Source organism: Botrimarina sp. (genome assembly GCF_040219535.1).
Lineage (GTDB): Bacteria > Planctomycetota > Planctomycetia > Pirellulales > Lacipirellulaceae > Botrimarina.
This window is the reverse complement of sequence record NZ_JAVJSH010000012.1, coordinates 454237-511907: the sequence shown is the minus strand read 5'-3', so window position 1 is coordinate 511907 and position 57671 is coordinate 454237. Positions and strand designations below refer to the sequence as shown.

The following is a 57671-nucleotide window of genomic DNA, read 5'->3' as shown; positions in this document are numbered from 1 at the left end:
GAGAAGCTCTTGCAGTCGGGCGCCGACGATGTCGTTTGCCTGCCGGTCGACGACGGGGAGCTCGCCGCGAGGCTCCGGGCGGGCGTGCGGCACTTGGAGTTCAAGCAGCGCTTCGCCGCGCGGGCAGCGCGCGACCCGGTCACCGGTTTGTTGACCCGCAGCGGTCTGACGTGGTGGGCGATGTCCGCCTCGTCTGGCGGCGGCGCGCGCAAGACGGGGCTCTTGGTGGTTTTCCAGATCGGCGGCGTCGACCGGATCAAGACCGGCCTGGGCGCCGACGTGGCCCTCGGCCTGCGGAAGGCGTTCGCGTCGGCTCTCAAGGCCGTCGCCGAGGAGAACGCCAAGGGCGTCGCGGCCCAGCTCGACGAGGACGTGTTCGCCATCTCGCTGCCGGGCGCCACCGCCGAGGAGGGCGCCGCCCTCGCGGCTAAGGCGATCGGCGAGTTCAGGGCGAGCCAGGCCGTCACGCGGAGCCTGTCGGCGCCGCCGGTGGTGTCGGCCGTTGTCGGCGACTGGTCGTCCTCCTGGTCGCCCAGCACGGTGCTGACCTCGCTCGTCGAGGCGGTCGAGCACGCGCCGCTGTGTTCCGAGCAAGCGGTCGTGCCGGTCGAAACGGTCAACGCGGCGCGGGCCGAGTGGACCGGCGCGACTCCCCGGCGGCCCGCGCTGCACGACGCGCTGGCGGGGCAGGTCGCCGAGTCGCTGCCGGTCGTGCTGCGGGTCGGCGAGAGCGTGGGCGCCGCCACGGCGTGGGGCGTGCTGCCGGCCGGGGCGCTGCCGCCTGTCGTGCCGGTCGTCGACGACGACGGGAAGCTGATCGGCCTGTTCGACCAGCGCTACAAAGACGACCTCCAGACGCAGCCGCTGGGCGCCGAGATGGTGCTGCCGGCCGACGCGACCGTGGCCCACGACACGCCCGCCCGGGACGTGTCCGCGCTGCTCGAGGGCCGCGGCCACGGGGGCTTGGTGGTCGTCAAAGACGAACGGCCGGTCGGCTTCGTGACCGGCGACTCGCTCGGCGGGCTGCTCGCCCCGCGGCACGGGGCCGCGTCGTACCGAGTGCGGGAGCGGCGCGGGCAGATCGTGGGGCTGGTGGTCCCGAGCGGGAAGGCTTCGGCGGCGCCGGCGGTCGCCGGCTGAGCGCGGCTGGCGTGTGCGGGGCGTCACTCCTCGCCGCTCATCGCGGCGAAGTAGTTCTGCACGGCGTGGTCGAGCGTCTGCTCGCTGGCCACCTTCGGCACGCCGTTGTACTCGCAGTAGTGGAACACCTGCTCGAGCAGGTCGCGTGCGTGGCAGCGGCGTAGCGGGCGGCCGATCGACTCGTAGTGGCGTGTGATCAGGTACTCGACCGACGCCGGCGGGCAGTCCACGCCGACCTTCTGCGCGAACACGCCGAGCAGCTTGACGAACTCCTCGCGCGACGGCGCGCCGATCTCGATCTTGAACGGGATGCGTCGCAGGAACGCGTCGTCGGCCAGGTCGTGCGGCTCGAGGTTGGTCGAGAAGATGATGAGCTGCTCGAACGGGACCTCGATCTTCTTGCCGTTGGCGAGCGACAAGAAGTCGACGCGGTTCTCTAGCGGCACGATCCAGCGGTTGAGCAGCTCGGTGGGGTTCACCCGCTGGCGGCCGAAGTCGTCGATCAGCAGGCTGCCGCAGTTGCTCTTGAGTTGCAGCGAGGCCTCGCTGACGTGGCTCACCGGGTCGTGCTTGAGCTCGAGGCTGTCCATCGTGAGCTCGCCGCCGACGACCACCGTGGGGCGCTTGATCCGCACCCAGCGGGCGTCGCGCTCGTCGTCGATCAGCAGGCCGCTCGCGGCGGACTCGACCGGCTCGTGGCACGACGCGTCGAACAGCTTGATGATCTGCCCCCCCTCGATGATCGCGTGGGGCACGTAGATGCTCTGGCCGAAGCAGCGTGTGATCCGCTGCGCGATGGTGGTCTTGCCGTTGCCGGGCGGGCCGTAGACGAACATCCCCTTGCCAGCGCTGATGGCCGGCCCGAGCCGCGCGAGCATCTCCGGCTCGACGTTGATGTCGGAGAACGCCTTGACCAGGCGGGGCTGCTTCGGGCGTTCGTTGCGGACGGACTGGGCGTGGACCGAGTCGACGTAATCCTCCAGCGGGACCGGCGCGGGGCCGGTGTACGCGCACTCGGCCATCGCCTCGCGCGCGCGCTTGCGGCCCTCTTCGGTCAGCTCGTAGACGTTGTCTCCGAGCATCGCCGATCCGGACGGGGTCAGCAGCTGGCGCCGGCGGAGGTCGTCGAAGCGGTCCTCGAGGATCGCCAGCGGCAGGCAGAGCTGCTTGGCGAGCTCTCGGCCGGCCGAGCAGCCGTGCGACTGCACGGTCTTCAGGATCAGCTCGTCGATGATGGAACGGTTGAGGCCGGTCTCTTCGATGCTCCCGGGGCTGACGGGCGAGAAGCCGTCGTCTAGGGCGAGGACGTCGACCAGCGAGGCGCTGTCGGCGTCGCTGGCGTCGGAGCTCAGTTCGGGCCAAGGCGCCGGCGAGGGGGCGCCGGCCGGATCGTCCGCTGGGCCTTCGCCCGGTGGGGCCGGCTGGCGGGCTTCTTCTTCGGCTGGCTGGCTGCCCGTGAGCTTGCGGCTTAGCTGCCAACCGAAGTTGGTCATCTCGAACACGCCGGGCGTGGGGGACTCGCGGAGCAGCAGCAGCTCCACCAGCTCCGAAACCGCGTCGCAACAGCGGCCGGCGAAGGTGTCGTCGTTCGGGTCGTACAGCTTGACCTTCCCGCAGCGGACGGCCCGGCCGCGCGTGTCGGAGCGCACGGCTACCTCGGCGGTCCCGCGGTTCTGCGCGGCCGCCAGCAGGACCGTGAGCTGATCCTCTTCCAGGGACTCAGGCGTAGCGACAGTGTGCATGCGGATCTGCGTGTGTGGCGGCGGGGTTCTCCACCTCGGTACTACTAGCAGCCGTTGAAAGACGCGTTCCTGGCGTTTTTCGACCTCGCCAAGCCCGGAGCAAGCTCCTCGCGGCTCGCAGAACGTCGGCTCTCGGCCGAAGTTCTGACGCCACCCCTCCTGGGGGGCAACGCAGGCCGCTGATAAATCGACAGCCTGCTAGGCGAACTCTAGCTCACGCCGCCTGGGGGATGCTTTCGGCCAGCGAATGAAGCTTGGATCCTAGGTCGCCCCCCGGAGAGGTCGCCCATAAGCAAAACAATTTCTGCGAATCTCAGGCACGAGATCCGAGTCATCGGCTCAACGCGACCTAGGTTTGCAATGAGTCGGTGGAAAAGGCGCGGGGCGTCGCAACACGCTCGCCCCCCCCCCGCCTGCCAGCCGGCGGCTGCTCTTCGCCCTCTTCTCGGAGTTCGACATGTCTCTTCCGTTGGCGCCACACCGGTATCTGTTGGCCGCTGCCGTGCTGCTGGTCTCGGCGACCGCGTCGGCGCAGTGCCAGAAGGAAGTCCAATCCAACTTCACGCTGTGGGGCATGCCCAACGCGGCGCCGGTCAACCACAGCGGGTGCGACGACCGGGCCGAGGACTTCAATCGAACGATCCTCGAAGGGGCGACGCGGCTGGTAGAAGAGAACCTGCGCGAGGGGGTCGAGTTTCTGGCGCGGGGCGTGACGCGGCTCGACGAGGACGCCCTGTTCCTGCTGAACGACACCGACCGCCCCGTTCGCGTTTATTTCATCCACGAGGGGGCCGGGTACCGGAACACGCTGGGCTACTCGACGAGCATCGCCGGCTCCGACGCGCAAGGCGAGCGCGTGGTCGTTTTCCCCGACGTGTCGGACGGCACGTTGGGGGGCCCGGAGATCCTCTCCAACGGCGATTGGGTCGAGCTGGGCGACTTCCCCCAGGGGACCAGCTTCGAGTTCTTCATCGTCCGCGACGCGGTGCGTGGCGGACGCGACGTGTTCACGAACCAGGACCACCTCAACCCGGACGGCATCCAGCACCTCGCCGCTTGGCTGCTGGGCGACCGCTACGTGCTGCTCGGTTTCGAGGACCTCATGAACGGCGGCGACTTGGACTACAACGACGTGGTCGTGGTGGTCGACCTCAGCCCCGACCTGGGCCAGGGCCCGCTCGCGTTGCTGCCACGCTGAGGCCGAGAGCGCGCCGGATAGAGCGTTGATTCCTGCCGTCACCCGAGGGTCGAGCCGATGAGAACCCCGGCAAGAAGGACGACACGCCGCAGAGACCGACGCGGCGTCGAGACCGTCGAGCTCGCCCTGTCGCTGCCGATCCTCGTCACGATCCTGTTCGGGACCCTCGAGTGTTGCGAGTTGCTGTTCACGAAGCAGTCGATCGCGGTGGCCGCGTACGAGTCGGGGAGGGTCGCCGCGCGGCGGGACGCCACGACCGAGGCGGTCACGAACCGCTTCAACCAGATCGTCGCCGCGCGGCGGTTGGTCGGCGCCACGATGACCCTCACCCCCGGCGACCTGAGCGCCCTGTCCATCGGAGAGGAGATCCGCATCGACGTCACCGCGCCGGTCGCGGAGAACTCGACGTCGCAGATCGTGCTGGCGGCGCTGCCCGACCTACAGGAAACCGTGACGTTTGTCCGGGAGTGAGCAGGAAGCACGCTTTGGCCTATTCCGGGTTCGGCCGGCGAAAGCAGCGAACCCAAAAAGGGAGGTTCCTCATGGCTTCGCTAGTTCCTCGCCGCCGGCGACCCTCGCCCCGCCGCGGCGCCGTGTTGGTGCTGGTGGCGGTGATGTCCTCGGGGCTCGTCGCGATGGGCGCCCTGGTCATCAACTGGGCCTACATCGAGCTCACCAACACCCAGCTGCGATCGGCGGCCGATGCGGCGGCGAAGGCCGCGGTCGTGAGCCTCAGCCAGACCCAGGACGAGGCCCTCGCGCGGGTCGCCGCCCGCGACATCGGCTCGCGGTTCCGCGTCGGCGGCCAGACGCTCAACCTGGCGGACGGCGACATCGAGTTCGGCAACGCCACCCCGGACGGCGCGGGGGGATTCGTCTACACGCCCAACGCGGCGCCGCGGAACAGCGCGCGGGTCGTCGCCCGCGTGGGGGACGGCTCTTCGACCGCGGCCGTCCGCGCGGTGTTCGCGAACCTGCTGCCCGTCGACGAGTTCGGGCTGGCGAAAGAGGCCGTCGCGGGACGGTACGACCACGACATCTGCATCGTGGTCGACCGCTCGGCCTCGATGGCCTGGGACCTGACCGGGGTGGACTTCAGCTACCCGTCGACCTTCAACGACGACTCGACGCTGCAGAACTACTTCCGCGAGCCGTTCCTCGGCTACGACGCGTCGGAGCCAGACCCGCTGAAGCGCCAGAGCCGCTGGGGCGCGCTGCTGGACGCGCTGGCGACCTTCAAGGGGGTCGTCGACCGCCGCGACCTGAACCCGCAGGTCGCCCTGGTCTCGTACGCGAGCAACTACACGTTCGCCAACTTCTCGGCGACACGCAGCAGCCGCGACCAGAAGCTGGACCCGGACACCCTGAAGTTCCTCGACGCCGCGCACCGCCTCGGTGAGAAGCCGATCATCGGCGACACCAACATCAAGGCGGGCATGGACCGCGCAAAGACCGTCCTCACGAGCAACCCCGAGCGCCGCGACACCGCCAACCGCACGATGATCCTTCTCTCCGACGGGCGGCGGACCGAAGGGGGCGACCCGGTGGTCGGCGCGGAGCAAGCGGCCGCGCAGCGGATCACGATCCACACGATCTCCTTCGGCGACGGCGCCGACCAGGCCGTCATGGCCCAGATCGCCCAGGTCGGCAACGGCAGTCACTACCACGCCAACACGGGACCGGAGCTGCAGGCGGCGTTCGAACAGATCGCCGAAGAGCTGCCGGCCGTCCTCATCCGATAGCCGCCCGCGCCCCACGGGGGACCGGCGGCTGGAGCCGCGATCGAGCATGACACCGAGCACGACACCGAGCACGACCAGGCCACGCCCGAATCGACCGCGCGGGCGGGGCGACCACCGGCGCGGTGTCGCGACCGTGGAGTTCGCGTTCTGCGCCTCGATCTTGTTCCTGCTGTTCATCACGATGATCGAGGTCGCCCGCTTTCACGTGCTGCGGCACTCGATGGACCAGGCGGTCTACATGGCGGCCCGCGCGGGCATCGTGCCGGGGGCGACCTCCGCGGCCGTCAACGACACGGCGGTCAGCCGGTTGGCGGCCGCGGGCGTTCGCAACGCGACGCTCACGATCACCCCGCCGGTGATCACCGACGAGACCCAATCGGTCACCGTCCGCGCGGTCGCCCCCTACAACGAGAACAGCTGGACGCTCCCGAAGTTCTTCGACGGCGTGCAGGTGCGATCGGAGATCACCCTGGACCACGAGAACGTGGCCTTCGACTAATCCTCAAGCCTGTTGGCGCCGCCCCGCGCGGAGGCCCGCGAGCGCGGCGAGGCAGAGCAGCCAAGCGGCGGCGGGCTCCGGCGCCTGGGCCGGCGCCGCTGGGAGGTTCGCCGTGTAGCGGTCGCGCCACGCGGCGAGGTCCTCGTGGTCGACGACCTGATTGCGGTCGGCGTCGGCCGCGAGGCCGGGCCCCGTTTGGCCGAGCGAGTCTCGCCAGACCGTGTAGTCGGCCGCGTTGACCAGCCCGTCGGCGTTGAAGTCGCCGATCGGTGTTGCGGCGAACTGGATGTCGTCGATGTGGATCGCCCCGGCGTCGGTCGAGGGTTGCTCGAACAGCAGCGACAACCGGGCCTCCCGCGAGTCCTGCGGCGCCAGCGCGCTCAAGGAGCTCGTGAGCCACTGGTCGAGCGGGGTTTGGGCGTCGGCGACCAGGAGGGTCTCCTCGCTCAAGAAGGCCTGGCCGCGGTACTTGGCGCCGAACTCCTCGTAGAACTCGAGCCGCGCCCAAACCTCGTTCGCGCCGGCCAAGCGGTCTTCGGAGCGGACTAAAGCGGAGAGCGAGAAGGCGACCTCTTGCCCGCCCTCGACGGTGATCCCTTGGCTCACGCCCGAGAAGGTCCGGCCGGGCTGGAAGGGGCCGAACAGCTTCAGGCTGGCGTCGCCGGAGCGGACGGCCTCGGTGGCCGCCAGCACGTTCACCGAGCCGCGCGGCTCGTCGCCGAACACGCTCCAATTGCGCAGCGTGCCGCCGTCTGCCTCGAAGCCGAGGTTCTGCGCCTCGACGACGCCCGACGAACCGCTCTCCTCGTACACCCGCACCCAGTCCACCTCCATCCGTTGGGGCCACACGGTGGACTCGTCGGGGTTGGGGAGGAAGTGGCCGCCGATCGCGTTGTTGATGACCAGCTGCATCGGCTGGGTGTCGGCGGACAAGAAGCCGCCGACGTCCTCGTCGTAGACCGTGTAGTGGTGCACGCCGTCGACGTAGAACCGCAGGTAGCGATCGGTCCAATCGACCGCGTACGTGTGGAACCCCTCGTGGTAGTTGACCGGCTCGCCGTCGAGGGAGGTCTGCTGCTCGTCGTACACGAAGCGGTGCACGTACGGGGGGTTTGTGCCGTAGTGGAACGCGCTGCTGGTCAGGAAGGGCTCGTTCCCGCGGTTCTCGAGGATGTCGATCTCGCCGCCGCTGGGCCAGTTCGTTCGCGACACGTCGGGCAGCAGCCAGATCGCCGGCCACATGCCGCGAGAGGTGGGCAGCTTCGCGCTGACTTCCCAGCGGCCGAAGCGTTGCTCCGAGCGGCTGATGACCTGGCCGGATCGGTAGGGGAGGCCCGCGTACGGCTCGTCGGTCGACGTGAGCACCAGCGACCCGTTCTCGACGGTCACCTGCTGCGGCAGATAGGCGTGGAGCGAGTTGTTCGTCGGCTGGGTGCTGTTGACCCGCTGCCACTTCGTGCCGTCGAGGGAGTTGAACCCGTCTTCCCACACGAGCCGCCAGTCCGGCGCGGCCTGGGCGTGCGCCGACGCCGGCGCGTAGCCGATCAACAGGGCGGCGACCGGCGCCGCCAAGCGCCGGGCCGCAGAAGCGAGACAACCGCTCATCGGTTATTGCCGGGGGTTCGCCGTTCTAGCGAGATGTCGAACGTGTTGCCGCCTGGCTCGACGGTCACTTCGAGGCCCGAAGTCGCCGGCGACGTGTACCGGGGGGGGATCAGCCGCTCGGCCCAGGGCATCGCCCCTTCCTGCTGAGGCGGGATCGTCTTGACGAGGCTCACGGTCACGGCGTAGTCGCCGGGCGTGAGGCCCCGCTGGTTCCCGGTGAGCACCTGGTACCGACCCTGGTCGTCGATCGATCCGGAGGCCGGCGCGCCGTTGGACTCTTTGGGCTGCAGCAGGACCGTGCCGCGGACGTCGCCGCCGGTCTCGACGGGCTCGCCGTTGAGGGTGACCTGGCCGCTGAGGGTCGCCGGCATGCCGCCGCAGCCGCCCACGGCGAGCAGACCTGCCGCGCACCCGGCCAGGGTCACACGATCCAACGCACAGAAGACGCGACGCTCTGATCGACGCCTGGGCAGCATGCCGTTTTTCCGATCGGATAGGGGGGAGAAGAGGCCGCAGACCGTTAGCGGCATCCTACCGATTAGCTTAGTCCGGCACTATTGCGTCGCCCAGTTCTCGTCGCCGTTGCGGGTGCAACTCGTGCGGTAGAAGGTGTTGTCGACGTCCTCGGCGAAGAACGCGACCGACCCATCGACCCGAGCGAACTGCGCCCCGCCGGGGTGGCGGCTGCGGAACCCCTGGGCGTCGTACCAGAGGTCATTGGCGAGGGTCTCCGGGTCGACGCCCCCGGTGTAGTTGATCGGGGTGTTGCAAGAGGACCAGTCGCCGTTGGAGTAATAGGCGGCCGAGTGACGGTTGTAGGCCGGAAGGTCCTCGCCGATCATCATGGTCTTCGAGGTGCCGTCGGTCACTTTGCTCATTTTCACCGGGGTGAGCCACGTGTTCCGGTAGAAGAGGCCGCGGCACCGGGTGCCGCGGTGGCAATCGCGGTCTGCCTGCGTGAGCGCGTTTCTCTCAACGGGGGCGCCGTTGATACCTTTGTCGTAGATTCCGCTCGGGTACTGCGACGTGTCGTTGTTGAACAAGCTCGCCGGCTGTTCGTTCAGCCAGGTGTCGCCGAGCACGCCCTTGTAGTTGGTCGTCGCGACCTCGCAGTTCTGCCACTGCCACTGGTCGGTCCGCAGCACGCCGGCCGAGTCGTCGCTGGGGCAGGCGATCACGGAGAGCCACGTTTTGGCCAGCTCGGGCACCGAGATCCCGTCGACCATCGACCCCATCCCGAATCCGGGCCGCGGGCTGCGACAGATGCCTATCCGATACTGTCCCTCAAAGGCGCCGCCCGCCTTGAACTGGTCGTACAGCGCCTGCTCTTCCAGTTGAGGCAGCACCTGAACGATCCAGCCCGCGCAGTTCATCGGCTGTCCGTCGTTGGCGGCCAGTCGGACGTTGGGTTCCTCGGCGTTGGGGTCGGTGTAGCCGCCGCTGATCGGGAAGTGGCCCTCGACGTCGTGGTGGTTGAGCACCGCTAGCGCGAGGTTCTTCAGGTTGTTCACGCAGGCGGCCCGCCGCGCCGCTTCGCGCGCGGCTTGCACCGCGGGCAGCAGCAACGCCACGAGGATGCCGATGATGGCGATCACCACGAGGAGCTCCACGAGCGTGAACCCCCCGGGACGCGGGCGTGGCCGGCTGAGCATAGGTCGGTTCCCTCGTTTACTGGTCAAAACAAATGGTTAGCTCACCGCCACGTGGACAGACCGGCTCGGCGCCGCGAGAGCCGCGACGCGAGCCGCGCCGGCGACCCGCTAAGCGCGAGCCGCGGCGCGTCCGGCGCCCACCCCGCAGAGGGCCAAGATCGCGAGCAGAGCGGCGCCCGGCTCGGGGACGCCGGCGGCCGTCGAACCCCCGACGGTCATGCCGTAGTTGTCGGCCCAGAGGTCGTAGCCGGCTTGCGACGAGTCGGGCGAGTTGCCGTCGCGCCACACGGTGTAGTCGGCCGCGTCGACCGAGCCGTCGAAGTTGTAGTCGCCGAGCAGGATGTCGTTGTCGGGCTCGGGGTTGGCGTTGGGCGTCACAGAGGCCGCGTCGCGGAACACCTCGACGAGGATGTTGTCGACCAGCAGGTTGCCGCCGTCGCCGTCGCCGGTGAGGTCCGTTCCGGCGAAGTCGCCCATGAACATCACGGCGCGGACCTCTTCGACGTCGGCCACGGTGTAGAGGTCGTCGCCGATGCCGATCCAGTCGAAGTCGTTGACCGTGTACACGCTCTCGACGAGCGTCCACTCGTCGGTGTTGATCTGGGAGACGCGGCCTTCGCTCGCGGCGCCGCCGTCGATGACCTGGCCGTCGCCGTTGAAGTCGACCCACTGCGCACGGTCGCCCACGGGGATGCCCAGCGGGCCGCCGTGTTGGTCTTGGTCGAAGATCTTGTCACCGAAGAGCGGCTGGATCTGCCCGCCGTTGGTGTCGGCGTTCGTGGAGAGAGCCTCCTTCCAGAACTCGAACTTCAGTACCGGCTGGATCTGGGGATCGACCACGATCGGGTTGGCGGGGTCCGACCGGAACCAAGCCGACATGCGGAGCACGTTGCCGTTCTCGAGTTTGCCGCTCGGGTTGCCGATCGTCGTGAACACGCTGTTGGGCGGGGTGGTATTCACCGCGTCGAGGTTCTCGTCTTGGTTCATGTCGCCGTCGAAGGTGACGTCGATGCCGTTCTCCCCGTTGGAGACCGGCACCGAGAACCCGGCGCCGTGGCAGCAGGGGCCGCTGAAGTTCTGGTTGTAAACGGCGAAGGGTCCGCCGACGTCGAGCCCGTAGGCGCCGGACACGAACACGTCGGTCACGCCGAAGGCCAAGCCATCGGCGTTCGGATCGGTGAAGACCGGGTACGCGTCGGCGGCGAACAGTGTCGCCGGGGCGGCGCCGAGGGCGAGACAAACGATCGCGCGAAGTAGCCGTCGTGGGTACGCCATGAGGAGGCTTCCGATTCTTGAGGAGGAGCGGGGTGCGGTGGTCGCGCCGGCGCTGGGGCCACTCGCGGGCACGCCCGGCCAAGTCACGAGCCCACCAGATCTGGCGGGTGCGAACCAGCGGCGTGGGGTCCCGAGCGGTCGGTGGATCAGAGGCTGGAAAAGGGGGCCGCTGTCGCGCCGGCTCGGTCGGTGAAACCCTGTCGAGCCAGTAACAGCCAGTAACAGTGTTTCTAGATTAGTCAGCCACCGCGGTCCCCGTCAAGCGATTTGCGACGAATCTGCGGGCTTCATCCGTTGTGACTCGTGAAATCCTCACCACAGAGCCTTGAATCCGGTCCTCGCTCAACTAAAATCGGCTGTAACAGTTTCTTGCTTGTCTCTCTTCTCCCGCGAGACCGATGGCTTCGATTCGACAAGTGGCGAAGGAGGCCGGCGTCTCGACGGCGACGGTCTCCCGTGTGCTTAACGGCCACACCTCGGTCGGGCCCGATCTCCGCGATCGCGTGCTGCACGCCGCCAACCGCTGCGACTACGCGCCGACCGTCGGCAAGCGGACCGCCGAGCGGATCGCGTTGCTCTACGCCGGCGACTTCTGGCTCGAGTCGCCTTACGACTCGGCGTGCGTCGTGGGGCTGAGCCGCGCGATGCGCAAGTCGCCCTACGACCTGGTGCTGCTCGACCACCGGCGCGACAGGCACCCGAACGAAACTCTTAAGCAGTTCTTTTCTCGCAAAGGCGTCTGCGGCGCCGTCATCCGGTCAACGCTCGAGTTCCGAGGGCAACTGGCCGCGATGGCCGAAGAAGACGTGCCCCTCGTTGTGCTGGGGGACCACTTCAACAGCGACCGGCTGCGGTTCGCTTACGCCGATTCGCTAGAAGCGAGCCGCGAAGCGATGGAGCACCTGCTGGCCCTGGGCCACACGCGGATCGCGTTCCTCGGCTGCGATCGCGACGACGGCGACCACCTCGACCGCCTCCAGGCCTACCGCGACGTGCTCGGGCAGGCGGGCCTGCTGTGCGAAAGCGACATCCACCGGGTGCCCCCCTACCGGATGGATGGCGCGCCCGTCGCGCGGCGGCTGCTGAGCCGACCGGATAGGCCGACCGCGCTGTTCATCGCGGACCCGCTGGTGGCGGTTGGCGTCATCAACGAGGCCCACAGCATGGGGGTCCGGCTGCCGGCCGATCTGTCGGTCGTCGGTTTCGACGACTCCGACACACGGATGAGCGTCTTCCCGAGGATGACCGCTGTTTGCCAAGACTCCGCCCTGTTGGGCGAGACCGCCTTCGCGATGTTGTGCGACTTGATCGACTTGGGCGGGCCGTTCGACGCCGCGCCGGAGCCGCAGACCGCGTGGTTCGAGATCCACGAGACGACCGGCCCAGCCCCGCAGGCCGTCGCTGCTTTCTTGCCCGGCTCTCGCTCGGGAGCGACGAGGGCGCGTGCGGTAGCGACTTGACGGCCGTGCCGCGCTGGAAGGTTGGGTGCGAATGGCGGTCCACAAGGTGAAACGGCTGATCGCGTCGCTTGCAGTTCGCGGGCAGGGCTCTACGCCTCGCGTCGACGATGTCGAGAGCCGTGCTGTTTTTCGCGAAACTGTTACTCCTTTGTTTTCGTTGCTATGAACGTCACGACTGATTGACGTTTGTTTCACGGGGAGACTACTCTGTATGCGCGGTACACGGTGTTTCTCGCCGGTGGCCGCGAGCCTCGTCCTGTCTCTTCTTGCCCAACACGTGAGGATGCTACTGATGACCCGTCTTCTTGGTTTCTCAGCGCTGCTGCTCGCCGTCGCGCTCGGCGGCCCTGCGCTCGGTCAAAACAACTTCGGCGACCCGAGCTTCGAAGGGGCTATTACCTACGACGGACCTCCGTTCGTCGGCGTCTGGGAGGGCTTCTCTGGGAGCGCCGGCGCATCGGCCACGAACGACACGACCAACCCGCTCTCCGGCAGCCAGCACGCGAACCTGTCGATCCTCGGCGACGACAACAGCTTCGCGGGTGTGTTTCAAGACGTCGTCGGCCTTGGCGCAGGAACCGAGATCACCTTCAGCGGCTTTCACGCGATCGGTGGGATGGCCGATGTGGGAGTCGAGTTCCGGATTGAATGGCGCGACTCGGTGATGGGCACCGAAATCTCGCGGACGCCGAACTCGACCACTGCTCCGACCTCGACCGACTACGAGCCCTTCAGCCTGACCTCCACGGTCCCGGCTGGCGCCGACAGCGGCCGGTTTGTCTACGCGGTCCAGACCTTCGGTGGCGAGCCCGGCCCCAGCAACACCGGCACGATCTTCCTGGACGACCTGGTCGCCACGCCGGAACCCACCGCCGCTTTGTTGGCGAGCCTAGGGCTCATCCCGGCGATGCTGCGTCGCCGTAGCTGACGACTCGCCCTCAAGGCGGGCGGGGATGATCTTCTTCCCCGCCATGCTTGCCAAAAAAAGAACGGCCGGCCGCGTCAGCGGCCGGCCGTTTTTCCTTTTGGGGCTAGTGGCCTCCTTGCCGCAGCGACCCACTCACGAATTATCGCTCCGGCGGTCAGTGATCGGCTCTAGGCTTGCTCTGGCGGGCCTGGTGTGACTGCTGACGCATTGCGGTGCGGGCCGCAGGGGAAGCCTTGCAAGTGGCGCGGACCTCGGAGCCTGTTTCGCGCCTGGAGGCTCGCCCGCTGCCGGGGGGCGTCGGCCCTGGTCTAGGGCGTCGCCCGCGACCGACTAGGCCTCGACCCCACTCCGCACCAGGCGATCACGGCCAACGCCCCGCTCACGGGTTCCGGGATCGCGTCGGGGCTCGCCACCGAGGCGTCGCGCCACACCGTGTAGTCGGCCGCGTCGATGACGCCATCGCCGTTGCCGTCGGCGCCGGCGAAGGGCACTGCCGCATCGCCGTAAGACAGGCTCCACGATTGAAAATCGTCTTGGTCGACGTCCCCGTCGCCGTCGTAGTCGCCCGGCTGCGAGACGTCGATGGGCAGCACCAACTCGGTCGCGAGGCCGCCGTCGCCGAGCGTCAGGTCGAACGCGTTCGTCTCGCCGTCCAATTGAACGACTACCTCGTAGTCGCCCTTGAAGGCGCGTAGCCCGGTCCCTTCGGTCGTCGAGGTGAGCTGCTCGTCGGTCATCCACTCGCCGAGCACCAGGTCGCGCCAGACCTGGACGCTGGGGGTCTCGCTCCAGTCTTGGTTGTACAGCGCGGCGTCTGGGCGCCAATGGCGGCCCTCCCAGAAGCCCCACATGAGGAAGCCGTCGACGCCCTCGTGGGCGAACACCGCGGTCAAGAAGTCGCGCAGGTAGTTCGCCTTGAGCGTTTCGTTCGGAGAGTTGACGTCAAACTCGGTGATGGTGATCGGCAGCCCGGTCGCGTCGTGGAACGAGTCGAGGACCTCCCAAACGGTCTGCGGGTCGCTCCCTCCTGTGCCGTCCAGGTCGGTGAGCGAGTAATCGTGGAAGTGCGCCTGCATGCCGATCCCGTCGATCTCGGCGCCCCTGTCGACCAGCCCTTGGATCGAGGCGAGGTACTGCGCTCGCTTGGATCGCTGCTCGTCCGAGATGATGTTGAACTCGTTGATGAACAGCTTGGCGTCGGGGTCGGTCTGGCGGGCGGCGCCGAACCAGGTGTCCATGATCGCTTCGCCGTAGATGTTGAGGACGTCGTTGTTCGTGCCGATCTCGTTCACCACGTCCCAGTCGACGACCTTCCCGTCGGTCGCCGAGACGACCTCGACGATGTGGTCGTGGATCTCGGCAAGGAGGCCCTGCCGCGCTTGCGTGTCGCCCGACTTAGCCGCGGCGATCAGCGGGTCGAGGTACGACGGCATGTTCTGCGAGCCGGGCCAGATCAGCACGTGGCCGCGCGACTGCAGGCCGTTCTGCTGGAGCCAGTCCAGCGCCTGCACGCTCTCCGCGAGGCTCCAGCTGGGCCCCCAATCGCCGGCGAGGGGGTCCCACTTGAGGCCGTTCTCGATGGTCGCGGTGTTGAACATCTCCAGCAGCCGGTCGCGGTAGATCTGGTCGTTCGGGGACGATCCCAGGAGGTTGTCGACCGCTACGGCTGTCCCGAACTGGAAGGCCTGCCTCGTCTGCCGGACACGCACGGCCGCTCCGGACACGGGGGCGCCGTTCTGGTCGACCACGCGGAGCGATAAGTCTGCCTTCCGGATCTGATCGATCCGGGTGGCCGCTTCGGCCCGCCAGGGAGAGGTCGGATCGAGGCCGCCGTAGTTGACCGGCGGGTCGGGGAGGTTTCCCTCGAGCTCCACATTGAACAGGTTGACGTTGAACGGCCCGGCGCTGCCGGGCTGCCCGCTGATCGCCCAGCTGGCGACGTCCGTGAAGTCGAACTCCGCGAACGGCGCGGAGCCGCCCGTGGGCGACGCGATGTCGAGCGACACGTCGTACGCGCCGAACGCCCCGCCCAACGAGGGGACCGTCGTGTCGACGGCGTAGCTCAAGAAGTTGCTCTGGCTGTCGTAGAGGTCGACCGTGAAGAAGTCCGTCGCGTGGCCCGAGAGCGGGTTGTACCGCACCTTCAGCGACCCGCCGCTGGCCAACCCGCCGAGGTCCACGCCCCCCAAGAGCGACGCGGCCACGCCCGCCCCGTCGGCGTTGTCGAAGAAGCGAGTGGCGAACTGGCCGAGCTGCTGGTTGAAGCCGCCGGACAGCACGTCCATCCCGTTGTTGTTGAAATCGTTCAACAAGAACGTGTTCTGCGCGCTGGAGGGGCTCAGGCTCAACAGCAGCGCGGCGAGTGCGAGCGAGGGGCGGTTGGGCATAGCAGAGTTGTCGTCGGAGTGGTCGGCGCTGGCCGGGTCAGGCGCCGCGTCGTGTGCTGGTTGCGAGAACGGCCGCGAGCAGCACGGACACCGCGCACCGCGGCTCGGGCGCCGGGAGTGCGTCGGCGGTTGCGCCGTAGTTTTCGATCCAAACCGCGTAGCCGGCCGCGTCGCCGCCGCGGTCGCGCCACACGGTGTAGTCGGCCGCGTCGACGGCGCCGTCGCGGTTGAAGTCGCCCGCCAGCGCGGGGCCGACCCCGACCAGCCGCGGCTGGAGGAGTGTCATCGAGGGGCGGTCGGACTGACCGGGCCCGCCCAGGTCCAGCGGCTCGATCGTGAAGCGGTAGTCGCCCCACCAGGGGCCGCCGGCCCACCAGGTCCAGCCGAGCCACACGTCGTCGTTGGCCTCGATGTAGTCGAGCATGTGGTCGATCGCTTCGTCGCCGATCTGACCGGGGTCGTCGCCGATGGTCGAGTTGGCCACGCCGAACTCCCCGAGGAAGCCGCGCCGGTCGTGCTGCTTGAGCCACTCGGTGAACGCGACCAACCGGTCGCGGCCCACCGTGGGGCTGACGACGTTGCTCGTCGTCCCGGAAGAGTCTTCGTCCAGGTACTGGTGCACCTCGAAGGCGAAGTTGTCCGCCGGGTCGCTCACGTCGAGCATCGCCTGCGAGTTGGGCACGCCGTACCAGCCTTGGCTCCAACTGTGGGCGCCGGTCCACGCGACGCCCGGCACCAGCACCAGGTTTTCCGCGCCGGTCAGCCGGATGGCGGCCAGCGCTTGGTTCGCGGCGGCGGCCCACTGCTCGGCCGGCATCGAGTGCGGCTCGTTCATCAAGCCGAACACCACACGGTCGTTCTGCTTGAAGTGGTCGGCCAGCCGCGACCAGAAGTCCGCGAGCTTCGCGCCCGGCAGCGCGGTGCTGCCCACGAGCAGCTCGTCGCCCCCGGAGCGGTATCGCGCGTAATTGTGCGGGTCGAGCACCACGGTGGCCCCGGCGGCGGTGGCATGGTCGACGACCGCCGTGAGCCGCCCCAGCTCGGCCGCGTCCAGGGGACCGCCGAGGGACTGCTGCAGCCGCTCCCACCGGAACGGAACGCGGAACACGTTCGCGCCCTTCGCGACGTAGTAGTCGACCTCTTCGGCCGTGGGGTAGGTGTAGTGCCGGCCGAACTCACCCGGCAGCACCGATTCGCCGAAGTCCGCCCCGGCCAGGTTGACGCCGGTGTAGCGCGGCTTGGCCTCGGCCGACGCGGCGGCGACGCAGGCCACGCCCAGCACCAGCGCGGCGCACCGCTGTGTTGCTCGATGCCGCACGATGGCTCCTCCCCGGACCGCTCTCTCTGTGATCCCGCCACGCCCGCGGCCTGTCATTGGCTGGTCAACGCGATGTCGATGGTTTGCCTGCCCGGCTCGACGTCGTACGACAGCCCCGACGTGGTGACGCGCAAGTACTTCTCTGGCACGGCCGGGATGGAAGGTTTGTTCGCACGCTCTCCCGGCGCGACGATCTCGCCCGGCTTGAAGGCCTGCACCGCCACCTGGTACCGGCCCGAGTCGATGCCGCGCTCGTGCTTCGTCTTTAGGAAGTAGCGTCCTTGATCGTCGACGTTCCCCTTCGAGGGGTTCTGCGTCTTGTCGGCCGGCACGAAGGAAAGGACCCCCGGGCCTACCGGCTCGCCGTCGAGCGTGACCACGCCCGACACGTCGGCGTCGTAGGGGTCGGGCGAGCAGCCGACCGGCAGCAACAAGGGGAGCGCGAGTAAGCTACGGGCGATGCGATTGATCGGCTTCATGTCGTGTGGGCTTATCGGGCGCTCGCCGGGCAGACTCGACCGCCGCCAGGGTCCGGATCAGAACCCCGCTTCGCCTTGGGAACGGGTTGATTTGGCGCGGTACTCGAGGTGGTCGATGTCGTCGGTGACGAAAGTGACCGACCCGTCGCAGTAGGCGAAGTTGACCCCGCCGGGGTGGAAGCTCCGGAAGCCACGGATCCGAGGCCAGCATTGGCGGTCGCCGTTGCCGTTGGGTCCGGTGCAGAACCCGGAGTTCAGGTAGTCCCAGTTGATCTCGACGGCCGTGTGCGCCCAGTCGCCGTCGCTCGACCAGGCCGCGCTGTTGGTGTCGACCGGCGAGGCCTCGCCGATCATGAAGGTCTTGCTCGTGCCGTCGGTGATCTGGCTGACCTTGACCCCGCCCTTGTAGTAGGAAGTCCGCCAGAACACGCCGACACAGTCGGTGCCGTTGTAGCAGGCGAAGCCTGGCGGGCCCTCGTAGGTCCAGAAGCCGTTTGGCTCCTCGAAGGTCTGGAACTCGAAGTGGCCGTCACCGGCGTTGCCCTTGTAGGAGGTGGTGGCTACTCGGACCGGCGCCCCTGCGCATTGCGAGGAGGCGCTGAACGGGTACTGGTCGGCCCGCGGCCCGATGGCGTCGTCGCTCGGGCAATTCAGCACCGACGGCTGCTGGGCCAAAGCCTGGCGGAGCGTCGGCTCGTTCGCGTTGAGGCCCGTGCGTACGATTGGCCACATGCCGTCGAGGTAGTCGTCGAAGATGTCGAAGAGGCTTTGCTCCTCGAGATAAGGGAGCGTCCGCGTGATCCAGCCGGCCCCGTCGGGGCCCCGCACGCCGCTCGTCGTGACGGGCAGCTTCTCGTAGGCCTCCCCGGGCGACATCCAGCGGGAGTACCCCAAGTCGTCGAGCCGGATCTCGCGCATCACGCTGCCGCCACCCGTGCCGCCCGTCGCGGGGTTGTAGTAGTCCTCGTCGACGGGGAAGTGGCCGTTGGCGTCGTGGTAGTTGATCGTCGCCAGAGCGACGTTCTTCATGTTCGCCACGCAGTTCGCCCTGCGGGCGGCCTCGCGCGCCGATTGGACCGCGGGCAGCAGCAACGCGACCAGGATGCCGATGATCGCGATCACCACCAGCAGCTCGACGAGCGTGAACGCGAGTGTTCGATGAAGCGGACGGCTTCGCATCGGTCTCTCCTTTCGCGACCTAGGGAATCGCACGGCTCGGGTGGCGGGGCGCCGACGCGCGGCGCCCCGCGTGACTAGCGACGGCGCGCCGCTCCTACCGCCATCGACAACGAAGCGGCCAGCAGCAGCCCGCTCGCCGGCTCGGGCGTGGCGGCGCCCGCGGACCCGGCGGCGACGAAGGCCGCCGACTCGAGGCCGTAGTTCATCGCCCACAGGTTGTAGCCCGCTTGCCCGCTGTCGGGGGCGCCGCCGTCGCGCCAGACCGTGTAGTCGGCCGCGTTGACCGCTCCGTCGCCGTTGTAGTCGCCGGGCAGCGTGCGGCCCGGTTGCCGGACCTCGATCGATTCGATCTCCAGGCCGACGAGGCCCGCGTCCTGGTTGGTGACCAGGCCGATGTAGTACAGGTTGAAGTCTTCTAGGGAGCCGTCGCCGTCGTTCGCGAACTCGAACGCCGCCTGGCGGGTCAGCTCGGAGAGGGGCACGGTGATCTCGGTGAAGTCCGTCGAGTTGAGGTCGGCGGTCTGGAGCTCGTAGCGGTACTCCTCGCCGCCGAGGCCGACGCCGCTGTCGTCGCCGTCGATGTCGTTCAGCACGATGCCGATCGAATCGGCGCGGGTGTTGGCTTCCTGGGCGTTTGGGCTGAGGTCGATCAGCTTCGCGCTGATCACGAGTTGCGCCTGCGTGCCGTCGAAGGTCTGGTACTGGTGCTCCTGCCACACGCCGAACCCACCGACGGTGTCGTCGTCGTCGGTTTGGATAATCAGGTTGGTGAAGCCGTTTTCGTCGAACCGCTGGAGCTGATCCGTTGGGCGGATGATCTGGAAGTCTTCGTTGATGACGTCGTCCAGCGTTCCGTCGCCGTCGGCGTCGGTCTGCGTCGTGAACGGCGTGCCGAACCGGCGTCCGATGCCGCTGTAAGCGTCGTACCGCGCCACGAGCTCTGGATCGGGGTTGATCGGAACGATGCTGATCCGCTTCACCTCCACGTGGAGCCGACCCAGCAGGTCCGAGTCGTCAGTAAACGCGCTCTGCATGTGGATCTGGCCGACGCCGTTGGGGGCCATCCCCTCGAAGTTGTTGAAGTCGATGGCGCCCTCGCCCTGGATGGTGTTGAGCGCCTGGAAGTTCTGGTCGCCGTCGGCGAACAGGAAGGTCGGCCCGGTGAAGGTCCAGTCGGGCCCGGTGCCGCCCATGCCGTCGGACAGCGGGGTAGAAATCGTGACAAACCCGTCCGGGTCCTTGGCGCGGGAGTCGTAGAGCTGCTGGATGTTCTGTTCGCCGTAGCCGAAACCCCACTGGTGCTGTTCGCCGGACCGCTTGCCGACGCCGGGCGTGATGAGCGGCGGCTCGTTGCGTGTCTCGATCACGAAGCCGTCGTGCGTGTCGAACTGCACGTTCAAGACGGGCGCCTCGTTGGTCGGCAGCGGTTTGTAGACCACCTCGATCTTGTACTTGTCGGGGTCAAAGTTGATGCCGAAGCCCGCGCGGTCGAGGATGTCGAAGTCGTCTGCCTGGATGTCGAACACGTGGTTGCCGGCCAGCACATCGAACGGCGATTGGCTGTTGTCCGCCGCGTTGTACCCGGCGCCGCTGCCGTTCATCAGGCCGCCGCCGCTCGAGTTCGCCGAGTCGTAGACGAACGCGTCGAGCGGAGAGAGGCCGCCCCCCGGCGACTGCGACGTGTCCGCGCCGTTGTAGGTGAAGCTGCCGAAGCCGTTGTTCGCCGTGCCGTTGACGATCATCCCGTTGAACGTGAGCGGCACGACGCTGTCGGCCCAGGCCGACGCTCCAAGCAGAAGTACGGCGGCGCCCGCGAGGGGCGACCGGCGGAGTTGGGTGAGCAGCATCGTGTCGACTCCGGAAGAGGTAGGGATTCAAAAGGCCGCCGGCGACCGTGCGCCGGCGTTGGCCTCGGGTGTCTTTATGGCCGTCGGGGCCGGGTCCACGGAGCGTGGCGGGTCCGGGTGCGGGCAGCGTCGGTTCGGGATTGAGATTGGGATCGGTGTCAGTTGGCGTGTAGCGGTTTGCTCTCGACGACGCGTTGTGTTGGGTCTCCCGGCAGCCCCGAGCCGGCGCCTGCTCGCCCCGGCGGGGCTGGGCTCGTCCTCCGCGCGACACCCCGTGGTCGCGCGGAGGGAGCACGCCCCCCTAGCGTCGGCTCAGCGCAGCGAGCCCGCTCAGCGCGACCAGCAGCAGCGACGCCGGCTCGGGAATCGTGACCACCCGACCAAAGTCGATCTCGATGTGCAGCCGGTCGGTCGCCCCGAAGGCGCTCTGGAACTGCAACTGCCCCAGACCAGGATTGATAATCTCGTCGGGCGCGCCACTGTCGGTACGACGGAAGCCGGTCACCGTCGCGGGAACCGTTACCAGGTGAAACTCGCCGTCGTCCGGCACGCCGGTGAGGTCGAAGTTGTATTGCCACTCCTCTCGTGCGTTAGTGATCAGGTCGTCGACGTCGCGCATCACCATGTTGACGATGCCGGCCGCGTTGCCCTGGAGTTTCTTCACTCGCAACTCGAAACGCGAGACGGACGGATCGAAATCGATCGGCAGGAGCAGGTCGATCCCGGCGATGGTCGTCGGCGTGCCGAAGTCGACCCCGACGCCGCCGAAGAGCCCGTTCACACCGTCGGCGTCGTTTGCGATGTCGAGAATCACGCTGTCCGCCGTGTAGCTCACCGCGCCGCTGGCGGCGAAGTCACCGAAGGTGAAGCCGCCGAAGCCGTTCGCCGGGTTGACCGGCAGGGTCTGTTCCGATAACTCGGCGACAACGATCTCGCCGTGCGCCGCCAACGGCGCTAGCAGCAACACCGCTCCTGTGAGTAAACGCGTCATAAGGTCTCTCCTTGGGGAATCTCTGGGTGTCAGCCGTGGGAAAAGGAAACGAAGAGGGGCGACGCCTTGCCGCTGTTCTGATTGGGAAGAGAGCGCCCCGCGCGAGCCGGCCCAGTCGTTGGATACTGGCGCCTCACGCGCGGAGTGCCGAGGTTGATCTGGGGAGAGAAGGGGGCACTAAACACTGCGCCAAGGGAGCCTTGCGATGAGAGCCGTCGTGATACGGCTGAGTTAACCCTCCGCACTATTCCCTCGCCCGCGCAGCAGGTCAATTACTCCGATAACGCAATTGTGTTCTGTAAATGCGGCCTCTTGGCGACACGATTGGGCTCCGAGGCGCGGCGTCGCCCCTCGTTGGGCGGCGCTGTCGATTCTCGGACGATTAGCCGCGGAGCGATGGACATTGTCGCGCCCGCGACCGTCGGGGCGCCGCCGCTGCGGATGAGCCGGATCATCGCCTCGGCGCCGGCGCTGCCGATCCGCTCCGCGTCGAAGCCGATCGTCGTCAACGGGGGCGTCATCAACTGCATCGACTTCTTGTCGTTGAACGCGATCACGCTCAGGTCTCGCGGCGCGGAGAGGCCCTCGCGCCACAACATGTGCTGCACGACCAGAGCCTCGTGGTCGCAGTAGCACACGATCGCGGTCGCGCGACGGGAGCGCGCCGTGACGGCGGCGCGGACCGCGTCGACCGGCTGGCGAAAGAGGGTCCGCGGCGCGGCGCCGTGATCCCGCATGGCTTCAGCGTATCCCTCGATGCGTTGGCCGACGCTGCAGTGCTCGGCGATTTCTGGGTGCACCCAGAAGAGGATCTCGTGGTGCCCGAGCTCGAGCAGGTGCTCGGCGGCCATGCGGCCACCGGCCACGTCGTCGACAACAACCGTCGGCGCCGTGGGGTCCGCGTCGGTTGCGAGCATCACTTGGGGGATGCACTGCCGCCGCAGCGCGTCCGCCACGGGCCGGGGTGGCACACCGAAGAGGAAGGCGCCGTCGATGCGGCTCTCTTCGATCACGTGCCGCCATCCTCGGTCGTCCTGCAGCGGGCAGAAGGCTAGGTGAAAGCCGCCCGCGTGCAGCGTCCGCGTAATCCCGAGGAAGATGTCGCTGTGGACTCCCTCGAAAAGGTAGTCGTCGGTCGCGTAGACCAGCCCCACGCAATCGGATTTGCCTGTAGACAGCGCCCTGGCTCGGCCGTTTGGCCGGTAGCCCATCTCGGCAGCGATCTGGCGTACCCGATCAGCCCGGGCGGTTGCGTCGCTGCGAGTCGCCGTGAAATCGGGCCGGAGCACTCGCGCGACAGTCGAGCTAGACACGCCTGCGGCCTCAGCGATCTGGTAAATCGTGACGGGCATGAGCGAAAAGGACCGAGCAGGCCGGCCACCGGCTTCGGCCATCCCTTGTGGAGGGCCGAGAGTTTTTGGGAAGAGCAGGACTGGCACGATCGGCGTAAGTTGCACCGGTGTCAGTTGGAGTAACTTTGAGCATCTGCGACGTCCGTTGTCAAGGTTTTTCCTAGGGCTCTCTCGGACGCAGGGTTTCGAGATTGCGGCGATCGATGCCGTTATTGCGACGGCGCCTGCGGCTGACGCCTCGCTGGACCGGGCCCCGTAGGCTTCCTCGCTACCGAGGTCCGCTCACGCTTCGGTGGACGCGTCGATCGCCGCCCGTAGATAGCCCATCGCGAAGGCCATCCCGGCGTGCCACGGCGCCTCGCATGCCATCTGCGGAGCGTGGTCCGGAATGACGACACCGTCGAAATGGTGCGCCCGGAGGATACGCAGCACCCCTCGGACATCGACCTTCCCGTCGTCCAGGAAGGTCTCGCGATAGTGCGGGACTTCCCCGACGACATTCCGCAGGTGGACGTAGGCGATCGCTCCCTGGGCGGCGTACCTCCGAACCGATTCTGCCACGTCGCTGCCGGGCATCTCGGCGATTGTGCCCACGCACAACTCGAGTTGGTTCGCGGGGCTCGGCCGCAAGTCGAGCGCTCGCTGGAACAGCTCCGGTCGGTAGACCAATCGCGGCTGCCCGCGCATCCACGGCGTCGGAGGGTCGTCGGGGTGCAGCGCCAGCCGCACGCCGGAAGCCTCGGCCACAGGTAGGACCTGATCGAGAAAGCGTTTCAGCCGGTCCCAGAGCTGATCGTGTGTTGCGGGCGGCTCTACGCCGGCGGGAGCGTTGGGGTCGACCACCATGTTCCAGGCCATGCCGCGCGGCATCGGGGTATCGTTGGGGCCGTCCATCCCGACGCCGACGGCGCCGCCGCGGGCGAAAGGCCCTCGGACCCGCCCGCACACGCCGGCGATGCTGAAGTTGTAGCCGAGGATGGGGACCCCGGCTTCGCCGAGGCGGCGGACGGTGGTCTTGACGTTCTCGATTTGCTGCGCGCGGCGGGGTCCATCAAGCAGGATGTCGCACCAGTGAGCCGGGTCGAGGTTTTCAATCGCCTCGAGCGTGAGGCCCTCGTCGGCCGCTTCATCCCGGACCCGGGTGATCTCTTCGACGGTCCAAAGGCAGTCGGGGTCGCCCGCCAAACCCCATCCTCGGTGCCCACCCGTAGGCTGGTCTCCCCGAGGGTTTGCGGGGTCGCCCCGAAAATAGTCGACCAAATGCGCCACGAGGTGGGTGGCGCCGGCCTGCCGGGCGAACCGGTAGTTTTCCCTAGTCAGCAGGTGGCGATAAAGGCCCAGGCCGAGCTTCATTCGCTTCCAGTGAATTGACGGTTTTGAGGAGAATCCACCGTAACGGCCTACTCGGCGAACCCGGAGATCGTTGACTCGAACCTACCCATCCTTCGAGCGCACCTACCGCAGAAGTCGCGATCGCGACATAGTTCTACGTATTCGACGCATCGTTATGCACCCGTTCACCAATTAGTCTCCACGCTCCGCTCCCGCCTCCTCTCTACGCGACCGTTGCGCACGCGATGGACGACTCGTTGACCGACGCGCCCTACCGGGACGCCAGCCTCTCGACCGCCGAGCGGGTCGCCGACCTCCTCGCACAGATGACGCTGGATGAGAAGGTCGCGCAGATGCTGTGCGTCTGGAACGAAAAGAACACCAAGCTGCTCGACGCACAGGGAGAGTTCGACCCGCGGGCCGCGGCGGAGCACTTTGGGCACGGGCACGGCCTGGGGCAGATCGGCCGCCTGAGCGACGCCGACGGCGGCGCGAAGCCGGGCAGGTCGCCCCGCCAGTCGGCGGAGCTGGCGAACGCCGTCCAGCGATGGTTCCGAGAGAACAGCCGGCTGGGCATCCCTGTGTTGGTGCACGACGAGTGCCTGCACGGGCACGTGGCGGTCGGCGCCACAAGCTTCCCACAACCGATCGGGCTCGGCGCGACGTTCAACCCCGAGTTGGTCGAACGCTTGTTCCGGATGACGGCGGCCGAAGCGAGGGTGCGGGGGGTCCATCAGGCGCTTGGGCCGGTCGTCGACGTGGCGCGGGAGCCACGGTGGGGACGCGTCGAGGAGACCTACGGCGAAGACCCCTACCTCGTGGCCGAGTTGGGCGTCGCCGCGGTGCGCGGCACACAAGCGGGCCTCGCCGAGGGCGAGGGGCTGGTGGCCACCCTTAAGCACTTCGCGGCCCACGGACAGCCCGAGTCGGGCACGAACTGCGCGCCGGTTAGCATCAGCGAGCGCCACCTCCGAGAGATCTTTCTCTACCCCTTCCAGAGGGCGATTCGCGACGGCGGCGCGCGTAGCGTGATGGCCTCGTACAACGAGATCGACGGCGTGCCTTCCCACGCCAACGTGTGGCTGCTGCGCGACGTGCTGCGCGGCGAGTGGGGGTTCGACGGGTACGTCGTGTCGGACTATTACGCGATCCGCGAGTTGTGCGAGCGCCCGGAGCTGTACGGCCACCACGTGGCGGAGGACGGCAAAAGCTCGGCCGTGCTCGCGGTGCGGGCGGGGGTGAATATCGAGTATCCGGAGCCCGACTGCTACACGCGCCTGGCCGAGGCGGTCGCCGAGGGGCTGGTCGCCGAGCGGGAGATCGACGAGCTGGTGGCGCCGCTTCTCGCCACCAAGTTCGAGCTGGGGCTGTTCGAGAACCCGTACGTCGACGCCCGACGCGTCGATGCGGTTGTCGGTTGCGAGGAGCATCGCGTGCTCGCGTTGGAGGCCGCCCGGCAGACGGTCACGCTGCTGGAGAACGACGGCGTGCTTCCGCTTTCGTTAGACCGGCTCTCGACGATCGCGGTGATCGGGCCGAACGCCGACCGCCCGCTCCTCGGGGGGTACAGCGGCCGGCCGGGGCGGGTCTCCACGGTGCTGTCCGCGATACGCGACCGCGTCGGTTCCGCGGCCGACGTGCTCTACCACGAGGGCTGCCAAATCACGCAAGGCGGGTCGTGGTGGGAAGACGAGGTCTTGCCGAGCGACCCGGCCGAGGATCGCCGTAGAATCGCCGACGCGGTCGAACTCGCACGCCGCGCCGACGTGGTCGTGCTGGTCGTTGGTGGGAACGAGCAGACCTGCCGAGAGGCCTGGATGGGCAACCACCTGGGCGACCGGACGAGCCTGCAGATGGTTGGACTCCAAGACGAGCTCGCCGACGCATTGGCGGCGACCGGCAAACCGATCGTGTCGGTCCTTTCCAACGGCCGCCCGCTCGCCGTGGGGAACCTCGCGCAGCGGAGCGCCGCGTTGCTGGAGTGCTGGTACCTTGGCCAAGAGGGGGGCGCCGCGATCGCCGAGGCGGTGTTCGGCGACTTCTGCCCGGGCGGCAAGCTGCCGATCAGCGTGCCCCGGTCGGTAGGGCACACCCCGTGCTATTACAACTATCGGCCGTCCGCTCGGCGTGGCTATTTGTTCGACGACGCGACGCCGCTCTACCCGTTCGGGTACGGGCTCAGCTACACGACGTTCCGCTTCGAGGCGCCACGGCTGGCCGACGAGCGGATCGCCCCGGGCGGTTCGACGACCGTCTCGGTCGAAGTGACCAACACCGGCAGTCGTGCGGGCGACGAGGTCGTGCAGCTCTACGTACGCGACCTTGTCAGTTCGGTCACGCGGCCGGTTAAAGAACTCAAGGGCTTCCAGCGGGTCACGCTAACCCCTGGCGAGTCGCGCGTTGTCGCCTTGGCGATCACGCCCGACACGCTTGCTTTTTGGAACATCGACAAGCGGCTCATCGTCGAACCGGGGGAGTTCGACATCATGGTCGGCCCCAACTCGGCCGACGTCCAAAAGGTGCGGTTGACGGTCGAGCCGTGAGGCCGACGCCAATGGCGTCATAAGAAACCCTCTTGCCCCACCGGCACGAAACATCGGCGGCGCCGCTTGCAGCCAGGAGAGGGGCGCGGTCTCGTCGGAGCCGGCACAACTACGATCGCGCCGAAGCAGATTACCAGGCCACGCGGCGGGACGGTTTGACCAAGTTCCTCAGTCACCGGCCGATGGGTCTCCCGTCGGAGGGGGCGCGAGATCCTCGCTCGCCCGCTCGCCGAGGACCTCGTGCAGGTGGGGCTCGAGGGCTTCGGCCCAGATGTCGTAGCCACGGCCCGACAGGTGCAGCCCGTCGACGGTCACGCCGTCGATCAGCTCGCCGTCGTTGCCGGTGAGCCGATCGTTGATGTTGAGGAAGCGCACCCGCACGCCGTCGGCCACACCGGCGAGGCGCTTGTTCACCTGGGCGATCAGCGGCGCCAGCGACGCGTTGTCGGCCCTCGGGAACACGCCCGTCAGCAGGATCGTCGCCCGCGGCGCCAGGCGCTGGCACTCGGCGATGATCGCGCGGATGCCCCGGACGATCTCGTCGACCTTGGCGGCGCCGGCTTGTTCGTCGTAGGCGCGCCAGCCGAGGTCGTTCGCGCCGGCTTGGAGCACGATCACCTTCGGGTCGACCCCTTCGAGCTCGCCGTTCTGGATCCGCCACAAAACGTTGTGAGTGGTGTCGCCTCCCCAGCCGAAGTTGGCCGCGTTCCAGCCGTAGAAATGCCGCCGCCAGTTTTCCATCAGGTCCGCGTAAGCGCGGTCGGTGCAGCCCCACCGCCGCGTGATCGAGTCGCCGAGGAAATACAGGTCGATCCGGCCCGTCGCGGACTTGTCGAGCAGCTGCTGGTGGGCGGTCTTGGAGTGTTCGTCGCTACGCGGCCACGCTTCGAACGCCCCGGCGGCCTTCGGACAAACGAGCATCGCGCCCACCAGGATGGGGGCGAACAGCGATCGGGGCAGGCTATCGGGCATGACGAGCGAAAGGCGGAAGAGAGGTCGGACCACGCAGGCGGGCCGACGCGACTGCAGCGGCGCCGCGCCGCTTCAGTATGACCCCTCGTGCGGGGCCCGCGCCTACCCGCGACGGGTTCGCACCATCAAAATACGCGAATGAGGCCCCCGACGGGGGCTAGGTTGGTGGCCCAGACAACCGCGCACCGCCGCGCCGGCCGCGCGCCAGCCGAGCGATTCGGTTCGCGGCCGCCGCAACACGCATCGGGCGGCGGGCGTGTCTCACCTTGTCGTCGACGAGCCAAGGCCCTCGGCCCACCGCCGTTTCAGGAGAGATTCTCCGATGCTTCGTTCCGCCCTTTTTTCCGCGGTCGTGGCGGGCCTCGTCGCGCGCCAAGCCGCGGCGTTCTCGCTGATCTCCGGCGGCGACCCGGCGGCCGTGTGGGTCGACCCCGCGGCGCCCGCCGGCGTGAAGACGGTGGCCGGTTGGTTCGCCGACGACCTCGAACGGGTCTGCGGAACCCGACCACAAATCAACGACACGAGGCCCCAGCACGGCCCGGCGGTGTTGGTGGGGGTGGTCGGCTCGGGGGGCGAGATCGACCGGCTTGCCGAGAGCGGCCGCCTCGACGTGAGCCGGATCGGCGGCCAGCGCGAGGCGTCGATCACCGCCGAAGTCGCTTCCGACTCGGGGCCGCTCTTGGTCATCGCCGGCAGCGACAAGCGGGGCGCGATCTACGGCCTGCTCGACTTGTCGCGGCGGATGGGCGTGTCCCCGTGGTACTGGTGGGCCGACGTGCCGGTCGGGCAACGCACAGAATACGAGGTCGGCCCCGAGCCGTTCGTGCGCGCCGCGCCAAAGGTCCGCTACCGCGGGATCTTCCTCAACGACGAGGCGCCCGCCTTGGCCGGTTGGGCGCACGAGAAGTTCGGCGGCTGCAACGCGGAGTTTTACAGCCACGTGTTCGAGCTCATCCTGCGGCTCCGCGGCAACTTCCTTTGGCCCGCCATGTGGGGCCGGTCCCTCTTCGACGACGACCCCGAGAGCCAGCGCCTGGCCGATGAGCTCGGCGTGGTGCTCAGCACCTCGCACCACGAGCCGATGCAGCGGGCGCACGTGGAGTGGGGCCGCTACGGCGAGGGGCCGTGGGACTACGACCGGAACCCGGAGACGCTGCGGCGGTTCTGGCGCGAGGGGATCCGCCGGATGGGCGACCGGGAGAGCGTGGTGACGCTCGGCATGCGTGGCGACGGCGACACGCCGATGTCCGACGAGGCGAACATCGATCTGCTCGAGCGTATCGTGCGCGACCAGCGGCAGATCCTCGCCGAGGAGATGGGCCGCAACCCCGACAAGCAGCCGCAGGTGTGGGCGCTCTACAAGGAGGTCCAGGAGTACTACGACCGCGGCATGCGCGTCCCGGACGACGTGATCTTGCTCTTGTGCGACGACAACTGGGGGAACGTGCGCCGACTGCCACGCCCCGACCAGGCGCGCCACCCGGGCGGGTACGGCATGTACTACCACTTCGACTACGTGGGCGACCCGCGGAACTACAAGTGGCTGAACACGAATTCGCTGCCGCGGGTGTGGGAGCAGATGCGACTGACTTGGGAGCACGGCGTGGACCAGATCTGGGTGGTGAACGTTGGCGACCTGAAGCCGATGGAAGAGCCGATCGACTTCTTCCTCACGATGGCCTACGACCCCAACCGCTTCCCACCGGAAGAGATCGGCGCGCGGATCGACCGCTGGCGCCGCGCGTGGGCCGAGGAGCAGTTTGGCCGGGTGCTGGCCGAGCCGGTCGCCGGCGTGATGAAGACCTACGCGAGGCTCGCCGCGAGGCGCAAGCCCGAGCTGTTGGACGCGAGCACCTACAGCTTGGAGAACCACGGCGAGTGGGACCGCGTGGTGCAGCAGTGGCGCGACCTGATGCGCCGCGCGACGCGGATCGAGGGGGCGCTGCCGCCGGGGTACGGCTCGGCCTACTACCAGCTGGTGCTGCACCCGGTGCTCGCCATGGGTAACGTGCACGAGATGTACTACTCGGTCGCGAAGAACCACGCGTTGGCCGAGGCCGGCGACCCGGCCGCGAACGAGTTCGCCGACGCGGCCGAACGCTATTACGCACGCGACGCGGAGCTGACCGCGCGTTACCACGGCCTCGAGAACGGCAAGTGGAACCACATGATGTCGCAGACGCACATCGGCTACACCAACTGGCAGCAGCCCGACGAGCAGTCGATGCCCGAGGTGGGTCGCGTGGAGGGCCGGCGCGTCGAGCAGCCGGGGCCCCGGCGAGAGAGAGGCCGGCCGTCGCCGCCCGCCGACGCGACCGGCTTCGTCGAGCGAGACAATTACGTCGCGATGGACGCGACCAGCTACGCCGCCGCGGCGCCGGCCGGCGGGGTGCGGTGGGTCGAGCTGCCGGACCACGGCCGCGCCGGCTCGGCGATGACGACGATCCCCGTGACGGCGCCGTCGACGCCGGCCGGCGAAGGGCCCTGCCTCGAGTACCCGATCTGGCTCACCTCCGGGGGCCCCGTCACGGTCGACGCGTACCTTTCGACCACGCATGACTTCTACGGCGGCGACGACCACGGGATCCGCTTCGCGGTGTCGATCGACGACGGCGAGCCCGTCGTCGTCGACATGCACGAAGACCGCAGCACCAACGAGCACAACCCCAACCCGTGGCGCCGCCGCGTGGGCAACGCGATCCACGTCGCGACCACGCCGCCGATCGACGCGACACCCGGCGCGCACAACCTCCGCTTCTGGCGGATCGACACCGGCGCGGTGCTGCAGAAGCTGGTGGTGAAGGCCGGCCCGGTCCCGGACAGCTACCTGGGGCCGCCCGAGAGCGAGCGAGCCGACGCGGATTGACCAACGGCGAAGGCTCTCGACCGCGCTTTGCTCGGCGGCCGACATGCCAGCCGCGTTGTACTAGATCGTCACGACGGAGAACCCACCGTCGACCACCACGTTCTGCCCGGTCACGAACGACGAGGCCTTCGGCGAAGCCAACCACACGACCGCGCCGGCCAGTTCCTGCGCGGCGCCGAACCGCGCCATCGGCGTGTGGCCGATGATCCTCGCGCTGCGCTCGGTGAGGGAGCCGTCTTCGTGGTAGAGGAGCTCCTTGTTCTGCTCCGCTGGGAAGAAGCCGGGGCTGATCGCGTTGACACGCACGCCGCGTGTCGCCCACTCGATCGCCAGGTACTTGGTGAGGTTGATCACGGCGGCCTTCGCCGCGGAGTAGGCGCCCACGCGGGAGACCGGGTTCATGCCGGCCATCGACGCGATGTTGATGATGCTGCCGCGTCCGGCGGAGAGCATCGCGTCGCCGAAGACGATCGACGGCGCCAACGCGCCGCCGACCAGGTTGAGGTCCAGCACGCCGCGCCACGCTTCCAGCGGGATCTTGCACACGCTCCCGCCCGGCTTGAGCGTAGCTTCGGGGTGGTTGCCGCCGGCCGCGTTGACCAGCACGGTGGTCTCGCCGACCTCGTCGCGTATCGCCGCGGCAGCCGCAGCGATCGAGTCGCCGTCCATCGCGTCGACCGGTTGGAACATGCCAATACCGCCGGCGCGATTGATCTTTTGGACGCGGGCCTCGCCCCGTCCGGCGTTGCGCCCGAGGACGACGACCCGCGCGCCGAAGCAAGCGAGCGCCTCGGCCATGAGGCCGCCCAGCGTGCCGGTGCCGCCGATCACCGCGGCGACCTCGTGGCGCAGGTCGAACAGATCGGCGCCCACGTCGAGCATCGCTCGCTGGCCGAGGCCCAGTGCCCCCTCGGCGGCGGGTAGTGACGTCGGCATCGACATTCCAGGCGGCGGAGACCGCGGTTAGGATTCGGCCGAGCGGGCTTCGGCTTCGATTCTTTGCGGGGAAGGAGCTGGCGCGGAGGGCAACCGGGATCGCGCTTCGGCAGCGCGTCCGATGTCGCCCTGTTGCTGTCGCAGCGGTTTGGCCGCGGTGAGCTAGCGTGCGGAAGGGACCCCGACGAGCCGGCCGGCTTCAATCAAATCGTATTTGTGATGCCCACCCGGTCCACCCACACGATCACGCAAATCGATGCCGAGAACGCGCCGCTCTACAGGCCCTCAACGCGTCGATCGGGCGGGCGGCGGCGGGGCTACGGGGACAGGTCGGCGCGGTACTTGCCCGGCGTCTTGCCGACGCGCCGCTGGAAGAACTGGATGAAGTAGCCGACCGACCCGAAACCGGCCAGCCGCGCCACGCGGGAGATCGGGTACGACGAGTCGAGCAACAGCCGCTTGGAGTGGTCCAGCCGGGCGAGCTGGATCTCCTCCAGGATGCTGCGGCCGAGCACCGCGCGGAACCGCTTCTCCAAGCTGCGTCGCGACACGGCCAGCTCTTCGACGATCGAGTCGACCGACACGCCGCGTCCCTGGTCGCGGTGGATGATCTGCAGCGCGGCCGAGATGTCTTCGTCCTCGACGGCCACGACCTCGCTGGAGCGCCTCGCCACGACGCCCAGCGCCTCGACAGTGAGCGACCGCGGCTCGCGGACGCGGCCGGACATCAGCCCGTCCAGCAACTCGGCCGCGCGGTAGCCGGCGGTCTCGATGTTTAGCGACACGCTCGAGAGCGGTGGGTCGGAGAGGTCGCAGAACACCTCGTCGTTGTCCACGCCTACCACGGCGATCTCCTCGGGCACGTTGAAGCCCGCCAGCGCGCAGGCCTCGAGGACCTCGCGGCCGCGGTCGTCGTCGCACGCGAACACACCGATCGGCGTGGGCAGCTTGCGGATCCACTCCGCCAGCCGCTTCTGCTCGCGCTCCCAGACCATGTCGCGTGGCCGGGTCGGCCCCGGGTACACGATCGGGTCGATGCCGTGCAACGCGACGCACTCACGGAACGCGGTCTCTCGCCGCGACGACCAGCCCCGGTCGTTGCTGCCCACGTAGGCCAGGCGGCGGAACCGGCGGTGAAGCAAGTGGTCGACCGCCAGCCGCGTTACCTCCCTCGAATCGGAGCTGACCTCCGAGAGGTTGTGCAGCGGGCTGTCGCCGGCGAGTTGCTCGTCGGTGAGCCCGATCGCGATCGTGGGCAGGCCCGCCTTGAGGATCTCGCTCGCGACGCGGCTGTTCGGGATCCGCGCGATGATGCCGTCGCCCCCCCACTGCTGCATCTTCGGCACGACCTGCTCGTAGTCGCCGGGGCTGATGTGGAAGCTCCAGGGGCCGTGCTCGCGGGAGTAGCGTGCGACCCCTCGCAAGAACTCGCGACCGAATGCGCGGGCGGTCTCCACCAGCAGAGCGACTCGGGCTTTCGGCGCGTGGGACATCGGCAATCCAGAACGATGAGGCGGTCGGCGTAGCGGGGCGACCGGGATAGCCTTGCCGACCGGCCGCGACGCACGCTACCCACGAGGTGTCGCAAACGCGTAAAACAATGTCGCGAATGCGTCGGGCCGTTGACCCGGCTGATCGAAGCGGGCTTAACTCATGCTCGCGGGCTCATCGGACCACTCTTCGCGACGCTGCGCTGGTTGGTTGTCGGCCCGGTGTCTCGGCGTGGGGCGCCCGACCCCGAAAACGGAGTCGGGTCGCTCTCCTCAGCGTTGCTCCCCAATCGAGCACGACATGGAATCGTCCCCGAAGCTGTCCGTCAGCGAGAAACTCGGGTATAGCCTGGGCGACTGCGCGGCGAACTTCGTCTTCCAGACTCAGCTCATCTTCTTGATGAGCTTCTACACCGACGTCTTTGGCATCGCGGCATCGACGGTCGGGACCATCTTCCTCGCGTCGCGGCTGTTCGACGCGGTCAACGACCCAGTGATGGGCGCGCTGGCAGACCGCACCAACACCCGGTGGGGCAAGTACCGCCCGTGGGTGCTGCTGACCGCCGTGCCCTTCGCGGTGTTCTTCGTGCTCGCGTACACAACGCCCGATCTCAGCCCCACCGGCAAGGTCGTTTGGGCGTTCGTCACGTACAACCTGCTGATGATCGCGTACACCGCGAACAACATCCCGTACGCGGCGTTGACCGGCGTGCTCACGGGCGACCCGGACGAGCGGACCTCGCTGGTTTCCTGGCGGTTCCTGTTGGCGATGACCGCGGCGTTCCTCGTGCAGACCTTCACGCCCGACCTCGTCGACTGGTTCGGGGCCGAGCGAGGAGGCGAGGCGGTCGACGAGGCCCGCGGCTACCAGCTCACGATGGGCCTGTGGGCGACCCTGGCCGTGGTGTTCTTCGTCGTCACGTTCGCGACCACCCGGGAGCGGGTGCAGCCCGACCCGGCGCAGCAGACGTCGGTCCTGCGCGACCTCTCCGACCTGCGGAAGAACTCCGCGTGGGTGGCGTTGGCGTTGTGCACGGTGTTCGTGTTCGTGTACCTGGCGATGCGCGGCAGCGTGACGCCCTATTACTTCGATTATTACGTTGCAGAGAAGGACCCGATCGGTTGGGGCCCGCTGCGGCTGCAGCCGATGGGCTGGTTCAACGGGCTCGGCTTGCTCGCCAGCATGGTCGGGATCCTCTTCTCCAAACCGCTGGCGGTGCGGTTCGGCAAGCGCAACACGTTCGTGGGCGCGATCGCGGTGACCGGCTTGCTCACGGCGGCGTTTTACGCGCTGCCCCCCGACTCGCTGCCGGCGATCATCGGCTTGCAGGTCGTGTTGCAATTGGCCTACGGCGTGAGCATCCCGCTGCTGTGGGCGATGATGGCCGACGTGGCCGACTACACCGAATGGAAAACACGCCGCCGCGCCACCGCGATGACCTTCGCCGCGACGGTCTTCGCGCTGAAGCTCGGCCTGAGCCTCGGCGGCGCGGCCGCCGGGTGGATCCTCGAGGGCAGCGGCTACACGCCCAACGCCGAAACGCAAACCGAGTCAGCGATCGGAGCGATACGGATGATGATGAGCGTCGGGCCGGCGCTCGCGTTCCTGGTCGCGATCGTGCTGCTCGCGTTCTATCGGATCGGCCGCGTCGACGAGCTGCAGATGGGCGAAGACCTCCAGGCCCGCCGCGCGCTTTACGGCGCCCAGTAGCCACACGACCCGCCGAAAAGGCCAACGAACCCCCGAGGCGAACCTTGTCCACCCGCCTTAGCCGCGTCGCCAGTTGGATGACTATGTTCGTAGGCGTGGCCGGCTCGGCCGCCGCGCAGCAGACCGACAGCCTGCGTCGGGCGTTCAGCGAACGCTTCGACATCGGCACGGCGCTCGCCGCGCGGCAGCTCGTGCCGCCCGACCGGGCCACGCTCAACCTGGTCGCCGAGCAGTTCTCGGTCGTCACGCCCGAGAACGTGATGAAGTGGAGCCTCATCCATCCGACCCCCGATCGGTACGACTTCGTCGCGGCCGACGCGCTGGTCGAGTTCGCGGCGGACAACGGCTTGAAGGTCGTCGGCCACACGCTCGTGTGGCACAGCCAGTGCCCCCGCTGGGTGTTCCAGGACGAGCGGGGCGATCCGATCTCGCGCGACGCGCTCATCGAGCGGATGCGGGACCACATCCACACGGTCGTGGGCCGGTACCGGGGCCGCGTCCAGGGGTGGGACGTCGTCAACGAGGCAATCCTCGACGACGGCGCCTGGCGCGACACGCCCTGGCGGCGGCTCATCGGCGACGACTACCTCGACCTCGCGTTCCGCTTCGCCCACGAGGCCGACCCCGACACCGAGCTGTACTACAACGATTTCTCGATGACCAAGCCCGGCAAACGACGCGCCGCGACCGGGCTGGTCGAGCGGTTCCGCCGGGCGGGCGTCCCCATCCACGGCGTTGGGCTGCAGGGGCACTGGGGGCTCGACTACCCCAGCGAGCAAGAGATCGACGACGCGCTCGCCGACTACTCCAAGCTCGGCGTCCACGTGATGATCACCGAGCTGGATATCGACGTGCTCCCCCGGCCCGACGAAGAACAGGGCGCCGACGTCGGGCGGGGGGCGCGCCGAACCGACGCGCTCGACCCGTACCGCGACGGCCTCCCCGAGAGCGTGCAGCAGACGCTCGCCGACCGCTACGCGGCCTGCTTCCGACTGTTCAACCGGCACGCCGACGCGATCACACGCGTCACGTTCTGGGGCGTCGATGATGGCCAGACGTGGCACAACAACTGGCCCGTGCCGGGGCGCACCGCCCACTCCCTGATCTTCGACCGGCAACTCCGCCCCAAACCCGCCTACCAAGCGATCCTCGATACGGCGACCGAACCCCGATGAGAGCCGCGACCGCGCGCTCTAACCTCCGTCGGAAGAGCGAGCGGTGCTTGCTGAGATCAGGTGCAACGGGGGGCCGGGGCCATGGAAGCTGGGTCGAACGCGAGGCGGAAGGTTGCGGCTTCCCCGACCGGTGGCAGAAAGCACGATTCACCAGGGAGCTCGGCCGCCCGGGCGAGAAGATCGGCGCGGCCTACGACGGCGATCGCGTCGCCGCCGTTCAATACCGAAAGACCTTGAGAGAGTTCAGGTCACGGACCAGCAAGCCCCCTTCGAATACTCCCAAGTAGGCCCACGAATCTTCTGCCACTTGCCGACGCGAGTGGATCGTGAGCTCGCTGGGGTCGGCCTCGACCGCCACGAGCTCGCCACCCGAGCTCAGCCCTAGCACCACGCTGTCGTTCCGCACCAGACTCTGGTACTTGCCCATCGGCCGGCTGGTCCAACGGATCTCGCCCGTCGCCCAGTCCAACGCCGTGAGCCGGTCGTTCTTGGAGTGCAGGTAGATCGTCTTCCCGTCGGCGACCGGCGACGACATGTACGCCTGCACTTTTTGATTCCACTGCTCCTCGGCCCGCCAGCTCCCGTCGTCGCGGGTGACGCGGAAGCAAAGCGACCGCCCGCTGTGGGCGGCCGTGAAGACGCGGTCCCCCTCGGTGATCGGGGTGAGGATATTCATATTCCGGTAGGCGGGGATCGCGACCTGCCACAGGACCCGCCCGTCGTCGAGGTCGACTCCACAGAGCCGGGTGCGCGTTTGCACGAGCAACTGACGCACGCCGGCGAGCGTGGCGATGACCGGGCTGCTGAAAGCGTCGTCGTCGTCGCCCTCGTCGGCGAGGGTCCGCCAAACGGTTGCGCCGTCGGAAAGGGAAAGCCTGAGGGCGCCACCGCCCCCGAGGACATAGACAGCCTCACCGTCGATCAGCGGCGAGCAGACCGCGCCGAACATCGGCCGGCGAGCATTGAAACGGCTCGCCAAGTCGACACGCCATTGCTCCGCCCCGGTCGTCTTATCGAGGCAGACCAACTCGTCCCTCATGCCTAGCACCACGAGAGAATCCTCGCCGAGCGCTGGGGTCGACTTGATCCAAGAGCCGTTGGCGGCCGCAAAGGGCGGAACGACGATCGCCCCCTCCCAACTCGAGGACCACAGGCGCTTGCCCGTGGCGAGGTCGAAGGCCGTGACCCGCTCTCCGGATTGGTCAACCGATTCGGTGACATAGACCGCCTCGCCGTCGGTCACCGGGCCGCTGTAAGAGGGCTGCAGGCTCTCTTCCCACGCCGGCCTCAACGCGTCCAAGTCGATCGGTAGCTCACCGCTCCAGTAGCCGTTCCGCTGGGGACCGCGCCACTGGTCCCAGGTGGGATGGGCCGCGTCGCTCGTCGCAGCGGCAATAGCGACGACCGCTAGGAGGGGTCGCCCGTCCACTCGCCGCAGCGGGCGACGGACCGAGCCGAAAACTTTTGCCAGAGCCACAAGATTCGCCCGTTGAGGTGGAGGAGGACGCTACGACCCGCGACGGGGCGAAAAGAAGCCGATGAACTGCAACCGCCGCACGCGGGCTCTTCACGAACGCAGGGACGCTCCTAGAGTCTCCACGGGAAGGCCGGCCGAGCGTCCGAATCGACCGCCGTTAGCTGAATACAAGGAGACCCCGATGCGAAAGACAAGCCCACTTTGTACGGCCGACCGCCGGCGGCGCGCCTTCACGCTCGTGGAGCTGCTGGTGGTCATCGCCATCATCGGGATTCTGGTCGCGCTGCTCCTGCCGGCGGTCCAAGCGGCCCGGGAAGCGGCCCGTCGCACGCAGTGCACGAACCAGCTCAAGCAGATCGGCCTGGCGATCCAGAATTACCACGACCTGGTCGGGCACTTCCCCAACGGCCGCACGGGGGCCGACGAGTACAGCGTCGCTTGGACTTATTCGATACTGCCCCAACTCGAGGAGCAGGCGATCCACGACGCGTTCGACCCGAGGTTTCCCGTTCACGCCGAAGAGAACGCCGCGGCGATGCGGGTCGGCATCGCTGCGTATGTGTGCCCGAGCCGGCGCGACCCGGGCGCCGACCGGGATTTCGAGAGCAGCGACCAGGACGGCGCGCCGCGTGGCGTGGCAGTCCGGGGGGACTACGCGGCCAACGCCGGCTTGGAAGAAGACATGGGGATGGAGCAGAACGACTACGAAGAGGGGCAGGAGAACGAGGACGAGCCGATCGACTTCGTACGCTGGCACCACGACCTTTCCCTTAGCGGGCCGATCTTCAGCAACTCTCGGGTCAACGCACGCCGGGTGACCGACGGCCTCTCGAAGACGCTGGTCGTCGGAGAGCGGCACATCCCAAACCTCGAGGGCGATTGGCCCGAGGGGCAGCGACACTCGGCGGCGGCCGACACCTGCTTCCTGTCGGGCGCCAACCTCCGAACGGTTCTCCGCGGGACCGAGGACGGGATGGCGACCGGCTGGGACGACTTCCCGGTGTCGCCCGACACCCCGCCTTGGCGGCGGAGCGGCACGAAGTCGTTCGGGGGCGGGAACCACCCCGGTGTGGCGATGTTCGTTTTCCTCGATGGCCACACCGAGGGGCTGTCGGTGAGCCGGAGCGGCTTCGCCGACGTCAACCCGAACGACATCGGCGACGTCCCCAGCCCGCGCGAAGCTGACGACCAGGAGGTCCTAGACCGATGGGGCTGGTTCATGGCGATGAGCACCGTCGCCGGCGCGGAAGTGGTCACCGAGTGATCGCGCGCGGTAACGCTTGATTCTGTGGCGGGATATCGCCACCTCCGACAACGCGACGCTTGCGGACACGCCAGGAATCCACCTGCTCACCCGATATTGAGTGCGACTCTGGGTGAGGCCTCGATGTGCTTCTCCGCGTACAACGCAGAGTACTGCTGTTTCGCGGCGAGCCCGGCGATACCTCGGCGCTTCGCTTCTGAGTCGTAGGGGCGGAAGCACGGAGTGTGCGTATCGCGAGCCAGGTATCGGAAGAGAACGGCCTGCGCTTGCGGGCTGATCGCGACCACGCGGTCCTCGTCGTGGCGGTCGGTAATGTGGCGGCGCGGTCGGTAGAGCCACACCTCGCCCGTGCGGTCGATGTCGGCCGGCCGCGTCGCACGGATTTCACCCGGGCGTGCGCCAGTGAACCGAGTTACGCGCAGTCAGTCCGCGACAACTTTGGGCAGGAAGGGAAGTGTCGCCTAGAAGTCGGCGTCAGAAACAGGACGGACCAGCCACGGGTCCCGCGCGGGCGATCGGCCCTCCTTCGGGCCCTGCTAGTAGCCGCGAGCGTGCTCACGGTAGTTGCTGGCAAGCATGTTGACGGTGAGGAGGTCGGGACGAGGAACCGTCTCCGCTAACAGGGCCGCGGTGAGGCCCAGGCCAGCGAGCACCGCGGCGACCACGCGTGCGTAGGCCCCCCGGCTTGCCTGGATCCCATATTTTCCCGGTTGAGACGCTTGCCACGTATCTCAACACAGGCGTGGCCGCTGGTGCTGTGGCGGGAGTAGGAGGGGACCTCAGGCTTGGCCGGGGTCATGGCGGGCTTCGTAGGGTCAGTGGACTGACCCGGTTTCGCTCGCCAGCAGCGCTCCCGACCACCGGGAGTTCGGCCTAAGGTCCGACGCATCAACTACTTACGACAAGTGGGCACGGCAGAACTCGAATCTGCGACCTCTTGCATGTCAAGCAAGCGCTCTAACCAACTGAGCTACGCGCCCTCGGTGGCGTCGGGGGGGCTCGGAATCCCCGCGGCCGAGTCCCGGAGTATACCTTTTGCCGGTTCGGTCGCCAGCCCTCAGGACTCGCCGACGCGAGGGGCCCGGATGGCTGCTGCCGACCGACCGGTGCGGCGGTGGCAAATCGAGCCGGTCTTGCCGCATTTTCCGGCGTCTGCTGTAATCCGGGTGTCAGGAGGACGTTCGCCCTGTGTTGAGGGTTCGCAGATACGATGGCGCCGCAAAGTTCGAAACGACCGAATCGACCGGCAGGCAACCCCGCTTGGTTAAGCTGGAACGGGCTCATCTACTACGGCGAGACCGTCGGCTTCCTCTTCGCTTGGATCGCTGGGGTGGCGGCTATCCTGTCGGCCACGCAGCCCGCCACCGAGAAGGCGGTCGACCAAGTCGCGGTGGTGGCGCCCGCCGTGCGCTGAGCCCCTGGCGGTGCGGTGAGCCCGCGGCGTTCGGCGGCTTGCGGCCACCCCCGCTCTTCCGCCAGCGCCACGCACTGACGGCGGACGCTCATGCGGCGTCTTCGCCCTGTTCGACGTCGTCTCGCACGTCGGACGACTCGCGCTTGCGGAGGTAGACCTTGATCGGCACCTCGGCGAACGGCAGCTCGTCGCGGAAACGCCCGAGCAAGTAGCGTAGGTACGGCTTGGTGAACGCCGCCGGCTGGTTGCAGAACAGCACGATCGTCGGCGGCTGAACGCCCACCTGCGTGGCGTAGTACAGCTTCGGGCGGCGGTTCTGGTACATCGGCGGCGCCTTCTGGCGGACCGCCTCGCGGACGATGCGGTTGAGCATGCCGGTGCCGACCCGCTCGCGCGACTGCTTGAAGAGCATCTGCGCGTGGTTCAACAGCGCCTTGACGTTCTTACCGGTCTGCCCGGTGATGAAAGCGATCGGCGCGTGGCGCATGCCGGGCATCTGGTCGGACAGGTAGTTGACCCACTTCTCGGTCGGCATGGTCTTCGCCAGCTTGTCCCACTTGTTCACCACCAGGATGCACGGCTTGTGCTCTTGGTGGATGTAGTCGGCCAGCTGCTTGTCGATCTTGCCGATCCGCTCCGTGCAGTCGAGGAACAGCAGCGTCACGTCCGCCCGGCGGATGCTGCGCTGCGCGCGGTGGGCGCCGTAGAAGTCGATGTCGAACTTCGCCTGCGCGCGGCTGCGGCGGATGCCCGGCGTGTCGATCGCGACGAACCCCTTGCCGTCGAGCTCGAACCGCACGTCGACGCTGTCGCGGGTGGTGCCCGCCACCTCGCTGACGATCATCCGCTCGGCGCCGGCGAGCGTGTTCACGAACGTGCTCTTCCCCACGTTCCGCCGGCCCACGATCGCGACACGCATCTCCGGCTCGGCGGGCGCTTCCTGTTCGCCGGTGTCGGCCGGCAACGCGGCTACGACGCGGTTGAGCAGCACCGACTTGCCGCGGTTTTGCAGCGTGCTGACCTTCAGCGGGGGCCCGTGGCCGAGCTTGCCAAACTCGTCGGCTTGCTGGTCGAAGGTGTCGTCGTCGGTCTTGTTCGCAACGCAGAGGACGGGCGTCTTCAAGTAGCGGAGCCGCTTGGCGACATCCTGGTCCATCGGCGCCAGCCCCGATCGGCTGTCGACCACGAGCAAGATGAGGCTCGCCGAATCGATCGCGTTGGTGATCTGCTGTTCGATGTCGTCGGTCAGCTCGTCGGCGTCCATGTGCCCCATGCCGCCGGTGTCGACCAGTTCGAAGAACCGGTCGTCGTGCCGCATCAGGTACTCGACGCGGTCCCGGGTGACGCCCGGTCGGTCGTCGACAACCGCCACACGCCGGCCGGCCAGCCAGTTCAGCAGGCTGCTCTTGCCGACGTTCGGTCGGCCCACGATCGCGACTTGCGGGACGCCCATCGGATCCAGCTGGCGTGAGAGGACGGCGGCGACACGCTCGACGCCGGACCCCCTATCCTACTCACCAGATCGGGGGGCCGACAGGCGTTCGGGGGCACGGCGACCCGCTACGCCCATAGCCCATGCGAGCACCGCGGCGCCGGCAGTGGCCGGCTCGGGCACGGGCGCCGGCGTGAGCCCCAGCGACGCGTGGTCGCGCCACACGGTGTAGTCGGCCGCGTTCACGAGGCCGTCGGCGTTGCCGTCCGCGCCGCCGCCGAGCGGGGTCATGGCGAAGCCGTACTGCGTAGCCCACTTCGCACGGTCGGCCTCGTCGGTCGCGCCGTCGTGGTCGTAATCGCCCGGCAGGCCGGCAGCCGTCGACGCGACCACCGCGACTCCGAAGTCGAAGGCCGTGTTGTGCTCGGCGGTGAGCTTCCCGGTTGGATCGTATTGGAAATAGCTCGATTCGTACTCCCCGACGAACCCGAGCTCGCCCACGACCCGGGCCCCGCCGGGTGTCTCGGTGATAGCGATTCGCGAAAGCATCGCGTCGCGAAATACGTGCTCGAAGACCACATCGCCGGAATCGTTGAGCTGGTCGACCTGCACCTCCAGGAAGACGACCCCCCGCGCCGTGGCGAGCCACAGGTAGGGATAGCTGCTGTCGCCCGGCATAGAGAACGCAACCGCGATCGTCGGGATAGACGACGTTCGCCCTCCCAGATCGGACGGCCTCGCCACGTCGACCTGCAGCGCTGTCAATTCACTCCAGCCCTCGTAGCCTCGGCGGGTTGATTCGCCGTCGATGTCTGGGAACTTGATGTAGCCCGTCAGGGCGGCGGGCGCCGAAGCGGTAAGCAGCAGCAACGCCGCGAGGACCGCCATCGCACGACGGCAAATGGTCTTCCGACAGCGAAGGGTCATCTGGCGGCTCCGGCGGTTAGGCAGTAGCGAGACAACCGACAGCTTATCAAGACCGCGGCCGAGCGCCCGCCACGCAGGACGCCATTTTTTTTGCGATCCGATGAACAACACGCCCTACACCCGGCGAGTGCTCCAGCAAGCCGAGAGCCTGCTCGCAGCCGGCGTAACCGGGTTGCCACGCAAGGCGCCCTCGGCGGCGCTCCCGAAGGCCCCGCCCGCCGACGCACCACCGGCCGACGCACCACCGGCCGCCGTGGCGCCCGCCGCGCCGGCGCCTCCGCTTGTCGCCCCGGCCAGCTCCTCCCCCGCGATCGCGCCGCCCACGGCGCCGACGCTCCAGGTGCTGGCCGACCAGGTGGCCGGCTGCACCGCGTGCGCAGAGCTAGCCGCGACACGCACCCAAACGGTCTTCGGCGTGGGCGACCCCCGCGCGCGGCTCTGCTTCATGGGCGAGGCGCCCGGCGCCGACGAGGACCGCCTCGGCGAGCCGTTTGTCGGACGGGCAGGCCAGCTGCTCACGAAGATGATCCAAGCGTGCACGCTCAGGCGGGAGGAGGTCTATATCCTCAACGTGCTGAAGTGCCGACCACCGGGCAACCGCAACCCGGCGCCCGCCGAAGCGGCCGCTTGCCGGCCGTTCCTGCTTCGGCAATTGGAGCTGATCGACCCGGAGTACGTGTGCTGCCTCGGCGCGGTGGCGGCGCAGAACTTCCTCGAGACCGACACGCCCATCGGGCGCCTCCGCGGCAGGGTTCACCACCACGCGGGCCGCAAGGTGGTCTGCACCTACCACCCGGCCTACCTGCTGCGGAACCCCTCGGCGAAGAAGCACGCGTGGGACGACTTGAAGATGCTGATGAGCCAGATGGGCGTGGAGCTGTGAGGGGGGGGTAGGGCGGGGGACGAGACGGAAGTGTGAGAGCGGCAGGCCCCCGGGCATCGGCCTTCCGATCGAGCGCAGCGAGATTCGCCCGTCGCCCGTCCCCGCTGGCGCCGAGTGCGCCGGTCGCGCAAAGCTCGGCGGCTGACTCTGCGAGTCGTAGCGATCACGCAGGCGGCGGGTTGCCGGTGAACCCAAGCGCAGGGCGCGAAACGCTTTCGGGCGAATCGGGCCGTTGATAGAGTCAGGAGTCGGGCGGGTCGCGGCGCCAACGAGGGCCCGCCATCGGTCCCGCCGCCGCCCGACACACCGAGAGACCTCGCTAGCCCTCGCTCGATGTTCGCGCCGAAACACCAATCCGCCGATCCGGTCGACTGCCTGCTCCGCAACGCAGAACTCCGGGACCAGCTCGACCCCCTGCTCGACGAATCGATCGAGGTCGTCGACGTCGGCCGCATGACCACGCCGGCCGAGAACGATTTCCTCGAGTCGATGCTCGCTTGGGAGCGGGCCCCGATGTCGCCGATCGGGCATTGGTTCGACCCGCCGCTCGAGCTGCCCGACCCCGACACGCTCGGCCCCCGGCAGCTCCGTGAGCGGCTGCTAGCAACGATCCAGGCGCTGTACAGCAAGAACGTGGTGCTGGACTTCACCGACCACCTCAGCGACCGCGAGCTGTACACTCTGATCGCCCGCGACATCTTGCCGTCGTACGAGAAGAAGATCGATCGCAGGGGGTCGTACTTGCACTGGGACTGCGCGAACATCGGCGACGACCCGGAGGCTTGGCTACGCTACTACGCGAGCCCCGAGGAGCGACGGCTGTGGCAAGAAGAGACCGGCGAGACCCCGCCGCCGCGGATCGACCCGCCGCACCGCCGGCCATCGCCGCACTCGCCGATGTGAGCGCCGGTCGCTTTGGCCGAGTTCAACCTAGAGCAGCTCGGGCCACAGCGCGTCGCTCACGAGCAAGCCTTCGCGCGTGAGCCGCACACGGCGGCCGTCGTCGTCGAGCAGGCCCTCGGCCGCGAAACGCCGCACCGCGTCGCCCGCCAACGCGTCGACGGTGTAGCCGCTCGCGTCGGCGAACACCCGGCGATCGACCCCTTCGAGCCTCCGCAGGCCGAACACCAGCCGCTCCCGCGCTCGGTCTTCCGGCGAGAGCTCTTCGGATTCGGCGACCGGCGAGCTGCCCGCCTCGACGCGGCGCAGCCAGGTGAACGTGCTGCGGTGGTTGGTCTGCCGCACGCCGCGTGAGTACCGCGCCGCGCCAGGCCCGGCCGCGTGGTACTCGTGGCCGAGCCAGTAGGCCTCGTTGTGGCGGCTCCGCCGGTCGGGCAGCGCGAAGTTGGAGACCTCGTAGTGCTCGAGCCCCGCTGCGTTCAGCCGGTCGATCGCGTCGAGGTACATCGAGCGCTGCAGCTCGTCGTCGAGTTCGGCGAGGCCGCCGGAGTGCCGGCGGCTCCAGAACGACGTTCCCTTCTCGTAAGTCAGCCCGTAGGTCGAAACGTGATCCGGAGCGAGCGCGAGCGTGTCGCTCAGGTCGCGGCGCCACGCGTCGAGGGTCTCGCCCGGCGCGGCGAAGATGAGGTCGACCGCGACCGACAACCCGGCGCCCCGAGCCGCTTCGACCACCCGCCGCACGTCGGCCGGAGTGTGGTCGCGCTCCAAGCGGGAGAGCTTCGCCGCGTTTAGGGACTGAACGCCGAGGCTCAGACGCGTCACGCCGTGCTCGGCCAGCAGACGCACGCTCTGCCGGGTGAGGTCGCCGGGGTTCGCCTCGACGGTCCATTCGCGCTGTGCGCCGGCCGGCGGGAACCACTCGGCCGCGAGGCTTAGCAGCCGCTCCAGCTCGGGCAATGCCAGGCGCGTCGGCGTGCCGCCGCCGATGTAGAGCGTGTCGACCGGTTGCGGCCCGCCGAGCCAAGAGAGCTCAACCGCGAGCGCGTCCAGGTAACGGCCGGCCAGGTCGTCGCGGCCGGCCACCACCGCGAAGTTGCAATACCCGCAGCGGCGCCGGCAGAAGGGCACGTGCAGGTAGGCCGAGCGGGGCGCGGGCATGCCCTGGGTCTCCGGGCGAGCGGCCGACGAGCAACGTCGCGTTATTTCTTGGGGCCCTTCTTCGCGGCGGTCGTCAGCCCCTTCGCGAAGAGGTCCGCCGCTTCGGACGCCGGCAGGTGGGCGAGCACCAGGAACGCCTCGCTGAGGACACGCCGGGCTTCGGCCGCGTTGATCTTCGTCTTGTCGGTGTCTACGCGTCGGGCGACTTCGCTGTAGAAATCGGTGAGCTTCACGGCGAGAGCCTCGTGGGGTGAGAACAGGATCGGGAGCACGGAGCGGCCCGCTGGGCTGCCGAGCCACGACGAGACCGCCCACGGCAAAGCTAGCGGACGAGCGCCGATCGGAGAAGGCGACCGCCGACGCGGACCGCCCGCGGCGGCCGGATCCGGGATCCGCCGCTGCCGCACCAACCCGCACACTCGCCGCGACCCGGCCAAGCGGCGCCACCGCCACGAGCGCCATTCGCGGCGTCGGGCTGTGGCGGTTAACGCGATCGGACGAATCCACCGGTAGCCGCGCGTAGAGGTGAGCACGGTCCGACTACCGCTGCGGGACACACCAAAGAGGAGCCGGATGCTGGCACGCTGGGTTCTAACGATCGCCGGGCCGGCGCTTGGTCTCTCGGGCGTCGTCGCCGCGGCGGGCGCCGCGGAGGGTGTCGGCTGCACGGCGCCGGTCGCCGTGGCCAACGCCTGCGACGCGTCCTGCCGCTGCGGCCCGCAGTGGAACGCCACGGTCGACTACCTGCACTGGTGGGTGGACGACGCCCCAACCCCCACGCTGCTAACCACCAGCCCGGTCGGCACGCCCCAGCCAACGGCGGGCGTGCTTGGCCAGTCGACTACGAGCCCGCTGTACGGCGGCGCCGCGAGTGACACGCCGAGCGGCTCCGGCGTGCGATTCGACCTCGAGCGGAGGCTCTCTGGGGGCGTGTCGCTGGGCGGTGAGTTCTTTTGGCTGGGCGCCGACGATGGCCTGCGGGCCTCGTCCGATGGCGACCCCGGGTTGATGCGGCCGTTCTTCAACACGGACCCGTCGGTCCTCGCGCCCGACGCAGAGCTGATCGCGTTCGACGATCCTGACACGGGCGACGTGCTCGACGGCGCCGCGGCGATCGACGCGCGGCTCGACGCCTGGTCGGCGGCGCTCGCGTGCCGGTGGAACCTGCTCGACCACTGCTCGCCGCGCCACGCGGGGCGGCTGACCGGGTCGATCGGCTATCGCTACTTCCGGCTCGACGAGTCGCTCGACGTGGCGACGCGGTCAGTCGTCACGGCGACCGGCGGCTTGGTCGCCCAGGGGACGACGTTCGACGTGCGCGACTCGCTGGACGCGACGAACGACTTCCACGGCCTGGAGTTGGGCGTCGCCTCGCAAGAGCGCTACGGCCCCTGGTCGCTGCGCGTGATCGGCAAGCTGGCGATCGGCGGAGTGCGCAACGAGACGCGCCTCGCCGGATCGACCGTGACGACGGTCCCGTCGGTCGCGCCGTTCGCCGAGTCGGGCGGCTTGCTCGCTCAGCCGACCAACAGCGGCTCGGCATCCGACAACCGCTTCGCTTTGCTCCCCGAGCTCCGGCTCGATCTGAGCCGCCGCCTCGGCCCGAGCACCCAGGTGCGGGTGGGCTACACGCTCTTGTACCTGACCGACGCGGTGCGGGCCGGCGCGCTGGTCGATCCGGCGGTCGACGGCCGCTTCCTCGACCCCGGCCCCGCCCCCGGCGACGCCGACTCGCCCGCCCGGCGGGTGAGCGACTCGACGGTCTGGCTGCAGGGGATAAACGTCGGGCTGGTGCGCCTCTACTAGTTCTCCCGCGTGGCCCGATTTTTCCGGGCGGCCAGGGCGCTGCGGGCGACTCTGCGGCGTGCATCGACTGGGCAGCCAATTATAGTGAGCGGGTTTCCCGAAGCCCTGCGGGGCGCCGCGACCCGTCTGCTATTGATCCAGCCGCATGAGTTTCCGCACCCGTAGGCGGCAGGTCCGCCGCGCTCCGCGCCGATACGATCGACGTCGAAACGAAGGCCGCCTCCGCCCGGGCGAAACGCTCGAGCCCCGCCTGGCGCTCGACGCGGCCGCTTGGGTCGGCGGCGACGGCTTCTGGGACGATCCGGCCAATTGGTCCACCGGCCAGGTCCCCGGCCCCGGCGACGACGCGACCCTGAACGTGCCGGGCACGGTCACGGTCACCGTGCGCGACGGACGAGCGATCGGCACGATCGCCGGCGCAGAGAACCTGCTGATCGCCGCGGGCTCGGGCCGGCTGACGGTCGGCGGCGCGAGCACCTACGGCGGGGTGATCGACATCGGCGGCGAGCTAGCGCTCTCCGGCGACCTGGCGGGCGCCGGCGCGGTCGAAAACCGCGGCGCGCTCCGCGGCTTGGCCGACGCCGCCGTGACGATCGGCTACGCCGGAGCGGAGGGCGCGACGCTCGCCGTCGACGCGGGGCGGCTCACGCTCTCCGGCGGCGCCCACGTCGGGGGCGTGTTCCAGGTCGACGCCGGGGCGACCCTCGAGCTGGCAGGCGTCCACGACTTCCGCGGCGACAGCGTCGGCGTGGGCGCCGGCCGCGTCGAATGGACCGGCACGCTCCGCAGCATCGACCCGCGCGACCGCGGCGCGATCGACTTCGACGAGGGCCTCCTCTTCTGGGTCGACGGCTCGGCGAGCAACCTGATCAACAACGGGTTCGTGCAGATCGACACGGCCGCCGGACTAAACGTCACCGGCGCGCTGACGAACAACGGCTCGTTCGTTCACCAGAGCGAATCAACGGTCACCCTCAACCAGCATTCGGAGTTCGTCAACCACGGCGTGTACGAATTCCGCGGCGACGGCGAGCTCGTCCTCTCGCCCGGCACGTCGGCCGTGTACACGACGATCTTCCACAACCTGGGAGTGATCCGGAAATCGGGCGGCGACGGCGTGAGCCGCGTTTACTCCAACCTCGCGAACACCTTCCTCAACCACACCGGCGAGGCCGACGCCCGCACGGGCACGCTCGCTCTGGACGTGCGCACCCTGCAGGTCGAGCGGCAGCCGTTCCAGGGCGACTACCTGCGTGGCGGCGTGTACCGCGTCGCCGACGGGGCGACCCTCCTGCTGCAAGACGGCTTCAACATCGTCAACAACCACGCCACGGTCATCCTCGAAGGGCCCGGCGCGGCGTTCCCGGCGATCGACACGCTGGCGAGCAACGCCGGCGTGTTCCACCTGGAAGGGGGCCGCGACTTCTCGGCCGGCGGCGACCTGACCAACGGCGTCGAGCGGATCGACGTGCGGATGCAGAACGCCCTGGTCACGGGGCTGAACGATCAGCTTGGCATCGCTGTTGACCCCGACTCCGGCAACGTTTTGCTCCTCTCGCGCGACGAGTCCATCATCCGCGAGGTCGACGCCAACGGCCGCACCGTCCGCACGATCCCGCGCCCGACCGAGCCGACCAGCGGCACGGGCATCTCGGCCCTGACCGGCTTGGACGTGGCCTCGGCGCCCGTGAGCATCGGCGGCGTCATTGTGCCGGCCGGAACACTCTTGATGAGCTACGGCGACGACGCCCCACCCCAGGTGCTCGCGCTCGACCGGTCCACCGGCCAGGAGCTGGCGGGCGTCGCCTTCGACGACCTGCCGCGCGGCCAGCCGGGCGTGGCGCACCACCCGGGCCGCGGCACGCTGTTCATCATGTCGTCCGACAACCGGCTCTACGAGGTCGACCCGTCGGACGGCTCGCTGGTGAACTCGTTCGGCCTCAACGGCGTCGGGTCGCCCACGGTGGTCTCGCTGAACATCGTCGGCGGCGTCGAGGTCAACGAGGCGACGGGCAACCTGTACGTCGCCGTGGACCGCGAGTCGCTCATCCGGGAGTTGACGCCGACCGGCGACTGGGTCGCCGACTACGACCTGGAGCACCTCGGCCCGCGGGCCCGCAACACGGTCAACAACTTCTCCGGGATCGCCGTCGACAACGCGACGGGCGATGTCTGGATCCTCAACCGAGAGAAGCGCCTGTGGCGGTTCTCGGCGCCCAACCGCGGCGTGTTCGGCGAACTCGACCTGGCCGCCGGCAGCACGATGACGGTGAACGGGGAGTTCACGCAGGTCGCGTCCGCGACGACCCGCGTCGAACTGGCCGGCCGGCCCAGCGACCTCGCGTCGGGCCGGCTCGACGTGGTCGGCGACGCCGCGCTCGGCGGCGCGCTCGAGGTCACCCAGTCCGCCGGTTTCACGCCCGTCACGGGCGACCAGTTCACGGTCGTCAGCTTCGCGGCGCGCAACGGGACGGAGTTCGACGCGATCGTCACTCCCGAGGGCGTCACCTCGCGGCACACCGACGGGGCGGTGGTCGCCACCGTCGGCGACGCGCCGGTCGGCTCGCCTGACTTGGTGGTCTCTGGCGTGACGGGGCCGACGAGCGTCGTCGCCGGCGGCGAGGCGACGATCTCTTGGACCGTCACGAACGCCGGCCCGGTCGCGGCCGCCGGCCCGTGGCGCGACGCGGTTTCGCTCACCCGCACGACGATCGAGCAAGTCAGCGACCCCAGCGCCGATGGCGAGCTTCTCACGGTCGTCTACGAGGACCGCTTGCTGATCGAAGACGTGCTGGTCGGCGACGGCGCCCCCCTCGCACCGGGTGAGTCGCGCACCTTCTCGGCGACGGTGCGTGTCCCCGCACGGGAGCTGGGGGAGTACTACTGGCAAGTCGAAACCAACGCCCGCTTCGACCTGGTCGAGGAGTCGGCCGACGACACGCTCAACGCCGCGCTGGGTGAGCAAGCCGTCGTGCTCGACGTGCCGGTCCTGCCCATCGACGGCGCGGCGGTCGACGCGGTCTTCTCCGCCGAGGGGCAGCCACTCTGGTTCCGCCTCGACGGCGTGCAGGACCGCGACATCCAGGTGTCCGCCGACCTGCTCGCCGCGACGGGCGTCACGGAGCTGTACCTCGGCGCGGGGTACTTGCCGACGCGGTACGACTACACCCACCGCCATCAGCAGCTGGGGGCGGCCGACGTGTCGGCCGTCGCGCCGCTAGCCGAAGCTGGCGCCGCCGCCGGCGACGTGTGGTACGTCGCGGCCTACCCGAAAGAGCTGCCCGGGGTGGACACGCCCGTAAGCCTTGCTGCCGAGCGGGCGGCGCCGACGCTCGCCGAGGTCGCGTCGGCAGCGTACTCCGCGGCAGGGCGGCAAACGCTCGACGTGCGGGGCGCGAACCTCAGCGCCGACGTCGGGTACCGCTTGGTCGACCCGACCGGCGGCGGTGCGCGGGACAGCCTGTCGGTCGTCGCCGAGGCGGCCGACCGGGCGTTCGTCGCGTTCGACCTGACGGGGCTCGCCCCCGGCGTGTACGACCTCGTCGCCCTGGACAACGGCGCCGAAGCCGACCGCCTCGTCGGCGGCGTCACCCTGCAGGCCGCTCCGACGACGACCGCCCCGCCGGAGATCCGCTACTGGCTCTCGGTCCCCGAGGTGATGCGCGCGGATCGGCCCGCCGAGGTCACGATCCACTACACCAACCAGGGCTCGCGCGACGCGGCGCTGCCGTGGCTGACGCTCCAGGCCAGCGCGGGCACGCTCAGCCTGAAGCACGGGATGAACTACGGCGACTCGGCCATCACGGTCCTGAGCCAGGCGCCAACGCCCGGGCTCACCGTCTTGCCGGCCGGGGCCACGGGGCAAGTGAGGCTGCTGTTCCGCTCACCGGCGATCCCGGAGAAGGTCAAGTTCTCGCTGCACGCCGCGACGGTGGACGACCCGGACTTCGCCAGCCGCGAGATCGACTGGTCCGCGATCGGCAGCCTGCAGCGCCCCGCCGGCGCCGACGCCCAGGCGTGGCAGGCGCTGGTCGACCGCAACCGGGCCCGGTACGGCGACACCTACGCCGAGCTGCACGAGTTCGCCGTCGCCGAGGTGCAAGACCTGGTCGCGGCCGGCTACCGCAACGTGCAGTTTTACGACGGAAGGGTCGATTTCGACGTGCCCGCGGCGCCGTCCGAGCCGTTCACAGTGCGCGGCGTCGGCGTCGGCGCGCCCGGCTCGCCTGCCGGTTTCGCGTTGTTCGCGTCGGCGCTGGAGGAGCCCGGTCAGCCGTCGGGCGAAGAGAGCGATACCGGCGGCGTCGAGGTCGCCATGGCGACCGGCGGCGACGGTATCGCCGAGGTCCACACGGTCGTCATCGGGCCGAACTTCAACGCCGGCCTGCCGGGCGCGCAGCGCGACGCCGACGCGTTCGCGAAGCTGATCACGACCGGCGCCAACTACTCCGGCCCCGAGCCGATCCTAGTCAATTACGACGACTCCACGCCAGAGAACATCCTGGACAGCCTCCGCCGCGCGGCCGGCGAAGTCGACGCAGACGACACGCTGTTCGTCTACTGGGCGAGCCACGGGATCTGCAGCGTCGACGAGAGCAACCTCGATGTGATCGACGCGGATCGGGGACTCACGCGGCCGCGCGACGTGTACTTCAGCGTTGGCGACACCCAGGACACCACCCAGAGAGTCACGCCCGCCGATATCAACACCATTTTCGCGGGCGTGCCGGGCCAGACCGCGATCGTGGCCGACACGTGCCACTCGGGCGAGGTGTTATCGCGTGTCGACGCGGACGTCCGGATTGCGTCCGCCGGCATCCGGAGCGTAATCGATTCCCCCTCGTTCGGTTCGTTCCTCCGCCAGGAACTGCAAGACGCGCCGACCGGCGCCAACCTGGTGCAAGCCGCGGAGCGGGCGGCGGATAAGTTCGTCGAGAACACGGTGGAAACCTACGCCGCAAATAGCAAGAAACCGAATATTCGGTCGACGGTCGATGCTCTCCGAGACGAACGCTTCTCGTGGCCGACCGATCCCGGAACGGGGCAAACGGTCGAATCGCTCTGGCTCGATTTTCAAGACAACTACCTTTACGCGGAGGGACTCACGGAGGAGCAACGAACCGAGCGTGCCCGGAACTGGAGAAACCTTTCCCGTGCAGCGGTCAGCCTGCCGTTGATTGACCGCGGCGACAACGCCGAGGATCCCCTTCCCAGCCTCAGCTTCAAGGCCAAGGGCCCGGGCGAGGAAGACACCGCCGTCGGCCAGACCGAGAAGACCCTCCGCGGCCTCGAGCCGGTTTACGAGACCGAGTCCGACGTCCGCGCTTCGTACGACCCGAACGAGAAGGTCGGCCCGGCCGGGGTCGCCGGCGGGTTCGTTCGCTCCGGCGACGAGCTGCCGTTCACGGTGTACTTCGAGAACGACCCCGACAAGGCGACCCTGCCCGCCCAGGTCGTCACGATCACCGACACGCTCGACGCCGACCTCGACCTGGCGACCTTCGAGCTGGGCGACATCCTCGTCGGCGACGTGCTGATCGACGTGCCCGAGGGCCGCTACGCCTACGAGTCGACCGAGTCGCTCCGGTCGGCCGGCATCGACCTGGCGGTTCGCGTCGAAGCGGAGCTCGACTTCGCCACACGGACCGTCACGTGGGTGTTCGAGTCGATCGACCCGCTCACCGGCGAGCCGACGCTCGACCCGCTGGCCGGCTTCCTGCTGGTGAACGACGCCACCCGACGCGGGGAGGGCTCCGTTTCTTACACCGTGGCGACCTTCGACGCGCTCGCCACCGGCGTGCAGGTCGCCAACGACGCCGAGATCGTCTTCGACACCAACGCGCCACTGGTCACGAACACCACCCTCCACACGATCGACGAAACGGCCCCCACCAGCGCGCCCAGCAGCCTCCCCTCCACGCTCACCACGCCGACCTTCACCGTCACTTGGGCGGGCGACGACGGCGCCGGGTCGGGCGTCGTGGCGTACGACGTGTACGTCTCCGTAGACGGCGGGACGTTCCAGCTGCTGCTGGACGACACGGCGGCCACGTCGACCGAGTTCACCGGCGAGGTCGGCAAGACGTACGCCTTCTCGACCGTGGCGTCCGACGCGATCGGCTTCCTGGAGGCCAAGACCCCTTCCGCCGAGGCTTCGACCACCGTCGTCGTGCCTACGGCCGGCGGCCAGATCAGCGGCTACAGCTACATCGACGTCGACAACGACGGCCAGCTCGACCCGACCGAGACCCGCCTGCTCGGCGTCGCGGTTCAGCTCTTCCGCGACGGCGTGCTGGTCGCCACGGCGTTCTCTGACGCCGACGGCCTGTGGTGTTTCGACAACCTCCCGGCCGGGACCTACACGGTCCAGAAGGTGCAGCCGGCGATCTACCTGGCCGGCCAGGAGACCGTCGGCTCGCTCGGGGCAGAGGGCGTCGACGACAACCAGTTCCGCGTCGCGATGCAGGGCGACTCGACCGGGTCCGGCTACCTGTTCGCCGAACGTGGGCTGCTGCCCCAGCACATCGGCCGATCGCGGTACCTGGCGTCGACGCCCGAGAACGTCTGGCAGGGCGTCGACCTCTCCGTGAGCGACCAGTGGCTGACCCTCTCGCCCGAGGCGCCGCTCGTCACGGCTTGGCTCGGCTACAACCCCGACGGGGGCGAAGCACGCCTAGAGATGTACGACGCCCAAATGCAGCGGCTGGCCCCCGCCGCCGCGGCGGTCGACGGCGCCCTCTGGACCGCGCCCGCGGGGCAGACCCACTACCTGCGGCTCACCGGCGCGAACCCGGCGGTGCAATTGGCGCTGGAGTTCGACCGCCGCCAGGGCGATTACGACCTCGACGGGGCCGTCGGCCGCGGCGACCACGCCGCTTGGGCCGAAGCGTTCGGCGCCACGGTGACCCCCTTCACCGGCGCCGACGGCAACGGCGACGGCCGCATCGACTCGGCGGACTACTCCGTGTGGCGCGACGCGGTCGCCCAATCGGCCCCGCTCACCGCCCGCGGCCCCAACCCTTTCACTGCGGGCCAGCCGGCTGCGAGCGAGCCAGACACCGACGACACGCCGGTCCTCGCTATCCAGTCCTTCCCCGCCGGCGACACGCAGGGGTCCGCTACCCCCGAGGCCGACACGCTCGCGCCGCCAGTGGTGGATCGCGCGCTCGCTTTGCTGTTGCTCGACGAGAGCGGCCACGAGCAGCACGACTCCGCCAGCGAGGATCCCTCGAGCTCGCTCACGGACGACGGCGGCGACGCCCCCAGCGACGCCCTCTCAGCAGACGGCGCCGATGCTCTCGACTGGTCGCCGGAGCCGGAAGCGTTCTGAGCCCGCAGCGACGGCTCGAAGGCCCTGTCGCCCTCTGGCCCACGCACACGCCGCGCGGCTCAACGCCGCGCCGCGCACGCCGCCATCGCAGCGGCCACTAGCAGCCACGCGGCGGAGGGCTCGGGCGCGGCGGCCGCTGCGCCCGAGCCGCCACCCACCCCGTACTGCGAGACCCAGAAGTCGTAGTCCTCTTGGTCCACCTGGCCGGGGGTCGCCGCGTCGGGGTTCTCGCCGGGGAGCATCACCTCCTCGCCGAGGTTGTCGCGCCAGACCGTGTAGTCGGCGGCGTCGACGGCGCCGTCTTCGTTGTAGTCGCCGGGCAGCACGGTGGTGACGGTGAGGCTCACGTCGTCGATCAGGTACCGCCCCGTGCCGACGCCGAAGTCCGGGTTCTGCGGCGTGAACAGCACGCGGGCGACGTTGGCCGTCGGCGGCTTCACCACGTCGAAGCTCTGGGTCTCCCACTCGGGGTTCGTGTAAAAAGCAAATCCCGAAGCCAAGATGGCGCCCGACTCTGAGCTCTCGAGCATGTAGATCTGCGCGGCGATCCACGCGTCGAACTCCGGCAGAAACTGCCGGGCCTCGCGGACCGAGGCCTCGAGGGTGAGCGTCTCGCCCTCGGCGATCATCGAGATATCGACGTCCTGGACCAGCCAAGGGAGCCCGAGCGGCTCGACGATATCGAGGTCGGCCGAGAAACCGGAGCCCGAGGGCGTGTCGGTCGAGGTCTCGGCGGTGTTTGGTTCGAAACCGAACCACTCCCAGTCGTTCAGCCCGTCCTCGAAGTCGCCGTTGACGACCAGGTTCTGGGCAGGCAGCTCACTCGCGGTCAGCGCAAGCAGCGTCGGGCCAAGCGTGAGCAGGAAGAGCAGGCGGGGCAGCGCTCTCATATCGGTCCCTCGTGTTCGCTGGGCGGGTGGGGCGGGTTTCGCAGGTGGCGGGAGGCTTCACACGCTCGTTTGAGCGGTCGAGTCGATCAGCGCCGGCGGCGGCCCGGCAGCGCCGCGATGGCGACAGCGGCGAGCAGCAGCCCGGCGGGCTCCGGGATCGCCACGAGGCTCACGTCGTCGATCAGGTACTCGCCCGTGCCGACGCCAAATCCCGGGTTCTGCGGCGTGAACAACACCCGCGCGACCGTCGCCCCCGCGGGCACGGTCACGGTCGCCGACTGGGTCTCCCACTCGGGGTTGGTGAAGAACAACGCGGCCGACGACAAGATCGATCCGAGGTCAGGCGGGAGGAGCCACACCTGGGCCGCGATCCACGCGTCGGGGTTATTAGGCACGAGTTCCTTCACCGACACGGTCAGCGTCAGCTCGTCACCGACCGACGCGGGCACGTCCTGTTGCAACCACGGCAGGCCGGCGCCGGCGTTGATGTCGAGATAAGCCGACGACCCCACGCCCGATGGCGTGTCCGACGACAGCGAAGCCGTGTCGTTCACCCCGTCGCCGGTGAAGACCCATCCGTTCAAGCCGTCTTCAAAGCCGCCGTTGGTGAGCAGGCCGGCCTGCGCGGCGCCGGGCGCGGCCATCGCGGCGACGCCGAGTGCGAGGCCCGACACCAAACTCCTACGAACTCTCGAATCGATCATGGAGCAGCTCCCGTAGGTGGATCATCGAAAGAAACCATTTCGATCGCTTGCATGCAAGTTGACATGTTCCATGCAGGTGCGTAACTTACGCTCAACCAACCGCCGGTGTCAATTTTTTTCGCCACGCCGGTGAAAAATCGACGCCGGCCGACAGGCGCGGGGGCGGCGGCGGTCGCCCCCTTCGGACGGTCGAGGAGCGACGCATGCCAAAGCCAACGGGCTTGCCGGTTCAAGCCTTCCGCACCAGCCGCTACCCGGTGGTGCAAGCCATCGTCGATGCCGACGTCGACGCCACCCAGACGCTCTCCGACCGGGCCGGCGAGCAGCTGATGAAGAAGATCCTCAGCGGTGCGTACCCCGCCGGCACGCCGCTCAACAGCTCGGAGCTCGCCGAGTCGCTCGGCGTGAGCCGCACGCCGCTGGCCAAGGCGCTCGCGAAGCTCACCGCCGACGGGATCCTCGTCCAGCCGCGCAAGCAGCCCGCCATCGTCAGCACCGCCGCGGTCGACTGGCTCCAGCAAACGCGCCGGTTCCGGCGGCTGCTCGAGCCCGATGCGGCCGCGTGGGCGACCGGCCAGTTCGACCAAGATGCGCTCGACGACCTCTGGGCCCTCTCGCGCGAGGCGGAGCCCAGCCCGCGCCACGACTGGAAGGGCGCCGCGAAGTTCTTCGACTTCGCCGTGCACCTTTGCATAGCGGAGTTCTGCGGGAACGAGCCTCTGCGGGTCGCTATCCGCAAGTGCCTCGCGTACCGCCGCTTGGCCTACGCGGTGTCCGAGCCGCCCGAGGCCGGGCTGAAGTCGGACCTGGAGGAGCACGTGGCGGTGCTCGACGCGATCACCCGGGGCGACCCCGCCGCGGCCAAGCGGGCCATGGAGAGGCACCTCGACCGGGCGATCCAGCAAAACAGCTGAGGGCGCCCCCTTCCAGGGCGCAGTCCTCTGTTCACGGCCGCCAACACGCAAGGGACACGACGCATGAAAGCCCTGCCGCCCATGACAGCACGGCCCTCGCTGTCGATCCAGCGGGCGCCGGCCGCCCGCCGCGGGTTCACGCTGGTCGAGTTGCTGGTCGTGATCGCCATCATCGGGATCCTGATCGCGCTGTTGCTCCCGGCGGTCCAAGCGGCGCGCGAGGCCGCGCGGCGCAGCCAGTGTTTGAACAACCTCAAACAGATCGGCATGGCCATGCACAACCACCACGCCGCAAAGAACCGCTTCCCGCCCGGCTGGGCCGAGGACGACGCGCCCGACCCGAAGGCGCGCGGCCCCTTCGCCGGGTGGGGTGTGCTGATCCTGCCCTACATGGAAGAGAACCCGCTCTACGACCGGTTCGACTTCGAGAAGAAGATCAACGACGGCACGCCCGGCGGCGAGGTCGACAACATCGACCTCATCGGCGACCGGCTCGAGGTGTACCGCTGCCCGTCGGACGACGGCCCCCCGTCCGACCCGTGGGAGGCCTACGGCGGGTACTACCCGGAGATCCCGGCGCTGGGCGTGTCGAACTACGTGGCGAGCGGCATCAACTGCGCCCCCTGCACGTACGGCGCCCTGCAGCGTGGCGAGAAGAAGTTCGCGTGCCCGGAGGGGCCGACCGGCGTGCTGTTCCGCAACAGCGACATCGCCACGTCGGACATCGTCGACGGCACGTCGAAGACCTTCTTG

42 protein-coding genes, 1 tRNA gene and 1 pseudogene (2 of these 44 only partly in view) are annotated in these 57671 nt (G+C 68.7%); 19 read left to right on the top strand and 25 right to left on the bottom strand.

Annotated elements, in window-relative coordinates; translation table 11 throughout:
* Positions 1-1140 carry the 3' portion of a CBS domain-containing protein gene (locus RIC11_RS06275; protein WP_350209424.1) on the top strand. It extends 267 nt beyond the left edge of the window, so only the last 1140 of its 1407 coding nucleotides appear in the window; its start codon lies beyond the left edge, outside the window; it ends in the stop codon at positions 1138-1140.
* A gap of 23 nt (positions 1141-1163) precedes the next feature.
* Here the strand turns inward: RIC11_RS06275 and RIC11_RS06270 are convergent, their stop codons facing one another.
* Positions 1164-2882, bottom strand: coding sequence for a DUF8689 domain-containing protein (locus tag RIC11_RS06270; RefSeq protein WP_350209422.1), 1719 nt, complete (start codon positions 2880-2882; stop codon positions 1164-1166).
* Positions 2883-3339: 457 nt separating this feature from the next.
* On the opposite strand from RIC11_RS06270, the gene RIC11_RS06265 reads away from it, so the two are divergent.
* The 4 genes from RIC11_RS06265 (at position 3340) to RIC11_RS06250 (ending at position 6321) form a co-directional block, all read left to right on the top strand.
* Positions 3340-4080 (top strand): DUF4114 domain-containing protein, encoded by a 741-nt coding sequence (locus RIC11_RS06265; protein WP_350209420.1) that lies wholly within the window; start codon positions 3340-3342, stop codon positions 4078-4080.
* A gap of 57 nt (positions 4081-4137) precedes the next feature.
* Positions 4138-4551 (top strand): TadE family protein, encoded by a 414-nt coding sequence (locus RIC11_RS06260; protein ID WP_350209418.1) that lies wholly within the window; start codon positions 4138-4140, stop codon positions 4549-4551.
* A gap of 71 nt (positions 4552-4622) precedes the next feature.
* Entirely contained in the window at positions 4623-5822 is a 1200-nt protein-coding gene (locus RIC11_RS06255) for a vWA domain-containing protein (RefSeq protein WP_350209416.1), read from the top strand.
* Positions 5823-5868: 46 nt separating this feature from the next.
* Entirely contained in the window at positions 5869-6321 is a 453-nt protein-coding gene (locus RIC11_RS06250; RefSeq protein WP_350209414.1) for a TadE/TadG family type IV pilus assembly protein, read from the top strand.
* Positions 6322-6324: 3 nt separating this feature from the next.
* Here RIC11_RS06250 and RIC11_RS06245 read toward each other — a convergent pair whose 3' ends face one another.
* From RIC11_RS06245 to RIC11_RS06230, 4 genes are all read right to left on the bottom strand, one after another.
* Positions 6325-7926 (bottom strand): family 16 glycosylhydrolase, encoded by a 1602-nt coding sequence (locus RIC11_RS06245; RefSeq protein WP_350209412.1) that lies wholly within the window; start codon positions 7924-7926, stop codon positions 6325-6327.
* Positions 7923-8351, bottom strand: coding sequence for a hypothetical protein (locus tag RIC11_RS06240; protein ID WP_350209410.1), 429 nt, complete (start codon positions 8349-8351; stop codon positions 7923-7925). The genes RIC11_RS06245 and RIC11_RS06240 overlap by 4 nt, the downstream gene beginning before the upstream one ends.
* 129 nt (positions 8352-8480) lie before the next feature.
* Positions 8481-9578, bottom strand: coding sequence for a DUF1559 family PulG-like putative transporter (locus tag RIC11_RS06235; protein WP_350209408.1), 1098 nt, complete (start codon positions 9576-9578; stop codon positions 8481-8483).
* 108 nt (positions 9579-9686) lie between these two features.
* The gene (locus RIC11_RS06230; RefSeq protein ID WP_350209406.1) at positions 9687-10853 is read right to left on the bottom strand and encodes a hypothetical protein; all 1167 of its coding nucleotides are present in this window, start codon (positions 10851-10853) and stop codon (positions 9687-9689) included.
* A 398-nt stretch (positions 10854-11251) separates the two neighbouring features.
* Between RIC11_RS06230 and RIC11_RS06225 the strand changes: the two genes are divergently transcribed.
* Positions 11252-12313 carry a LacI family DNA-binding transcriptional regulator gene (locus RIC11_RS06225; protein WP_350209404.1) on the top strand — a complete coding sequence of 354 codons (1062 nt, stop codon included), beginning with the start codon at positions 11252-11254 and terminating at the stop codon, positions 12311-12313.
* Between the two features lie 292 nt (positions 12314-12605).
* A complete protein-coding gene (locus RIC11_RS06220) occupies positions 12606-13241 on the top strand; it encodes a hypothetical protein (RefSeq protein ID WP_350209402.1) in 636 nt (211 codons plus the stop codon).
* A 308-nt stretch (positions 13242-13549) separates the two neighbouring features.
* Here RIC11_RS06220 and RIC11_RS06215 read toward each other — a convergent pair whose 3' ends face one another.
* The 9 genes and pseudogenes from RIC11_RS06215 to RIC11_RS06175 all read right to left on the bottom strand — a co-directional run bounded on the left by RIC11_RS06215 (position 13550) and on the right by RIC11_RS06175 (position 24147).
* Positions 13550-15628, bottom strand: coding sequence for an endo-1,4-beta-xylanase (locus tag RIC11_RS06215; protein ID WP_350209400.1), 2079 nt, complete (start codon positions 15626-15628; stop codon positions 13550-13552).
* 37 nt (positions 15629-15665) lie between these two features.
* A complete protein-coding gene (locus RIC11_RS06210; RefSeq protein WP_350209398.1) occupies positions 15666-16946 on the bottom strand; it encodes a glycoside hydrolase family 5 protein in 1281 nt (426 codons plus the stop codon).
* 53 nt (positions 16947-16999) lie between these two features.
* Positions 17000-17425, bottom strand: a complete 426-nt coding sequence (locus RIC11_RS06205; RefSeq protein WP_350209396.1) for a hypothetical protein — start codon at positions 17423-17425, stop codon at positions 17000-17002.
* Between the two features lie 57 nt (positions 17426-17482).
* Entirely contained in the window at positions 17483-18604 is a 1122-nt protein-coding gene (locus RIC11_RS06200) for a DUF1559 family PulG-like putative transporter (protein WP_350209394.1), read from the bottom strand.
* 74 nt (positions 18605-18678) lie between these two features.
* Positions 18679-20451 carry a hypothetical protein gene (locus RIC11_RS06195; RefSeq protein WP_350209392.1) on the bottom strand — a complete coding sequence of 591 codons (1773 nt, stop codon included), beginning with the start codon at positions 20449-20451 and terminating at the stop codon, positions 18679-18681.
* Between the two features lie 301 nt (positions 20452-20752).
* Positions 20753-21442, bottom strand: a complete 690-nt coding sequence (locus RIC11_RS06190; protein WP_350209390.1) for a PEP-CTERM sorting domain-containing protein — start codon at positions 21440-21442, stop codon at positions 20753-20755.
* Between the two features lie 272 nt (positions 21443-21714).
* Positions 21715-22596 carry a LacI family DNA-binding transcriptional regulator gene (locus tag RIC11_RS06185; protein ID WP_350209723.1) on the bottom strand — a complete coding sequence of 294 codons (882 nt, stop codon included), beginning with the start codon at positions 22594-22596 and terminating at the stop codon, positions 21715-21717.
* A 51-nt stretch (positions 22597-22647) separates the two neighbouring features.
* A pseudogene (locus RIC11_RS06180) lies at positions 22648-22794 on the bottom strand (LacI family DNA-binding transcriptional regulator); the annotation flags it as partial.
* A 282-nt stretch (positions 22795-23076) separates the two neighbouring features.
* Complete coding sequence (locus tag RIC11_RS06175) at positions 23077-24147, bottom strand: mannonate dehydratase (RefSeq protein WP_350209388.1); 1071 nt, start codon at positions 24145-24147, stop codon at positions 23077-23079.
* 224 nt (positions 24148-24371) lie between these two features.
* On the opposite strand from RIC11_RS06175, the gene RIC11_RS06170 reads away from it, so the two are divergent.
* Positions 24372-26669, top strand: coding sequence for a glycoside hydrolase family 3 N-terminal domain-containing protein (locus RIC11_RS06170; RefSeq protein ID WP_350209386.1), 2298 nt, complete (start codon positions 24372-24374; stop codon positions 26667-26669).
* Between the two features lie 168 nt (positions 26670-26837).
* On the opposite strand, the gene RIC11_RS06165 is transcribed toward RIC11_RS06170, so the two are convergent.
* Positions 26838-27641, bottom strand: coding sequence for a GDSL-type esterase/lipase family protein (locus RIC11_RS06165; RefSeq protein ID WP_350209384.1), 804 nt, complete (start codon positions 27639-27641; stop codon positions 26838-26840).
* A 322-nt stretch (positions 27642-27963) separates the two neighbouring features.
* Between RIC11_RS06165 and RIC11_RS06160 the strand changes: the two genes are divergently transcribed.
* Positions 27964-30507, top strand: a complete 2544-nt coding sequence (locus RIC11_RS06160; RefSeq protein ID WP_350209382.1) for a glycosyl hydrolase 115 family protein — start codon at positions 27964-27966, stop codon at positions 30505-30507.
* Positions 30508-30567: 60 nt separating this feature from the next.
* Here RIC11_RS06160 and RIC11_RS06155 read toward each other — a convergent pair whose 3' ends face one another.
* Together RIC11_RS06155 and RIC11_RS06150 are read right to left on the bottom strand one after the other, a co-directional pair.
* A complete protein-coding gene (locus RIC11_RS06155; RefSeq protein ID WP_350209380.1) occupies positions 30568-31443 on the bottom strand; it encodes an SDR family oxidoreductase in 876 nt (291 codons plus the stop codon).
* 317 nt (positions 31444-31760) lie between these two features.
* Positions 31761-32936, bottom strand: coding sequence for a XylR family transcriptional regulator (locus RIC11_RS06150; protein WP_350209378.1), 1176 nt, complete (start codon positions 32934-32936; stop codon positions 31761-31763).
* A 298-nt stretch (positions 32937-33234) separates the two neighbouring features.
* On the opposite strand from RIC11_RS06150, the gene RIC11_RS06145 reads away from it, so the two are divergent.
* Together RIC11_RS06145 and RIC11_RS06140 are read left to right on the top strand one after the other, a co-directional pair.
* Positions 33235-34644 carry an MFS transporter gene (locus RIC11_RS06145; protein WP_350209376.1) on the top strand — a complete coding sequence of 470 codons (1410 nt, stop codon included), beginning with the start codon at positions 33235-33237 and terminating at the stop codon, positions 34642-34644.
* 44 nt (positions 34645-34688) lie between these two features.
* Complete coding sequence (locus tag RIC11_RS06140) at positions 34689-35819, top strand: endo-1,4-beta-xylanase (protein WP_350209374.1); 1131 nt, start codon at positions 34689-34691, stop codon at positions 35817-35819.
* A gap of 217 nt (positions 35820-36036) precedes the next feature.
* Here RIC11_RS06140 and RIC11_RS06135 read toward each other — a convergent pair whose 3' ends face one another.
* A complete protein-coding gene (locus tag RIC11_RS06135; protein WP_350209372.1) occupies positions 36037-37248 on the bottom strand; it encodes a PQQ-binding-like beta-propeller repeat protein in 1212 nt (403 codons plus the stop codon).
* Positions 37249-37477: 229 nt separating this feature from the next.
* Between RIC11_RS06135 and RIC11_RS06130 the strand changes: the two genes are divergently transcribed.
* On the top strand, positions 37478-38560 hold the full coding sequence (locus RIC11_RS06130; protein WP_350209370.1) for a DUF1559 family PulG-like putative transporter: 1083 nt from the start codon (positions 37478-37480) through the stop codon (positions 38558-38560).
* Positions 38561-39466: 906 nt separating this feature from the next.
* Here the strand turns inward: RIC11_RS06130 and RIC11_RS06125 are convergent.
* Positions 39467-39540, bottom strand: a tRNA-Val gene (locus tag RIC11_RS06125).
* 230 nt (positions 39541-39770) lie between these two features.
* Between RIC11_RS06125 and RIC11_RS06120 the strand changes: the two genes are divergently transcribed.
* A complete protein-coding gene (locus tag RIC11_RS06120) occupies positions 39771-39974 on the top strand; it encodes a hypothetical protein (RefSeq protein WP_350209368.1) in 204 nt (67 codons plus the stop codon).
* 88 nt (positions 39975-40062) lie between these two features.
* Here RIC11_RS06120 and der read toward each other — a convergent pair whose 3' ends face one another.
* Positions 40063-41427 carry a ribosome biogenesis GTPase Der gene (gene der, locus RIC11_RS06115; protein ID WP_350209366.1) on the bottom strand — a complete coding sequence of 455 codons (1365 nt, stop codon included), beginning with the start codon at positions 41425-41427 and terminating at the stop codon, positions 40063-40065.
* Between the two features lie 57 nt (positions 41428-41484).
* Positions 41485-42333 carry a type VI secretion system tube protein Hcp gene (locus tag RIC11_RS06110; RefSeq protein ID WP_350209365.1) on the bottom strand — a complete coding sequence of 283 codons (849 nt, stop codon included), beginning with the start codon at positions 42331-42333 and terminating at the stop codon, positions 41485-41487.
* Positions 42334-42433: 100 nt separating this feature from the next.
* Here RIC11_RS06110 and RIC11_RS06105 point away from each other — a divergent pair, with 100 nt between their 5' ends.
* Both RIC11_RS06105 and RIC11_RS06100 read left to right on the top strand, forming a co-directional pair.
* The gene (locus tag RIC11_RS06105) at positions 42434-43216 is read left to right on the top strand and encodes a uracil-DNA glycosylase (protein WP_350209363.1); all 783 of its coding nucleotides are present in this window, start codon (positions 42434-42436) and stop codon (positions 43214-43216) included.
* Between the two features lie 333 nt (positions 43217-43549).
* The gene (locus RIC11_RS06100; protein ID WP_350209361.1) at positions 43550-44119 is read left to right on the top strand and encodes a hypothetical protein; all 570 of its coding nucleotides are present in this window, start codon (positions 43550-43552) and stop codon (positions 44117-44119) included.
* A gap of 27 nt (positions 44120-44146) precedes the next feature.
* Here RIC11_RS06100 and hemW read toward each other — a convergent pair whose 3' ends face one another.
* Together hemW and RIC11_RS06090 are read right to left on the bottom strand one after the other, a co-directional pair.
* Positions 44147-45274 carry a radical SAM family heme chaperone HemW gene (gene hemW, locus RIC11_RS06095; protein WP_350209359.1) on the bottom strand — a complete coding sequence of 376 codons (1128 nt, stop codon included), beginning with the start codon at positions 45272-45274 and terminating at the stop codon, positions 44147-44149.
* A gap of 41 nt (positions 45275-45315) precedes the next feature.
* Positions 45316-45507: a hypothetical protein gene (locus tag RIC11_RS06090; protein ID WP_350209357.1), complete on the bottom strand. Its 192-nt coding sequence runs from the start codon at positions 45505-45507 to the stop codon at positions 45316-45318.
* 340 nt (positions 45508-45847) lie between these two features.
* Between RIC11_RS06090 and RIC11_RS06085 the strand changes: the two genes are divergently transcribed.
* Positions 45848-47080 carry a BBP7 family outer membrane beta-barrel protein gene (locus tag RIC11_RS06085; protein WP_350209355.1) on the top strand — a complete coding sequence of 411 codons (1233 nt, stop codon included), beginning with the start codon at positions 45848-45850 and terminating at the stop codon, positions 47078-47080.
* A 145-nt stretch (positions 47081-47225) separates the two neighbouring features.
* Positions 47226-54410, top strand: a complete 7185-nt coding sequence (locus RIC11_RS06080; RefSeq protein ID WP_350209353.1) for a DUF7619 domain-containing protein — start codon at positions 47226-47228, stop codon at positions 54408-54410.
* A 59-nt stretch (positions 54411-54469) separates the two neighbouring features.
* Here RIC11_RS06080 and RIC11_RS06075 read toward each other — a convergent pair whose 3' ends face one another.
* Positions 54470-55300: a hypothetical protein gene (locus tag RIC11_RS06075; RefSeq protein ID WP_350209352.1), complete on the bottom strand. Its 831-nt coding sequence runs from the start codon at positions 55298-55300 to the stop codon at positions 54470-54472.
* 86 nt (positions 55301-55386) lie between these two features.
* Positions 55387-56004: a hypothetical protein gene (locus tag RIC11_RS06070; RefSeq protein ID WP_350209350.1), complete on the bottom strand. Its 618-nt coding sequence runs from the start codon at positions 56002-56004 to the stop codon at positions 55387-55389.
* 203 nt (positions 56005-56207) lie between these two features.
* Between RIC11_RS06070 and RIC11_RS06065 the strand changes: the two genes are divergently transcribed.
* Entirely contained in the window at positions 56208-56918 is a 711-nt protein-coding gene (locus tag RIC11_RS06065) for a GntR family transcriptional regulator (protein WP_350209349.1), read from the top strand.
* 81 nt (positions 56919-56999) lie between these two features.
* Positions 57000-57671: the 5' portion of a DUF1559 domain-containing protein gene (locus RIC11_RS06060; RefSeq protein ID WP_350209347.1), read on the top strand. The gene runs 315 nt beyond the window's last position; only the first 672 of its 987 coding nucleotides appear in the window; it begins with the start codon at positions 57000-57002; its stop codon lies off the right edge, out of view.

What these genes read in the sequence shown, in the direction of transcription:
- RIC11_RS06120 (WP_350209368.1), top strand. Translation starts at nt 39,771, where the DNA reads ATGGCGCCGCAAAGTTCGAAACGACCGAATCGACCGGCAGGCAACCCC.
- RIC11_RS06220 (WP_350209402.1), top strand. Translation starts at nt 12,606, where the DNA reads ATGACCCGTCTTCTTGGTTTCTCAGCGCTGCTGCTCGCCGTCGCGCTC.
- RIC11_RS06200 (WP_350209394.1), bottom strand. Translation starts at nt 18,604, where the DNA reads ATGCGAAGCCGTCCGCTTCATCGAACACTCGCGTTCACGCTCGTCGAG.
- RIC11_RS06065 (WP_350209349.1), top strand. Translation starts at nt 56,208, where the DNA reads ATGCCAAAGCCAACGGGCTTGCCGGTTCAAGCCTTCCGCACCAGCCGC.
- RIC11_RS06110 (WP_350209365.1), bottom strand. Translation starts at nt 42,333, where the DNA reads ATGACCCTTCGCTGTCGGAAGACCATTTGCCGTCGTGCGATGGCGGTC.
- RIC11_RS06080 (WP_350209353.1), top strand. Translation starts at nt 47,226, where the DNA reads ATGAGTTTCCGCACCCGTAGGCGGCAGGTCCGCCGCGCTCCGCGCCGA.
- RIC11_RS06160 (WP_350209382.1), top strand. Translation starts at nt 27,964, where the DNA reads ATGCTTCGTTCCGCCCTTTTTTCCGCGGTCGTGGCGGGCCTCGTCGCG.
- RIC11_RS06175 (WP_350209388.1), bottom strand. Translation starts at nt 24,147, where the DNA reads ATGAAGCTCGGCCTGGGCCTTTATCGCCACCTGCTGACTAGGGAAAAC.
- RIC11_RS06235 (WP_350209408.1), bottom strand. Translation starts at nt 9,578, where the DNA reads ATGCTCAGCCGGCCACGCCCGCGTCCCGGGGGGTTCACGCTCGTGGAG.
- RIC11_RS06225 (WP_350209404.1), top strand. Translation starts at nt 11,252, where the DNA reads ATGGCTTCGATTCGACAAGTGGCGAAGGAGGCCGGCGTCTCGACGGCG.
- RIC11_RS06105 (WP_350209363.1), top strand. Translation starts at nt 42,434, where the DNA reads ATGAACAACACGCCCTACACCCGGCGAGTGCTCCAGCAAGCCGAGAGC.
- RIC11_RS06070 (WP_350209350.1), bottom strand. Translation starts at nt 56,004, where the DNA reads ATGATCGATTCGAGAGTTCGTAGGAGTTTGGTGTCGGGCCTCGCACTC.
- hemW (WP_350209359.1), bottom strand. Translation starts at nt 45,274, where the DNA reads ATGCCCGCGCCCCGCTCGGCCTACCTGCACGTGCCCTTCTGCCGGCGC.
- RIC11_RS06245 (WP_350209412.1), bottom strand. Translation starts at nt 7,926, where the DNA reads ATGAGCGGTTGTCTCGCTTCTGCGGCCCGGCGCTTGGCGGCGCCGGTC.
- RIC11_RS06170 (WP_350209386.1), top strand. Translation starts at nt 24,372, where the DNA reads ATGGACGACTCGTTGACCGACGCGCCCTACCGGGACGCCAGCCTCTCG.
- RIC11_RS06190 (WP_350209390.1), bottom strand. Translation starts at nt 21,442, where the DNA reads ATGACGCGTTTACTCACAGGAGCGGTGTTGCTGCTAGCGCCGTTGGCG.
- RIC11_RS06255 (WP_350209416.1), top strand. Translation starts at nt 4,623, where the DNA reads ATGGCTTCGCTAGTTCCTCGCCGCCGGCGACCCTCGCCCCGCCGCGGC.
- RIC11_RS06145 (WP_350209376.1), top strand. Translation starts at nt 33,235, where the DNA reads ATGGAATCGTCCCCGAAGCTGTCCGTCAGCGAGAAACTCGGGTATAGC.
- RIC11_RS06250 (WP_350209414.1), top strand. Translation starts at nt 5,869, where the DNA reads ATGACACCGAGCACGACACCGAGCACGACCAGGCCACGCCCGAATCGA.
- RIC11_RS06260 (WP_350209418.1), top strand. Translation starts at nt 4,138, where the DNA reads ATGAGAACCCCGGCAAGAAGGACGACACGCCGCAGAGACCGACGCGGC.
- RIC11_RS06270 (WP_350209422.1), bottom strand. Translation starts at nt 2,882, where the DNA reads ATGCACACTGTCGCTACGCCTGAGTCCCTGGAAGAGGATCAGCTCACG.
- der (WP_350209366.1), bottom strand. Translation starts at nt 41,427, where the DNA reads ATGGGCGTCCCGCAAGTCGCGATCGTGGGCCGACCGAACGTCGGCAAG.
- RIC11_RS06265 (WP_350209420.1), top strand. Translation starts at nt 3,340, where the DNA reads ATGTCTCTTCCGTTGGCGCCACACCGGTATCTGTTGGCCGCTGCCGTG.
- RIC11_RS06085 (WP_350209355.1), top strand. Translation starts at nt 45,848, where the DNA reads ATGCTGGCACGCTGGGTTCTAACGATCGCCGGGCCGGCGCTTGGTCTC.
- RIC11_RS06100 (WP_350209361.1), top strand. Translation starts at nt 43,550, where the DNA reads ATGTTCGCGCCGAAACACCAATCCGCCGATCCGGTCGACTGCCTGCTC.
- RIC11_RS06165 (WP_350209384.1), bottom strand. Translation starts at nt 27,641, where the DNA reads ATGCCCGATAGCCTGCCCCGATCGCTGTTCGCCCCCATCCTGGTGGGC.
- RIC11_RS06215 (WP_350209400.1), bottom strand. Translation starts at nt 15,628, where the DNA reads ATGCCCAACCGCCCCTCGCTCGCACTCGCCGCGCTGCTGTTGAGCCTG.
- RIC11_RS06130 (WP_350209370.1), top strand. Translation starts at nt 37,478, where the DNA reads ATGCGAAAGACAAGCCCACTTTGTACGGCCGACCGCCGGCGGCGCGCC.
- RIC11_RS06205 (WP_350209396.1), bottom strand. Translation starts at nt 17,425, where the DNA reads ATGAAGCCGATCAATCGCATCGCCCGTAGCTTACTCGCGCTCCCCTTG.
- RIC11_RS06075 (WP_350209352.1), bottom strand. Translation starts at nt 55,300, where the DNA reads ATGAGAGCGCTGCCCCGCCTGCTCTTCCTGCTCACGCTTGGCCCGACG.
- RIC11_RS06230 (WP_350209406.1), bottom strand. Translation starts at nt 10,853, where the DNA reads ATGGCGTACCCACGACGGCTACTTCGCGCGATCGTTTGTCTCGCCCTC.
- RIC11_RS06150 (WP_350209378.1), bottom strand. Translation starts at nt 32,936, where the DNA reads ATGTCCCACGCGCCGAAAGCCCGAGTCGCTCTGCTGGTGGAGACCGCC.
- RIC11_RS06155 (WP_350209380.1), bottom strand. Translation starts at nt 31,443, where the DNA reads ATGCCGACGTCACTACCCGCCGCCGAGGGGGCACTGGGCCTCGGCCAG.
- RIC11_RS06195 (WP_350209392.1), bottom strand. Translation starts at nt 20,451, where the DNA reads ATGCTGCTCACCCAACTCCGCCGGTCGCCCCTCGCGGGCGCCGCCGTA.